This is a genomic window from Halomonas sp. DP3Y7-2 (assembly GCF_019800795.1).
GTDB lineage: Bacteria > Pseudomonadota > Gammaproteobacteria > Pseudomonadales > Halomonadaceae > Halomonas > Halomonas litopenaei_A.
Genome location: NZ_JAHVKJ010000003.1, coordinates 1 through 57671, shown reverse-complemented (window position 1 = coordinate 57671; position 57671 = coordinate 1). Strand labels below are relative to the sequence as shown.

Here is a 57671-nt window from a genome sequence, read left to right as displayed (position 1 = left end):
TCCATCGAGGTGTTTCCTGGTGGCACCCTGGGTGGCGCGCTGCGGGTGACCAATACCGTCAAGGCCGGGGTCGCCGAGGTCAGCCATAATTACGTCAACTATGACTACGGCACAGATCCGACGGCGGCGCTGCTGGCAGGTCATTCCAGCGGCCTCACGCCGGAAGAATTCATGATGTGGATGTACGAGGGCGGCGGCGTGGAACTCTATGAAGAGTTCCGCCGTGATGTCTTCGATGTGGTGGCCTTCCCGTGCTCCATTCTTGGCACCGAGATCTTCCTTCACTCCAACAAGAAGGTCGAAACGCTGGAGGATTTCCAGGGCCTGCGCCTGCGCACGTCAGGGGCCTGGGCTGAGATCGCCTCACGCCTGGGTGCCTCGACGGTGGTCATGGCCGGCAGTGAGATCTACAACGCCCTGGATCGCGGCGTGATTGATGCTGCCGAGTGGGGCAGTCCGGAAATGAACAAGCCAACGGGCTTCCAGGATGTGGCTCAGTACGTGGTGCTGCCGGGCGTTCACCAGTCTGGTGGCTTCCTGGAATGTCAGGTAAACCAGGAGGCGTGGGACGCGCTGAGCGCCGAACAGCAGGAGCTGCTGCGTCTTGCCGGCAAGCTCAGTGTGTTTGACTCCTGGCTCGCGAGCTCCTACGCCGACCTGGAGGCCTATCAGGAACTGGTGGACGGTCCGAACGAGATCGTGCAGCTGGATCAAGACTTTATCGATGCCATCTATGCGGAGACCCGCAAGTGGGAAGATGAGTACGCCGAGAGCAACGAATGGTTTGCTCGAGTGCTTGAATCTCAGCGTGAGTTCAAGGCCAGCATGACCAACTGGCAGCAGTACCGTCTGCCGATCGGTGCCATGGCTCGGGACTGACATCGTTGCTGGCGGCCCGGAGGAGGGGATGGTCCCTTCCTCCGGGCCGTTTCCTGTTCTGACTTCCTACTTTCGGGCAATTCAAGATGACGCTTATTCACGCGATCGAGCGGCTGACGCGGTGGGCAGGGGGGCTGGGTGCTCTGCTGACCTTTCCGCTGATAGCGGCGTTGGTCTACGAGGTCTTCAGCCGGTATGTGTTGGGACAACCTACCCTGTGGGCCTTCGAGGTCAGCTACATGGTCATGGGGGCCATCTTCATGCTGGGCATGGCTGATACGCTGCGACAGGGGCAGCACGTCAGCGTTGATCTGATGACGCTGCGTTGGTCGAGGCGCACCAATGCCCTGGTGCAACTGATCGGCTATGCCGTGTTCTTGCCGGTTCTGGCCTGGCTGGTGTGGGAGCTTGGCCAATACGCTCACGAAGCGCTTTTATCCAATGAACGCTCAGGCAGGTCGGCCTGGAACCCGGTGATCTGGCCGGTGTTCCTGACCTGGTGGCTCGGCTTTCTGCTGCTGGCGCTGCAGGTCGTGGCCGAAGTGTTCAAGGCGATTGCTGCATGGAAAGGTCAGGGAACCGAGAGTGAGGGCGCCCAATGAGTGATTATCTTGCCCTGGTGATGTTTCCGGCGCTGATTGGCTTCATCATTGCCGGCTTCCCGATTGCCTTCTCGATGATTGTGGTAGCGACGCTGTTCGGGGTAATGCAGTTTGGCGATGCTGCTGCCTACCAGCTGTTGACCAAGATCGAGGACACGGCGTCCAACTCGATTCTCGCAGCGGTCCCGCTGTTTATCTTCATGGGTGCGATGCTCGAGCGTTCAGGCATCGCGGAGCGGCTGTTCACCGCCATTCATTTCTGGACCCGGCGCCTGCCTGGCGGACTCGGCGTGGGCGCGGTCATCATGGGTACGCTGTTTGCAGCAGCGAGTGGGGTCGTGGGCGCGACCGAGGCGGTGATCGGCCTGCTGGCCATCCCGGTGATGCTCAAGCATCAGTACAGCAAATCGCTGATGTCGGGCACCATCTGCGCCAGCGGCTCTCTGGGCACCGCGATCCCTCCCTCCATCACTGTGGTGGTACTGGGGCCTGTGGCCAGCGTGTCGGTGGGATCACTGTTCAGTGGGCTGATGTTTCCCGGATTCCTGATGGCGTTGCTGTTCCTGCTGTACATCGTGCTGGTGGCGTACCTCAAGCCAGAAATGGCGCCTCGCATGTCGGCAACAGAGGGTGAGAGCGCGACCCTGGGAGAGAAGCTCAAGGTCACCTTTGGCGCGCTGCTGCCGACGATGGCACTGATCGTGACTGTGCTTGGCACGATCCTGCTGGGTATCGCGACCCCCACCGAAGCGGCAGCCTGTGGCGCGCTGGGTTCGGTGGTGCTGGCGCTGGCCTATCGCAACCTGACCCTGGACGTGCTTTGGAACTCGGCCAAGCGGACCTTGAATATTTCGGCGATGATTCTACTGATCGTGCTGGGGGGCAATATGTTCGCCGGTGTGTTCTTCGCCGCCGGAGGCATGGCCACGGTGCAGTCGCTGCTGATGGATACCGGGCTGAGCCCCTGGATGATCCTCGGCATGATTCTGCTGATCGCCTTCCTGGCAGGGTTCGTGCTGGACATGATCTCAGTGGTACTGATCGTGATACCGGTGGCCATGCCGATCGTGCGGGCACTGGGGTTCGATGAGATATGGTTCTGTGTTGCCTTCCTGGTGGTCATGCAGACAAGTTACCTGACGCCGCCTCTGGCTCCTTCCATCTTTTATCTCAGGGCGATCACGCCACCCGAGGTCACGCTCAAGCATATGTACACCGGGGTCATTCCTTTTATCGTTGTACAGTTGATCGTGTTGGCGTTGGTTCTGGCCTTCCCTTCCTTGGCGCTGTGGTTGCCTGATCAGCTGAGTGGGCCGTCATGGAAGTAGGCCGATCATGTTCCAAGGAGAGTCGCTGATGCAGGACACTAACGCCGCCAGTTTAGAGGGGGCCTACCTGACGCGGGAGGCCATGATGTCGCTATGTCGCAGCGTGTTGGCCCAGCATGGCTTCAACGCCGCCCAGGCCGAGGCTCTGGGGGCCACCCTGGTCGCTGCGCAATGGGACGCTTGCCAGTCCCATGGGCTTTACCGCTTGCTCGGTATCGCCGCGACGGTACGTGAAGGCGCGGCTGTCGCGGATGCACAGCCGCGTGTCGAGGACCTGGCCCCGGCGGTAGTCAGGGTGGATGCTGACGGTGGATTTTCGCCGGCAGCCTTCAAACTGGGTCTGCCGCCTCTGATCGACAAGGCCAGGCAGAGTGGCATCGCGGTAATGGCCATTCAGCGTTGCGTCCATGCCACCGCCCTGTGGGTAGAGCTCGAGCAGCTGACCGAGGCAGGGCTGGTGGCCATTGCCTGCAACCCGACCCAGGCGTACATGGCTCCCCATGGAGGCAAGCGTCCCCTGTTCGGCACCAACCCGCTGGCGTTTGGCTGGCCGCGGCAGGGGCAGCCACCGCTGATCTTCGACTTTGCCACCAGTGCCATTGCCCGGGGGGACATTGAGCTTCACCGTCGCTCCGGCGATACGATTCCGGAAGGCTGGGGCGTAGACCGGCATGGCCAGCCATGTACCGATCCGGCGGAAGTGCTGGATCATGGTGCGATGCTGCCCTTCGGTGGCCACAAGGGCTCGGCGCTGGCACTGATGGTCGAGCTGATCGCCGGGCCGATGATTGGTGACTTGATGAGCCTTGAGTCAACGGATCACGACGATGGGCGTGGTGGGTTGCCCTTCCACGGGGAGTTGATCATCGCCATTGATCCGGCCCGAACAGGAGCGGGAGCCGCTGACATGGGCAGGGCAGAGCAACTGTTCGAGCAGATGTTGGGACAGGGGGCTCGGTTGCCCGCCCAGCGCCGCTATCAGGAGCGTGCACGCAGCGCCCAACGCGGTGCTTGGGTGTCCCAGGCACTGCTCGACGATATCCATGCCTTGATGAACTCTTGATGAACTAGGGCTTGTACGAAAAGTGCCTGCGCTTGGTGATACGGCGTTAAAAATCGGCTCAAAGTGCTCATTTACACCTCGTAAACTGCGCTTTAACACCGATTTTTGCCTTGTCTAACCTTCGCTCGTCGACTTTTCGGACAAAGCCTAAGCCACCAGGCATGCGGTAGCCCGCATGCCTGCCCACCTTCCGACTGACACCTATGAATCTACTGGACAAGCGAGCGCTGTATCTGCACGAGGTCTGCAGTTGCGGGGGTATTCGCGCCGCGGCTGAGCATCTGCATGTCAATCCTTCTGTGATCAGCCGCCAGGTGCGAAGCCTCGAGCAGGAGTTAGGCATGGCCCTGCTGGAAAAGCAGGGCCGTCACGTGGTGCCGACAGAGGCCGGCAAGCTTGTGGAAGAGAGCTACCTGGCCCAGCGTCGGCTGCATTCGGAACTCGGTGATACGCTGTCCCGGCTGCGCAACCTTCAGCGTGGCAAGGTGGTGGTGTCGGTGGGAGATGGCTTCGTCGACAGCTTCATTCGCCATGTCATGCAGCGGGTGGCGGCGCAGTTTCCCGATGTGTTGATCGATATTCGCACGGGCATCTACTACCCCCGCGAACCACATGAAATGGTCGCCAATGATGAAGTCGACATTGCGGTCACCTATGGGCCGGTATCCGACCCCAGACTTGTGGTGCACTCTTTCGAGCGAGGGGCGTTGTGCGCCCTGGTGGCTCCACAGCATGCGCTGGCGCAGTACGATGCTGTCAGCGTCACACAGCTGCTTCAGCACAAGTTGATCTTCCTGCCGGACGAGTCCGGGTCCCAGCGTTTTGTCGATGCGATTTTTCGTGCGTCAGGATTGCTGGCCACGCCCTCATACCGCTGCAATCTGCATTCGATCTCTCGACGCCTGGCCTGTGCCGGGATTGGTGTCGCATTCATGACCGCTGCGGCAGCAGGCCGAGAAGTGCGAGCGGGAGAGCTGGTCGCCATTCCCATTGACCACCCCATGGCCAGGGCGAGTCAGGGGAATCTGGTGCGCAGAGCCGGCAGGCGGCTGTCGCCGGCTGCCAGCTATCTGTGGAAGGTGATGTTGGCGATGCAGTGATCAGCTTGCCATCATGTAGACCCCGGGTCCGATCGGCCAGCCCATGGTCAGCCAGAACATCAGGAAGGCGCTCCAGGTCAGCAGGAAGGTGATCGCCATGGGCAACATCGTGGCAATCAGGGTTCCCAGCCCCATATCCGGTTTGTAGCGCTGCATGTAGACCAGGGCGACCGAAAAGTAGGGACTCATCGGCGAGATGATGTTGGTGCTTGAGTCGCCAATCCGGAACATCGCCAGCACGAAGGCCGGGTCAAAGTCGATCATCATCAGCATCGGCACGAACACCGGGGCCATCAGTGCCCACTGGGCCGAGCCGCTGGTCATGAAGACGTTGAGCACGGCACTCATCAGGATGAAGGCGCCAACCAGAGGCAGGCCGGTGAAGCCGGTACTCTGCAGGATGTTGGAGCCTTCAATGGCAATGAACTGCCCCAGCTCTGACCACTTGAAGTAGGCAATGAACTGCGAGATGGCGAAGAACAGCACCAGCGTGGGGGCCAGCTCGCTGGCCGCCTCGGCCATGCGCTGCGGGACGTCACGGCTGGTCTTGATCTTGCCCACCGCGATGCCGTAGACCAGACCGATGGCGACGAAGTAGCCGAACATCAGCGGTACCAGCGACTTCAAGAACGGTGACGGGATCAGTCCGCCCTCATCGTTGCGCAGAGGCGATGCCTCCGGCAGCACGGCCAGCAGTACCAAGGCCAGATAGACCAGCGTCGTCAGTCCCACACGCTTGAGACCGCGCTTCTCGTCGGCGCTCAGTTCGTGGGTCTCCACCTCAGCGGTAAAGTCCTTGCCAAGCGGCAGGGTCCGTTGCAGCCGCGGTTCGATCACCTTGTCGATCACCAAGGTGCCTACCGTGGCAAGCACGAACACGGAGCAGGCCACGAAGTAGTAGTTGTCCACTGGAGAGATGTACGCCTCTGGATCCACCAGTCGCGCCGCATCGGTGGTAATACCGGCGAACAGCGCATCCCCGACCGTGATGAAGAGGCTGGCGTCGAAGCCCGCCCCAGCCGCTGCATAGGCGGCGGCCGCACCGGCAATCGGATGCCGACCGACGGAGTAGTAGACCATGGCGGCCAGGGGAATCAGGATCAGGTAGTTGGCATCCGAGGCGATGCTGCCGCAGATGCCCGCCAGAAACACGCAGAAGGTGAGCAGCGACGGCGGTGCCTTGGCCACGCTGACCTGCATCAGGGTCGACATCAAGCCCACCTTGTCGGCGAGACCGATACCGAACATCACCACCAGGATCAGGCCCAGGGGCGGGAAGTTGACAAAGTTGCTGACGACGCTGGTCAGCATGAATTCCAGTCCATCTGCAGAGATCAGGCTTCGCACGTGGACCACGGCATCCGTCTGCGGGTTGACCGCTGACACGCCCAAGGTGGCGAGAATGGCAGAGACCACCACCACCACGGCAGCCAGGATGGTGAACAGAATGAAGGGATGAGGCAGTTTGTTGCCTACACGCTCAATGGAGCTGAGGACGGCTTGCATGGCTCTTGACCTTGTTATGAGGTTGTCTGAAACGTTCACTCGCGGACACAGCAACAGAATGTTGTCGATGGTGTCTGTTCTGCTACCGCCGGCACCGGTAGGGGCCTCTGTTAGTTCGCTTGCATCAGGTGTTGCGCCAATGCCACGAAGGTGCCGCCTGCGACCGGCAGGATCTGGTCGTTGAAGTCGTAGTGCTCGTTATGCAGGTAGGCACTGTCACCGTTACCGACAAAGAAGAAGCAGCCAGGGACCTGCTGGAGATAGAACGCAAAGTCCTCTGCCCCCATGGTAGGCATGTAGTCCAGTTGCTGAATGTCGTCACTGACCTGCGCTTCCTTTGCCGCAGTAAGAACCTTCTCAGCCCATTCCGGGTCATTGACCAACGGCGGAATCTGGTGCTCGTGGAACATCTCGAAGCTGGCGCCGTGGGCGCTGCAGACTCCGTCGACCACCCGTTCGAGCTGTCCGGCCAAGGCCTCGCGGGATGAGGCGCGATCGCTGCGGATATTGACGACCAGTTCGGCTTCGCCGGGAATCACATTGGCGGCCTCTCCAGCATGAAAGGCCGCGACGGTGATGACCCCGGCCTCGAGCGGAGACTTGTGACGTCCCACCAGTCCCTGCAGCTGCTGGACAATACTGGCGCCGACGTAGATCGGGTCCACCGCGAGGTGCGGCATGGCGGCATGCCCGAAACGTCCCTTGATGGTCACGCGGAAGGTGTCATTGCCCCCCATCGCCGGTCCTGGCTTGACGAAGACTTGGCCAGCGGGGAAGCCGGGGCGATTGTGATAGCCGAAGATGGCTGACACGCGGGGATTGTCGAGGACTCCTTCCTCGATCATGCGCGCGGCACCATTGCCACCTTCCTCGGCCGGCTGAAAGATCAGCTTGAGGTGGCCGCACAGAGCGTCTCGACGCTGGATGATGGCTTCGGCCGCCAGCAGCAGGGCGGCGGTGTGGCCGTCATGGCCGCAGGCATGCATGAGGCCCGGATGGCGTGAACCGTGGTCAAAGGTGTTGGCCTCCTGGATGGGCAGTGCATCCATGTCGGCCCGAAAGGCGATCACTGGCCCGATGCGCCCGGTATCCAGTTCCGCCAGGACGCCCGTCCCGGCGATGTTCTCGGTGACCGTGTAGCCGAGCTCCTTGAGTCGCGATGCCACGATCGCGGCGGTGCGGTGCTCCTCGAACTTGAGCTCGGGATGGCGATGCAGATCCTGTCGCAGTGCCACACTCTCGTTGACCTGTTGCGCGGTGAACATGCTGGGTCCTTGTTGTTGACGATGATCCATGGACGCTTGACGTCGCTGAGCAGTGCCAAGGTAGGGGAATCAGCGTCACGGATGCAGCGGGCAGCAGGCATGCAATTGTTGCTTGGTGGTCAACAGTTGTGGCGTGTCAGAAACGATCAATCACCGTAGCGCCCACCCCCTTGAACTGATCCATGCTGGTGAGCCGGGCGGGAGTGTCATCCAGCGTGATGCGATCACCCACCAGCAGCGATGGATTCAGCTGCCCCTGCTGGATCATCCCCAGCATGGCGTCATAGCGGTGAGCCTGCATGCCGTGGCTGCCGATAAGTTCAAGCTCCTCGGCGATCACCTTGTGCATGGGGATCGCCGGTGCCCGGTGCTCCCCAGCCAGCAGCCCAATCTGTACGTGCCGGCCTCGGGTACGTAGTCCCATGATCGAGTTGCTGCAGGTGACCTGAGTGCCCAGGGCATCAAAGGAAAGGTGAGCGCCGCCGGCACTGATGTCATGAATCGCTTCCACCACATCCGATCTTTGCGAGGCATTGATCGTGGCAACGGCGCCCAGTTTCTTGGCCATCACCAGTGCGCCGTCCGTGATGTCGATGGCGATGACCCGGGCGCCAAGCGCCGAGGCGATCATGATCGCAGACAGGCCGACGCCACCACAGCCATGCACGCTGACCCACGCACCGGCAGACACGCGCCCCTGATCCACCACTGCGCGGAAGGCTGTGGCAAAACGGCAGCCGAGACTGGCGGCGGTGGAAAATGACATGTCCTCTGGCAGCGCAACGAGGTTGAGGTCGGCGTGATGCAGGCTGGTGTATTCGGCAAAGGCCCCCCAGTGAGTGAAGCCCGGTTGAAACTGCGAGTGGCAGACTTGCTGATGGCCTGCACGACACTCGTGGCAGCGTCCGCAGCCGCTGACGAAGGGCACTGTGACACGGTCGCCCTCTTTCCATTGAGTGACGTCCTTGCCGGCGGCGACCACGACACCCGCCATCTCGTGACCGGGGACATGGGGGAGGGTGATATCCGCATCGTGGCCCATCCAGCCATGCCAGTCACTGCGACATAGCCCAGCCGCTTCGACCTTGACGACCACGCCGTGGGGCTCTGGTGCAGGATCCTTCACCACCCGAACACTGGGTAACTGCTGGAACTTTTCAATGACAACGGCACGCATGATCGACTCTCGCAAAGGCTGAATGTGTCGTTCCATGCTAGAGCGTTGGCCAGGAATTGCTTTGCTATATTTTCTTGAGAGCCCGCAATGTGGAAAGTATCTTTTATTTCTACAAGGTTTATTGGGAGAACATTGCGTGAGTGGGCTGGACAGGAAAAATCTACAGCTGCTTGATCTGTTGCAGCAGGACGGTCGAATCACCAATGCGCGTCTTGCCGAGGCGCTGTCATTGAGCGAGACACCATGCTGGCGACGGTTGAAGCGTCTTGAGCAGGACGGCGTTATCTCAGGCTATCAGGCAACGCTTGATCGCAAGCGTCTCGGGCTAGGGGTGATGGCGTTCGTTCAACTCAATTGCATGGCCCATGACGCCACCACGGTGGCGGCGTTCGAGAAGGTGGTGATCGACAGCCCGAATATTCTGTCATGCCACAATACGACCGGAGATGATGACTTCCTGCTGATGGTCGTCGCTCGAGACCTGGAGGACTACAGTGACTTCATCGAGCGCGTGTTGCGGCGCTTGCCGGGCGTCACCAACATTCGCTCCAGTCTGTCCCTGCGGGAAATCAAGTCCACCAACCGGCTGCCGCTGGGCTAGACACGGCGGAGTGCACTGGCGACCTGGCGCGTCATGCGCGCCGGACGCTGCTCCGGAGCATCGGCGTCACCGGCAGGGTCAGCTGCTGCGGGGGGGTGTCCGGGTGATCGATCTGGGCCATCAGGAGTTCGGTGGCGCGCATGATCATGGTCTGTACCGGTTGCTGCAGAGTGGTCAGGGAGTGACTGGGCCAGGCGGCCATGGGCACATCATCGAAGCCGATGATCGATACGTCCTGTGGGATGCGCAGCTGAAATTCGCTCTGCAGAACCTCCATGGCAGCGATGGCCATCAGGTCGTTGGCGGCGAACAGGGCGTCGGGCGGAGTGGGGTGGGTAAACAGGCGGCGAGTCGCCTGACAGGCGTCTGCGTACTGATAGTTGCCCACGTCGCAGGCATGCAGTGTCTGGCCTGCCGCTGCCAGACCCTCTTCCAGTCCCGCCTGCCGTTGGCAGCTGGTAGACGTGGCGGGAAGACCCGCCAGGTACGCCACGCGACGGTGGCCTTGTGAGGCGAGGTGTCGGCCCGCCCAGTAGCCCCCTTGATAGTTGTCGCAGGCCACCTGACTGATGCCGGCATAGTCCACGGTACGGTTGATGATGACCACGGGGATTTCGTAGTCGGACACCACGGCGGCTTGCTCCTCCGTCATGGTGATGGCAAGCATGAGAATGCCTTCCACCTGACTGCGCAGAATGTCTTCCAGCACGGCATCGAAGCCATCGCTGGCGGGGGCAGAAAACAGCAGCAGGTGATAGCCCTGCTGCCGAAAGAACCGTGATGCCTGTTCGAGCATAAAGCTGTAGAACGGATTCTCCAGGCTATACACCACGACGGCGATGGTCCTGCTGGAGCGAGTGATCAGGGAGCGCGCGATGGTATTGGGGCGATAGCCGAGCTCTCGAGCGGCTTCCATGACCTTCCGGCGCGTCTTTTCCGATACCTTCGCCTCGGGAGAGAAGGTGCGACTGACGGCAGACTGCGAGACACCGGCCAGGCGGGCGACATCGCGGGAGGTGACGGATTTCTTTTTCATCGAGGCATATCTTGTCGGGTGACTGTATTGCCGGCGCTCACGCCGGCTCAATACGCTCCAGCGAAGCATAGGTGGCGATCTTGTCGATATAGACCTGAGCATTGGTCTTCACCGACTCGACCTCTTCCTCGGTCAGCTCACGCACGCGTTTGGCGGGACTGCCGAGGATGAGCGATCGTGGGGGAAAACGTTTGCCGGAGGTAATCAGGGCTCCGGCGCCAACGATACTCTGCTCCCCGATCACCGCTGCGTTGAGGATGGTAGCATTCATGCCGACCAGCACCTCGTCGCCAATTCGGCAGCCGTGCAACATGGCCAGGTGACCAATGGTGACACGCTGGCCAATGGTCACCGGCTCACCGGGGTCTGTGTGGACCACGCAGCCATCCTGCAGGTTGCTGCCGGCGCCTACCAGGATGGGGGCATTGTCGCCACGCAGGACGGCACCTGGCCAGACACTCACGTCTGCTCCCAGCTGAACGTCACCGATCAGGGTCGCCTCGTCCATCACCATGGCGTCGGCGGCGATATCGGGGGACGCGCCCCCGAGTCGATAAAGCGTCACAACCCATCTCCTTATGCGGGTGCTGATATTGGCATGCTCAACGGTGGGCCAAGCCTAGAATCCGACCTGATCCCCACCCTTTAGTCCAAGCATCTGGCGCGCCTCGTCGGGTGTGGCCACCTCGAGAGACAGGCCTTCCAGGATCTCGCGGACCTTGGTCACCTGGCTTGCATTGGTCTCGGCCAGCTTGCCCGGCCCAAGCCACAGCGAGTCCTCGAGACCGACGCGCACGTGTCCTCCCATGGCAGCGGCTTGCGCTGCAATGCGCATTTGGCTGCTGCCGGCCCCCAGCACAGACCATTCATAGTCATCGCCGAACAGGCGGTCTGCGGTGCGGCGCATGTGCATGACGTCTTCAGGATGCGGCCCGATGCCACCCAGGATACCGAACACGCTCTGGACGAAGACGCGGCCCTTGGCGACACCACGGTCGAGCAGATTGCGCAGCGAATACAGGTGGCCGATGTCGTAGCACTCGCATTCGAAGCGGGTGCCATTGGCATCGCCAAGCGTCATGGCTTTTTCGATATCAGCGAAGGTGTTCTTGAACACCAGGTCACGGCTATTGGCCAGGTGATCGCGCTCCCACTGATGGGTCAGCTCGTTGTAGCGATCGAGCATCGGGAACAGGCCGAAGTTGATCGATCCCATGTTCATGGACGCCAGCTCAGGCTTGAACTCCATGGCGGGGCGCATACGTTCTTCCACCGTCATATGGGGGCTGCCGCCGGTGGTCAGATTGATCACCGCGTCGCAGGAGCTCTTGATCCGCGGCAGGAAGCGCTCGAACATCGCCGGATCCTGGGTCGGCCTGCCATCCTTGGGGTCCCGGGCATGCAAATGCAGCACCGACGCGCCCGCCTCGGCGGCGGCGATACCTGCCTCGGCAATCTCCTCGGGGGTGACGGGAAGGTAGCGAGACATGGACGGGGTGTGAATGGCGCCGGTGACGGCGCAGGTGATGATGACCTTGCGTTTTGTAGCCATTTCCGTGAAGTCCTTTAGCAAAGTGAGCACAGCGGCGTGAACGTTGCCGCATGACGTGTGCGGTTTAGCGTGGTGTCGTAGCCTGCTGATGGGCGAGCAGTGCCATCAAGCGGCGATCACGCCAGGCCTGGCGTTCACCCAGTTCGTGTGTGGGGAGCAAGGCGCGGCGCTGCTCGTCCAGTGCCTCCAGGGTGGCGTCGAGCCAGGGGTCTTCCTGTCCGCGCTCGCGATCGATATCGCGATACAGCGGGCCGTAGCGCTTGCCGTAGTCGGCAATGCCCGCAGGCGCATTGAGGTCGATGGTCTCGAAGGGGCCCATGAAGGACCAGCGCAGGCCGAGCCCGTGTTTCATGGTCTTGTCGAGGTCCTCGGCGGACACCACGCCATCGCGGAACAGCCGCAGGGCTTCGTTGAGCAGCGCCCCTTGCAGGCGGTTGAGGACAAAGCCTGCCACCTCCTGGTGGACCAGAATCGGGACCTGGCGCGCTTGTTCCATCAGGGCCATGGCCCGCTGAACACTCTGTTCACTGGTGGCTGGCGTCGGTACCACCTCTACCAGCGGAATCAGGTAGGGCGGGTTGACCGGATGTGCCACGAGGCAGCGCTGAGGGTGCTCCAGGTGATCGGTAAAGCGCGAGGCGGCGATCCCCGAGGTGGAGCTGGCCAGCACGCAGTCACTGCTGACCACCGCCTCCAGATCGCGGTAGATCTGACGTTTCGCGGTCACGTCTTCCGGCCCGCACTCCTGGATGTAGATGGCATCCTGCATGGCCGAGACGAGGTGGCTGTCAAAACGAATTCTGGCCATGATCGCCACTGGATCATCGATCAGCCCTGCGTCAGCCAGGTCTGTCAGCGACTGCTGGATCGCTGCAGATGCCCTGTCCAGGGCATCAGCATCTACATCAAACAAGGTGACGGGCAGCTCTGCTCGAGCGAATACGATGGCCCAGGCGCGACCAATGAGTCCTGCGCCGACCACACCGATGGAAGTCGTCATGAGAGCGTCCTGAGGTCAGAGGGATTCGACGTTGGCACAGACACTGAGCGCCTGCCCCGAGATGTTGGATCCGCCTGGTGCAGCGAGGAACAGCGCCATGGCGGCGATATCCGTCGGATCTACCATGCGGCGCATCGATATCTTTGAGAGGTTCTCGGTTTCCATCTCCTCGTAGCTGATGCCACGCTTGGCCGCTCGATCCTCAATGACCTTGGTGATCCGTGGGCCGCGCACGATGCCCGGAAGAATGGCATTCACACGCACGCCTTCCGGACCAAGCTCGCAGGCCAGGCTCTTGGTCAGGCCGACCACGGCCCATTTGCTGGCGGCATAGGGGGTGCGATAGGCGAACCCCAGGCGGCCAGCCACGGAGGCCAGATTGACCAGCAGTCCCTGACTATCACGCAGCAAGGGCGCTGCACGATGTGCGACCCGGTACTGTCCGTTGAGGTTGATATCGATGGTCTGGGTCCAGCTGGCGTGGTCGATGTCCTCGATGCCTGCCGTCGGGCCAGCAATACCGGCGTTATTGACGACCACGTCCAGGCCCCCTAGGGCCGATGCATCGTCGAACAGGCGAGCGACATCCTCGTCGTTGCTGACATCGCAATGGGTGCGTGTGATGTGCGGCGGCAGGGCATCCAGCGCCTTGTCATCGATGTCGCAGACGTGAACCCGAGCACCGGCTTCGGCAAAGGCGCTGGCAATGGCAAGGCCAATGCCCGACGCGCCGGCGGTCACCAGTACGCGCAGTCCCTGGCGGGGGCGAAGGCTTTCTACAACACTCATGGGGTCTCTCCTTGTAGGGTTACAGCGACGGCAGCCAGGTCGACAGGGCCGGCAGCAGACTGATGATGAGCAGGTTGATCAGCACGATGGCGACGAAGGGCATGACGGCCCAGGTCAGCCGCGCAATGCCGATATTGGTGATCTGAGAGGCCACGAACAGGTTGAGCCCGACCGGTGGGGTGAACATGCCCATGGCCAGGTTAACCACCATGATGATGCCGAAGTGAATCGGGTCGAAGCCGTAGCTCACGGCAATGGGCAGCAGGATGGGCACGAAGATCAGGATGGCGGCCGCCGCCTCGATGAACATGCCAGCGAGCAGCAGCAGCAGGTTGGCCAGCAGGATAAACAGCAGCGGACTGTCGATGGCCGAGATCACGAAGTCGGAGATCATGTCCGGCACTCTGAGGCTCTGCAGAATGCGTCCATACAGTCCGGCGGCAGCGATGATGCTGAGAACCACCGCTGTGGTTACTGCGGATTGACGCAGAATGCCCACCAGACTGTCGAGCTTGATCTCTCGATAGATCACCGTGCCGATGACAAAGGAATAGGCCACCGCGATCACCGCTGCCTCGGTCGGTGTAAACACCCCACCGTAGATGCCGCCAAGGATGATGACCGGCATGAGGATGGCGAGGATGGCTTTCTTGCCGGCGCGCCAGACGTCGCTCAGTGAGCTTTTCTCGCCACCGCCAAGACCGTTGGCGCGGGCAAAGAAGTAGGCAAAGACCAGGAGGGTCAGGGTAACCAGAATGCCAGGCAGGATGCCGGCAATGAACATGTCGCCAACGGACACGTTGGCCGCGATGGCATAGAGGATCAAGGGAATACTGGGAGGGATAATGACCCCCAGAGCGCCCGACGCCGCCTGATTGGCCGCCGCATAGCCACCGGGATAGCCCTTGGCCAGCATCGCGGGAATCAGGATAGAGCCGATGGCTGCCGTGGTGGCTGCCCCGGATCCAGAAATCGCAGCAAAGAACAGCGACGTGACGATGGCGACCATGGCCAGCCCGCCCGTCATGCTGCCGACCAGGGTATTGGAGAAATCGACCAGGCGCTTCGAGATGCCGCCGCCCTGCATCAGGTAGCCCGCGAGGATGAAGAACGGAATCGCCATCAGCGGAAAGGAGTTGACCGAGGCAATCAGCTGTTGTGCCACGATCAGCATCGGCATCAGGTCGCCTTGCCACACCGTCAGGGCAGACGCCAGTCCCAGCGAGAAGGCAATGGGAACACCCACCACGAAAAGAGAGATAAGGGTCAAGAACAGCATGAGGGCCATGATCAGCTGACCTCCTGCAGTCGCTGGACGGGTTGTCCGAGGGCTTCATCAATCAACAGCCCCAGGCTATTGATCAGAATCACGACGCCGCCGGCAGGAATGGCCAGGTATGGCCACATCATGGAAATGCGCGTGCTTGGCGCCGTCTGGCTGGCCACTCGGCCGACCAGCTCGAGGCCATACTTGATCATGACGAACGCAAACAGTGCCGAGCACAGCACGATCACGATCCGCAAAAGCCGAGCCAGGCGCTCTCCTGCATATTCGAGCACGATGTCGACGGAGATCAGGGCGCCATGACGATAGGCGTAGCCGGCACCGATAAAGGTTAGCCAGAGCATCGAAAAGCGAGCGATTTCATCGGAGAAGAACAGCGGGCTGCCCACCACGAAGCGAGCGAACACCTGCCAAAAGATCAGTACGGTCATGATCAGCAAAAGCAGGGCGAGCCCCCAGCCGATCAACCGATTGAAGTGCCAGATCGCCGTGTTGGCGACACGCAGAAAGGAGTGCATGAAGGGCCTCGCAGAATGCAGTGCCCCCTGACCAGCTGGCTGGCCAGGGGGCCGGGTACTCAGTGCTCGAAGTTGATGGCCGCGTCGACCAGGTCTTCGCCGACGGTCGGGCCCCACTTGGCGATAACCGGACGCACGGCCTCGCGGAAGGGCGCCAGGTCAGGTTCGGTGACCGTCATGCCCAGCTCAGCCAACTCGCCCTTGTAGCGTTGTTCCAGCTCCTGGCTGGCTTCCCGCTGAACCGGCAGTGCGATTTGAGCGGCCTCCAGAATCAGGGCCTGGTCGTCTTCGCTGAAGGAGTTGAACAGGTCCAGGCTCATCATCAGCGGCGCCGGTGAATAGACGTGCTGGGTGATGTTCAGGTAATCCTGAACCTCGTAGAAATTGACGTCGTAGATGGTGGCCAGAGGGTTTTCCTGGCTGTCCATGACGCCCTGTTGCAGCGCTGTGTAGACCTCGGTCCACGCCATTGGCGTGGCGTTGGCGCCCAGCGCTTCCCAGGTATCAACCTGCACGCGGCTTTCCTGCGTGCGGTGGTTGATACCTTCCAGGTCGCTGGGCTGCTCCAGCGCGCGCACGGAATTGGTGTTGTGACGGAAGCCATTCTCCATCCACGCCAGGAACTTGACGTTCATCTGGTCTTCGGCGAGTTGGGCCAGCTGGTCACCGTGTTCGCTGTCGAGGAAGGCATAAGCATGCCCGTGATCCTCAAAGATGTAGGGCAGGTCGAACAGCAGGAATTCATCGACAAAGCCGCCCATGGGGCCGGTCGACGCGATGCCTGCATCGATGATGCCAAGCCCCATCCCCTCGATGACTTCACGCTCGGCCCCCAGCGCATTGTCATAGTGGGGCTCGATGGTCAGCCGGCCTTCCGACAGACGCTCCAGCTCCTCTCCGAACTTGAGCACGCCGATGCCCTGCTGGGAGTCGGGTCCCAGCGGCAGGCTGACATCGATGGTCCGCTCCTGCTGGGCGAAGGCTGCGCTGGACAGCCCGATGGCGGCGGTCAGGACGGTGAGGCGGAAAGGAAGGGAGTTGAATTGGCGCATGATGCTCTCCTGTTATCGTTGTGATGCCCTGGGGTGGGGCGGCCGCTGCCGGGAGGCGTGTCTGTGTGACGGGCAGCAAGGGGAATCACTTTTAAAGGCTTGGGAATACGTATTCAACATTAAAGTTTTTATGCCTTTGTTTTTTGTTTTTAAGCGTATGAAAATAAAGTAAATATACTTTAGTAGTGCCGAGTGAATACGTAGTCTTTAATTTTTCGGAATCATGGTGCGGCTGTCGCGGATGAGGGTATTGGGTGTGGGCTATGGAAGGGCCCGATGACGGTCGAACAGGGCAGTCGCTCAGAATGGTCAGTCAGAGCAGTCAGTCCGGGCGGTCAGTCCGGGGGATAGACAGGCGCTGGCAAGGGGCGGTTCGGGGTGGTGGAAGAAGGGAAAAGCGAAGCCATCGTCAAGCTGTCATAGGGTGCTGATTGACTACACTGAGGACGGCCCTGGCGGGGGTCACTTTTCGGTGCGAAAAGCCGTGGCATGAGCTGGCAAATGTGGTTAGCATGCGCCGTCCGGTAGTAGGGTAGGGGCATGTCTCGAGGACGTGCCCTGTGGGCGAGGCGCCAAGCACCTCAACCGGGCCCATTAAGCGAGTCCACGTCACGGGTCGGGCCCGCTGGCTTGCTCGGAGGAGCGAGTCAGGGAGTCTGTCGAGAAGGGCTGCTCAACAGGTCTATCCATCCTCTCTATTGTCTGTGGATGGATCGTTGTATTCAGGCGGGAGCGTATCAACATGTCGAAAGTGATCATCATTGGTGCCGGCGGTGTCGGCAGTGTCGTCGCCCACAAGTGTGCCCAGCTGGACTCGGTGTTTACCGATATCCTGTTGGCCAGTCGCACCGAGTCCAAGTGCAAGGCTATCGCCGAGCAGCTGCCGCGCCCCATCCGCACGGCCCAGGTCGATGCCGACAACGTGGCTGAACTGACGGCGTTGCTCGAGGCAGAAAAGCCCGAGCTGGTCATCAATGTCGCCCTGCCTTATCAGGACCTGAGCATCATGGATGCCTGCCTGGCAGCGGGTGTTCACTACCTCGACACGGCCAATTACGAACCCCTTGATACCGCCAAGTTCGAGTATAAGTGGCAGTGGGCCTATCAGGAGCGCTTCCAGCAGGCGGGGCTGACGGCTCTGCTGGGCAGCGGCTTCGATCCGGGCGCCACCAACATGTTCACCGCCTATCTCGCCAAGCACTATTTCGACGAGATCGAAGAGCTGGACATCATCGATGTCAATGGCGGCGATCATGGTTATCCCTTCGCCACCAACTTCAACCCGGAGATCAACATCCGGGAGGTCAGTGCCGAGTGTCGTCACTATGAGAATGGCGAGTTCGTCACTACCCCGCCGATGTCCAAGATGGCGCGTTTCAGCTGCCCTGAAGAGGTCGGTGACTACAACATCTACCGTCTCTATCACGAGGAGCTTGAGTCGCTCTCGAAGCACTTCCCGAGCCTCAAGCGGGCTCAGTTCTGGATGAGCTTTGGTGACAGCTATCTCAAGCACCTTGAAGTGCTGAAGAACGTCGGTATGACGGGGATCGAGCCGGTCGACTATAACGGCCAGGAAATTGTGCCTATCCAGTTCCTTGCCAAGCTGCTGCCCGACCCTTCCACCCTGGGACCGCGCACCAAGGGCAAGACCTGCATCGGCACCGTCGTCCGCGGCAAGAAGGACGGCCAGGAAAAGGTCATGTACCTGTATAACATCTGTGACCACGAGGCTTGCTATGCCGAAGTCCAGTCCCAGGCCATTTCCTACACGACCGGTGTGCCTGCGATGATTGGCGCCAAGATGATCCTCGAGGGTCACTGGAAGCGTCCCGGTGTGTGGAACATGGAACAGTGCGATCCCGATCCGTTCATGGCCGACATGAATGCCTACGGTCTGCCGTGGAAAGTGGTCGAGCTGGATCCCTCCTTCCGTCTTGACGTACAGAAGGGGGAGGACCTGTAAGGCGTGGAGATCCTTCAGTTCACGGATATCTCGCGGCTCGATACCCGCGCGCTGCCATCTCCCTGCTATGTGGTGGATGAGGTGGCGGTGGAGCGCAACCTGCGGATTCTCGCCGAGGTGGCCGACGCCAGCGGGGCCAAGGTGCTGTCAGCGCTCAAGGCCTTCAGCATGTGGCATTTCGCGCCGCTGGTGTCGCGCTACCTGAGCGGCACCTGTGCCAGTGGTCTGCATGAAGCCCTGCTGGGCCATGAGCACTACGAAGGCGAAGTGCATGTCTTTGGTGCTGCCTACAGCGAGGCCGATCTGATCGAGATCCTGAAGATCGCTGATCATGTGGTGTTCAACAGCTGCGCGCAGTGGCAGCGCGCGCAGCCGCTGGTGCAGGCAGCGCTGGAGCAGCGGCCTGGGATCAAGTTCGGCTTGCGCATCAATCCGGAGCACTCCGAGGGCGATGTGCCGATCTATGATCCCTGTGCTCCCGGCTCGCGTCTGGGTATTGTGCTGTCGGAGCTGGATGAAGCGACCCTGGATGGCATCACCGGTCTGCATTTTCACACCCTGTGCGAGCAGGATTTCCCGCCGCTCGAGCGAACGCTGGCGGCGGTGGAAGAGCGCTTCGGCCACCTGCTTGGTCGCATGGAGTGGGTGAACTTCGGTGGTGGCCACCACATCACCCGGCCCGACTACCAGCGCGACGACCTGGTGCGCTGCATTCGCGCTTTCGCAGAGCGTCACCAGGTTCAGGTTTACCTTGAGCCAGGCGAAGCGGTGGCGATTGGGTCCGGCGTGCTGGTCACCACGGTACTGGATACCACCTTCAATACTCTCGATCAGGCGATTCTCGATACCTCTGCCACCTGTCACATGCCGGACGTGCTGGAAATGCCCTATCGGCCTGGTCTGCTGGGGGCAGGGGAGCCTGGTGAGCGGGCTCACACCTATCGTTTGGGAGGCTTGACCTGCCTGGCCGGTGATGTGATCGGTGACTACAGCTTCGATGCCCCTCTCGAGATAGGGCAGAAGCTGGTGTTCAAGGACATGGCGCACTACACCATGGTCAAGACCACCACCTTCAATGGCACGCGTCTGCCGGCCATCGCGGTGTGGAACTCGGACACCGGAGCCCTGCAGGTCATCCGCGAGTTTGGCTACCAGGACTTCCGCGAACGCCTGTCCTGAGGTTCAAACAGGAAAGGCTGAGCTGGCGATGCTGAGTTGACGACGTAAGCTGCGCCGTCTTGATCGCAGCGTCGTCGCCCCACATGACGCCCGCCCCGTTCGGCAAGACCGAGCGGGGCGGGCGTTTTCTGTTGGCGCCTCGATGGCCAGCTAGGCCAGGGCGGCTAGGTCAGGGCAGCTAGGCCAGGGTGGCTATCAAGAGGGACCGCCTAGAAACCTTCGAGCACGACCTTACCCTTGGCCCGGCCGCTCTGGATCAGGGCATGGGCACGTTTGAGGTTGGCGGCGTTGATGGTGCCAAAGGACTCAGTAGCGGTGGAGCGAAGGTGCCCGGTATCGATCAGGTGCGCCACCTTGGCGAGAATTTCTCCCTGGCGGGCGATGTCGGCCGTGGAAAACAGCGGGCGGGTGAACATCAGCTCCCAGTGGATGGACACCGCCTTGGGCTTGAACGGCACCACGTCGAGGGAGGCCGGATCGTCGATCAAGCCAAAGCGACCCTGGGGCGCAATCAGTTCTGCTATCTGGGGCACGTAGCCCTCTGAGGCATTGGTCGAGAACACAAAAGCGGGAGCGCCGAGGCCAAGGGCATCGATCTGTGCCGGCAGCGGTTGATGGTGATCGATGACATGGTGGGCCCCCAGCTCCTTCACCCATTCCTGGGTTTCTGGCCGTGACGCCGTGGCAATGACGGTGTAGTCGGTCAGTGCGCGCAGCAGCTGGATAGTGATCGAGCCGACGCCGCCGGCCCCGCCGATGACCAGCACTGCGCGAGCGGCGCCGGGGACCGGGTCGTTGATCTTGAGCCGATCAAACAGCATCTCAAAGGCGGTCAGAGCGGTGAGGGGCAGGGCAGCGGCGGCCGCGTTGTCGATGGAGCCGGGTGCCTTGCTGACGATGCGTGCGTCCACCAGGTGGTACTCACTGTTCGTGCCCGGGCGAGAAATATCCCCGGCGTACCACACTCGGTCGCCCACTTGGACAGAGGTTGCCTTGTCGCCGACAGCCACCACCTCTCCGACTGCATCCCAGCCGATCACCGCGGCCAGGCCTTGCTCGGGCGCTCGTGACTGGCGGATTTTGACGTCGACGGGATTGACCGAAACGGCCTCGACCTTGACCAGCACGTCGTGCCCGCTGGCCTGAGGCACCTCTTGCGCGAGATCCACCAGGGCGTCGTCGCGATCGATGGGGCCTGGGGCGTAGTAACCGATAGCTTTCATGGGATCTCCATAACAGTGGGGATTGGGATATGAGCAACACCTTAGCCTGCTATGGATATTCCGAACACCGTCAAACGCGAAACACTCTTTTCGGGATGTAAGGACAATCGACGCAACGACAGTCTGGCGGTGCCCCCTGCTTCACGACGTGAGAAGCAGGGGGCATCTTGGCATTGCGGCGGCCCCGATCGGCACGGTGGCCGGGAGATGCGATCAGTCGATCAATCCCTGGTCGGCGAGAAACTGCTCGGCGACGGTTTCCACGACGTCGCGGTTGACGTCCACCTGCTCGTTGAGTCGCGTCATGACGTCATCGTCTAGCGTGGCGGCAAGTGCATTCAGCTGGGCCGCCAGCTCTGGGTGGGTGTCCAGCGCTTCCTGGCGCACCACGGGAGTCATGGCATAGGGCGGGAAGAAGCCCTTGTCATCGTCAAGAATACGCAGGTCGAAGGCCGACACTCGTCCATCGGTAGTCGTGACCATGGCGATGTCGACCTGGTCGTCTCTGAGGGCGGTATAGGTCAGGCCCGTATCCATGCGCTTGATATCGGAGCGGTCGAACTGAAAGCCGTAGATGTCCTGCATCGGACGCAGTCCATCGGGGCGCGCATAGAATTCGGCATTGGAGGCAAACAGCAGCTCTTCGCCTGCGTTGATCGCCGACGCCATGTCCGAAATGCTGGTGATGTCCATGGCCTCGGCATCGGCCTCACGCATGGCGATGGCATAGGTGTTGTTGACGCCGGAAGGCTCAAGCCAGGCCAGCCCCTTGTCGGCGTCCAGGGCCTTGACGCGATCATAGGTCGCCTGGGCGTCCAGCTTTTCGTCAACGCCATTGAAGACGATCAGCGAGGTGCCGGTGTACTCCCAGTAGACGTCCACCTGGCCGTTTTCCTGTGCCTGCCGCAGCACCGCGGATCCCATGCCGGCGCGTTTGTCCACGTCGTAACCCAGATGCTCCAGGTACTGGGCGGTCATGCTCGAGATGATCTGCTGTTCGGTGAAGTTCTTGCCGCCGACCACGATCTCATCGTCGGCCTGGGCGGTGGCGGTCAGGAGGGCGAACAGGCCCGTGGTAATTGTTGTTTTAGCGAAGTGTTGTAACGGCATTCTGACGTCCGGCTGGAAATTGAGCCTTGATTCTAGCCCAAGTCGACAGGCTGCCAAGGGACTGGGTACGAGTCTTCGCAATGGGGGCGATTGCCGATGTAAATGCCTGGCACGCCGAGACATCGCTACCATGATGTGGCACATCTGCCTACGGAAGGCCTTATGGAAATTGAAGCGTTCATCAACCGCTATCGGCAGGGACTCTGCGGACTCCAAGGGATGCCCCCCGTTGACGCCCGGTGTGGCTACGAGCGTCTGTGCCAGAGCTTTCAGCTGAACAGTGCCACCATCGCCGACGAGGCCACCACCATTGCCGGGGTGCCGGTGACCAGGCTATGGCCACGGGACGGCCCGCGCCAGGGCGGTGGCGTCGTAGTGTACGCCCATGGTGGCGGCTGGACGCTGGGGTCCAGCCGCAGCCACCGTGGCGTCGCTGAAGCCCTGGTGCAGGCCCTGAGCCGGGAAGTGGTCAGCGTTGACTACCGCCTGTTGCCCGAGTCGTCCTACAGTGACGCTCTATCGGACGTGCTCGGCGTGTGGCAGGCCTGTGATCCTGTCGCCGCGGTGGGGGACAGCGCTGGAGGTCGGCTGGTTCTGGATGCGGCGGCGACACTGGCTCGGGAGGGCACCGGCGTGCCGCCGCTGGGGTTGATCTATCCGGTGGTCGGCACGCCACAGGCGTCTCTCTTGGGGGCAGACGCGCCGCTGCTGAGCCGCGATGACGTCCTGGCGTTGTGGACGATGGTCGCGGCAACGGTTCCCGCCCATGATGGGTACCTGCCGCCATCGCAGCATATGCATGTGCTGGCGGCCGAGCATGATCCGCTGACGGCAATGATAGAAGGCGCCGTAGCGCAATGGTCTCGCACCTCGGCGCAGGTATCACTGGAAATCGCTAACGGCATGGTGCACAGCGCGTTGCATGGCCTTCCCTGGCTGCCGTCCCTGCAGCTGGCCTGGGGGCGTTTCTGCTCCAGGCTCGGTGAATCCATCGAGGCCGACGGGGACGGCCGGTAAGGAGCGCGCGCGGGAGCGCGACAACTCCTGCGGAAGCCTCGTCCGGGCGGGTATCCGCCGCAGGGTTTGAATGGGGGTAGGATGGAAGAGACATAGGGCGAAATGGGTGTAGGGTTGAACGGGTGCCTATGAGAAGCGCTCGAGCGCAAGGCAAGGCGCGCAACATCGCTTCGACTGACCCTCTCTGCCATTCGAACCGTCGCTTTGGTGATATCGAGGTAAGTGCCACGTGAACAGCATGAGACGATGGAGGGTCGCTGGCCTGGTCGGACTGGGCGTGCTGGCGGTAGTGGGCCCGAGGGCGGTCGATACCGTTCGTCCAATGACCTTTGTCCAGTCCAAGGTCACCCCCAATCTCTACCTGGTCAGACATCCGGCCAGCGACCGACAGGCGCTCTATCAAAGTGTGCGCCACAAGGCCATGGAAAGGATGTCGGTCGAGTTTGTCGGCAACGAGCAAGCTTACCGCAGGAGCCCCTATTCCCTGCTCTTCTACGAGTACACGGACAATGGCGTGTTGTCGCTGTTTGGCGGTGCTGGAACCGCCTATTTTCTAGAGAATCATGACGATCCCGGAAGCTTTGGCTCGGAACAGCTCAGGCTATATGTCGAGCAGCACATCGCCGATTTTGATATCCGTTTTTGCGATGGTACGACGGGGTATCAGGGCGTCATGACATACTCCTGGCAAGGGGTGTGGGCCGGAATCGACGTTATCGTCGATACCTGTCCGCCATCGACGAGATCGGAGCCGGCCGATGCCGAAGTGGCCACCGAACGCGGGGCGATGCTGTAACGGAATTCTCGGTGCCGTGGCGGGCTTTATCGAGTGAGGTGTCGTTTACCTGCTTCCCTGGGGTAAGGGCCGTGGCTACACTTGGGCCCCTTGTGCCAGTAAAAGGATCCCTCATGGTCAGCAAGCGGCCTGGTTACGCCAGAATCAAGGAGCATTTGCTATCTCATATCGAAGAAGGGATCTTTTCTGCTGGCGATCGCATTCCCGCCGAAAATGCGCTCGCTCGGGAGTTCGGTGTCAGCCGGATGACCGCCAACAAGGCCATCAGGGACCTGGTGCAGAGCGGTCTGCTGGTCAGACGCGTCGGCTCTGGCACCTATGTCAGCCAGCGCAAGTCCGAGTCGTCCCTGTTCGATATTCGCAATATTGCTGACGAAATTCGCTCGCGAGGTGGCGAGCACTCCAGTGACATCATCGCGCTCGAGGAGGTGGAGGCGTCTGAGGAGGTGGCGGTCTTCCTTGGCGTGAAGACTGGGACCATGGTGTTCTACTCCGAGATTCTGCATCGGGAAGATGGCGTGGCCATTCAGCTCGAGCGACGCCACGTCAATCCTCGACTGGCACCGGACTACCTCAAGCACGATTTCACGCGGCAGACCCCAAACGCCATCCTGGTCGCGCGCTACCCCGTCACCGACGTGGAAAACAGCGTCGAAGCGATCAATCCGACGGCTGAAGAAACGCGTCTACTCGAGATCCCGCCTCATCAGGCCTGCCTGCTGGTCGTGCGTCGTACCTGGTCAGGAGAGCTTCTTATCAGCTATACCCAGCTTCTCCATCCTGGACATCGCTACAAGCTGAACACCTCCCGCCACGGTTGATGGCACGGCCAAACCTTTGATGCTGCTCTGCGCTGCTTCCTCATCCGCCGTGCCGATTGTCCCGCCATGCGGTCGCTTCACGCTCGCCCTTCACGGGTAGCGTCCAGGTGATGGCGTCTCGGTACAGAATGGGTCGGTGTATCAAGATGTATATACCAATTTGTGCCTACCAAGCCATCTTCGCCTGTTCTTCCTTTGACTTTAGTCTACTTTTAGCCCCTGCCTGAATATTTAGTTTGATAGTAAAAACAAGGATTTCTTTACTTTTTTGCGAGTTGGCAAAATATTGTCGCTGTGCCTCAGGCTTTTATGACGACCAAGATATGTATATACATATTGTGTGGCTCGTCGAGATCGTCGTGCCACGTCTCAATAACAAGACGCTGGAGGACTGGCACGATGAAGCCATTGGAAGGGGTCACCATTCTTGATCTGTCGAGGGTGCTGGCGGGGCCCTATTGCACCGCGATGCTGGCGGACCTGGGGGCGGACGTCATCAAGGTCGAGTCGGGCCATGGTGATGACAGTCGTCACATTGCGCCCTATGTCCAGGGGGAAAGCCTGTACTTCTCGATGCTCAATCGCGGCAAGAAGAGTGTATGTCTGGACCTCAAGGATGCCACCGATCGCGAGCGTTTCTTCACTTTATGCGAAGGGGCGGACGTACTGGTGGAAAACTTCCGTCCGGGCGTGACCGAGCGCCTGGGTATTGACGAGAAGAGTCTGGGTGAGCGCTTTCCGTCGCTGATCTACTGCTCGATCTCGGGCTTTGGTCAGACGGGCAGCATGCGGTCAAAGCCCGCCTACGACATCATTGCGCAAGCACTGTCGGGACTGATGGCGGCCACCGGTCCCGAGGGAGGACACCCCACGCGGATTGGCGAATCGCTGGGAGATGTCTGTGCTGGCATGTTTGCGAGCTGGTCAATCTGTGCCGCCCTGTTTGCACGGGAGCGGGATGGAGAACGCCTTGGCTGTCACCTTGACGTGTCGATGCTCGATTGTCTGTTTGCCATGCAGGTCACCAATCTGGCGCAGTTCATCGCTGGTGGCCCCACGCCTGCGCCTATCGGCAACCGTCATCCGCTGTCCGCTCCGTTCGATAGCTTCGAGGCCAGCGATGGCCAGGTGATTATCGCCGTCATCAATAACCCGCTGTTTGCCCGCCTTGCCGAGTGCATGGAAGCCCCTGAGCTGTTGACCGATCCGCGCTTTGCCAATGACGAGCAGCGTTGCATCCATCAGGCCGCACTCAAGGCCGAGATCGAACGCTGGACACGTCACTACTCGGTGAAAGACGTCTGTTCGCGTCTAGATGAAGCAGGGGTTCCCGCTTCCCCCATCTGGGACATTGCCCAGCTTGCCGAATCACAGCATGCCGAGGATCGCCAGCTGTTACTCGACATGGGGCAGTGGAAGTCCCCCGCCCAGCCGGTTTTCTTCAATGGTCAGCGGGTCGTCTGCCATCGCCCCGCGCCGACGCTCGGTCAGCACACCGTGGACCTCGATCAGGAGATTGACGCATGAACTTTACCTTCAATGAAGACGATATCGCGTTTCAGGATGCCGCCCATCGCGTCTGCGCCGATGTGCTGAAGACCCATGCAGCCCGTTACGACGAGACCCGGGAATTCTGCCAGGAGAGCCTGCGTGCCCTGGGCGAGCTGGGCTTCTGGAGCATGAACCTGCCTTCCGAGTACGGTGGTGTCGATATCTCCAGTATTGGCATGTCCCTGGCAGTGGAAGAAATTGCCTACCACTGTGCGGCGACCTGCTCGTCGCTGACGGCGCACTTTCTCGCCACCGACTCGGTACTGATCGGTGCCACCGAGGCACAGCGGCAGGCGCTGCTGCCGCTGTGCGCAAGCGGTGAGAAACTCGGCGCCTTCGCGCTGACCGAACCCGGTGCCGGTTCCAATCCTGCCGAGATGCGAACCCGCGCGGTGCGCACCGCTGACGGCTGGCATCTGACTGGCACCAAGCACTACATCACCAATGGCGCCTTCGCCGATTTCCTGGTGGTCTACGCCAAGACCGACCCTGACCAGGGACATCGCGGTATCTCGGCCTTCCTGGTAGATCGTCATACGCCCGGGATCAGCTTCTCCAGCCCAGAAAAGACCCTTGGTCTGCGCGGCAGCCACATCTACGAGATCGGCTTTGACTGTGTGCTTCCCGATGACGCCCTGATGGGGGAGGAGGGCGCGGGATTCGCGACCGCCATGGAAGTGCTGGACCGAGGACGTGTTGAAGTGGCGGCGATGAGCGTGGGGATTGCCCGAGCTGCCTATGACGCCTCCATCGCCTGGTCGAAGGAACGCATCATCGCAGGCAAGCCGCTGGGCCGCCACCAGGGCATTCAGTGGATGTTGGCCGAGATGCATGCCCAGTTGGAGGCGGCACGGCTGGTCACCTACAAGGCGGCGGATGCACGTGATTCCGGGCAGCGCTTCAGCCTAGAGTCCGCGGTAGCCAAACTGGTGGCGTCCGAGGCTGCGGCCAAGGTGACCGATGCCGCGGTGCAGGTACATGGCGGGTATGGCTACATCAGCGATCTGCCGATCGAGCGCTATTACCGCGATGCGCGCATTACGCGGATCTTCGAGGGCACCTCGGAAATCCAGAAGATCATCATCGGTCGAGCCATCACGGCGTAACACCCGAACAAGGAGGTATCACCATGAAAATCCTCGTCGCGGTGAAACGCGTCATCGATTACAACGTCAAGATCCGGGTCAAACCGGACCACTCCGATGTTGACCTCAGCAACGTCAAGATGGCCTTGAATCCCTTCTGTGAAATTGCGGTGGAAGAGGCCGTTCGTCTCAAGGAAGCGGGAGTCGCCAGTGAGGTCGTGGTGGCAAGCATTGGCCCCCAGGCGGTCCAGGAGCAGTTACGTACCGCACTGGCGCTGGGAGCCGACAGAGCCATCCACGTTGATGCCCCGGCGGCGCTTGATGCGTTAGTCATCGCCAAGCTGCTGCAGGCGGTGGTCGCAGCGGAAAAACCTGGTCTGGTGCTGCTGGGCAAGCAAGCGATCGACTCGGACAACAATCAGACCGGGCAGATGCTGGCTGCGCTGATGGGCGTACCCCAGGGCACCTTTGCCTCCCAGCTGAGCGTTGAGGGTGATGCGCTGCGGGTCACCCGCGAGATCGATGGTGGGCTTGAGACACTGGAGCTGACGCTGCCGGCGGTCATCACTGCGGATCTGCGCCTGAATGAGCCACGCTACGCCAAGCTTCCGGACATCATGAAGGCCAAGAAGAAGCCGCTGGATCGCTGGACGCCGGAGGAGCTGGAGGTCGTCGTGACGGCTCACCAGCGGCTGCTCAAGGTAGAGCCCCCCGCCGAGCGACAGGGAGGCATCAAGGTGAGCTCGGTCAGCGAGCTCGTGGAGCGACTCAGAAACGACGCCAAGGTGATCTCATGAAGCTACTCGTACTGGCCGAACATCATCAGGGACAACTCGCTGCGGCCACTGCCAAGGTGGTGGCTGCCGCCAGGCAGATCGCGGACTGCCAGCAGGACGCCAACGTCGAGATCGACGTTCTGGTCGCAGGCCTTCAGGTCACTGAAGTGGCGCAAGGCGCTGCCGGCATCGAGGGCGTGAGTCGGGTCCTGTTGGCAGATTCATCCGTCCTTGACCATCAACTCGCCGAGCCTATGGGCGAGCTACTTGTCACCCTTGCCGACGGCTACACCCACGTACTGGCAGCGGCCTCGACCACGGGCAAGAACGTGTTGCCGCGTTTGGCGGCGCTCAAGGACGTGGCACAGCTTTCAGAGATCGTGGCGGTGATAGACGAGGACACGTTCAAGCGGCCGATCTATGCAGGCAATGCCATTGCCACTGTCCAGAGCCTGGACCCCATCAAGGTCATTACCGTCAGGGTCACCGCCTTTGAGGCAGCGGCCAATCGCGACCAGACCGCTCCAGTATCGGTGCTGCCTGTCACGGTTCATAACGAGCACTCGCTCTTCGTCAGTGAGTCCCAGGCCGCCAGTGACCGGCCGGAGCTGGGCTCCGCCAGGGTCGTCATTTCCGGCGGTCGTGGAATGGGAAGTGGCGACAACTTCGCTCTGCTCGACGGTATCGCCGATGCCCTTGGCGGGGCCATTGGTGCCTCGCGGGCCGCGGTCGATGCCGGCTATGTGGCCAACGACCTGCAGGTGGGGCAGACCGGCAAGATCGTCGCGCCCGAGCTCTATATCGCCGTCGGCATCAGTGGGGCGATCCAGCATCTGGCGGGAATGAAGGATTCCAAGGTCATCGTGGCCATCAACAAGGACGAGGAGGCGCCGATCTTCCAGGTGGCCGACTACGGCCTGGTAGCCGATCTGTTCCAGGCCTTGCCGGAGTTGGAGAGCGCTTTGCAACACCGCTAGACAGTCTGCGCAGACGACGCAGGCACCAAGCGACGGGCCGGAGCATGGTCGTCCGGCCCTGTCACGGGCGCACACCGTGACACCTTTTGATTGCCAGCCTCCACTGGAGACACAACATGAATAATCCCAAGGTGGCATCCACATCATCTAGCGCTGGACTGATCTCGCTGGCAGGCAGCTTGATCGGTCTGGGCATCTTCTTTCTACCGCTTCCTGACGGTGACGGACAGATGACCATCCCCCTGGTCATCATGATCAACCTGCTGAAGCAGACCCTGGGGGGAGCGCTGAATTTCATCACGCTTGGACTGATCGTACTGCTGTGTGTGACATGGCTGATGTCACGTATTTCCGGGCATGAAGGACTCCGGCGTTATCATCGTCAGGACGGCACCATGACCGGCATCACCTTCCTGCTGGCGGCGGTGTTCGCTGGGCTGCTGGCGTTTGGGGTCGGCCCACAGTGGCTTCTGCACGAGGACGTCGGCGGGCTTGCCTTGTACCTTGGCGGCAGCGTCTTCCTGACTGTGACCATCGCCGGCTTCTTTGTCATCTTCCTGACTGAGTTCGGTTTTCTGGAGTTCGTCGGCACGCTGATGGAACCCTTGATGCGCCCCCTCTATCGCTTGCCTGGAAAGTCTGCGGTGGATGCGGTGGCGTCTTTCGTGGCGGCACCCGCGGTGGGCATCTTCATCACCAACAAGCTGTACATGGAAGGCCACTATACCGAGCGTGAATCTGCGGCCATTGCCACCAACTTCAGCATCTGCAGCCTGGGCTTCTTTGCCTTGCTGGCCTCCATTGGTGGCATCATGGCGTATCTGCCCCACATGATCCTGGTGTCCTTTGTCATCAACTTCACCGTGGCGGCGTTGATGGTCAGGATTCCGCCGCTGTCGCGCAAGCGCGATGTCTACTTCGCGGGTAACCCGCAGACGGCTGAAGATCTTCAGAGCACCAGTGACACCCCTATTATCGCTCGTGCCTGTGCCGCGGCAGCCGAGCGCGCCGCACAGACCCGTCTGGATGTGTTCTACAAGGGGGTTTGGGAAGCCATTACCTTCGCCCAGAAAATCGTCGCCTACATTCTGGCCATCGCCACACTGGCGCTGCTGCTGGCCACCTATACGCCTGTCTTCGACATGCTTGGCAGCGTGGTCGAGCCGCTGATTTCAGCGCTGCAACTGCCTGATGCCAGCGCCATTGCGCCTACCGTGCTGGTGGCGATCGCCGAGATTGCTCTGCCGGCCATCATCATCTCTGGTGCAGAGGTCGACCCCATGGCGGTGTTCTTTGTCTGCACGCTGTCGACGGTGCAGATCATCTTCTTCACCGAAAGTGCCAATGCCATGCTCGAGTCCAAGATTCCGCTGACCGTGCTGGATCTGGTCGTCGTGTTTCTGTTGCGTACCCTGGTGGCCTTGCCGATGGTGGCGCTGGCCACTCACCTGTTGTTCTAAGCCTGGTCTTCGAGGTCCGGCGTCTCGCTGGACCTTGGTCACTCCTCATAGGCTGTGCCCATTGGCATCACGGGTGATCACCGTGGTGCCTTTTTTCCGTTGCGCCTGCCTGGCACAACACGCCAGCGCCCCGCTCGACAAGAGCGGGGCGCTGGTTGATGCACGTCGTTGTCAGGTTCAAGCCAACACTTGCGTTACGTAGGGGCAAGAACCTTGGCGAGATGGCTTACTGAGCCGTGATGACGGCCATCACCAGGTTGCCATCTACCTTGACCGGGCCATCTTCGCTGGCGCCAAGGGTGTACTCGAAGACGCCGGTCTGGTTGCCGCCATCTTCGCCGTGGAGCATCAGCATCAGCATGTCACCATTGGACACTTCCTCGGTCAGGATCGCGGCAATGTCAGTGTTCTCGCCAGCCTTGAGCGGAGCGTAGCCGACTACCGGACCCGGCTTGTGGCTGTCATCGGTGCGGTGAACGACCATCCAGCCGTTGTTTTCGGCAACGATGCGTTCTGCCGTCACGGTGCCCTCGGCAACGGACTGGTCGTCTGCCCACACGCCAAGATCATGGGATCCTTCCATGTCCGCATGATGGTCGGCATGGGCGCCAGCGGTGAGGAAAACTGCTGAGCTGACGAGGATGCTTGCTGTCAGTTGTTTGAACATCATTCTCTCCTGGTGCAGTTGACTGGCTTTGGCTCTCGGGCCCGTGGTGTGGCGCCGAGTCACTGTCAGGTACGTAGCCTCTGGGCACAAAGTTTCAGCGGCGAGGTTTTTTTTGATCGCTGTGCCTTTGATCGTTGCGCCTTTGATAAAAAAGGCCGCCGGGAGGGCGGCCAAGCAGGGAAGTGGTGAGGCGAACAGGTGGCAGGCATGCAACGCTCACCCTCGCGGAAGACGCCCTCGCGCCGCTATGATCGGCGTGGGGCACTGCAGCGGGGGCACGCTGGTATGCCGTTAGCTGCTCGCTCGCCAGCAACAGATACGTGTCATGAAAGGCAAAGGTTTCATGAACGACAAAGGTTTCAGTCAGAAACGGGGAAAACCGCGCACTGTTGAAGTTCGCTTAAGGCGCTGCTGTCCCGGCGACTGACGTTGGGAGAACGCTGAAGGAGGCACTTCGCAGGCACCCCTTGGCAATAGATCAGAAGAATCCACGGGTCCTGAGCTGGTGCTGACAAAGCCGACGCGGCAGATGAGGAAGGGGGCCTCTCTGCCGCCATGGCTAGAGACGCTGGTTGCCGGGGGCCTGGGTGGGATACAGATACCCGTGAATGGCGGGGCCCGTGGGCTGGCCGGTGGGTGAGCCTCCCGAGGGCTCTACACTGATACCAAAGGTGGCCCGTTTCAGCAGCTCGGGCGAGTACTGCTGCAGAGCGCTCTGGTCGATGCTCAGGTCGTCGTCCAGGACCCCCACCGACTGTGGCGTCGGCCCCAGGGAGGCTTCCTTGATCCATAGCTGGTAAGAGCGGTCTTCCATCGGCTTGGCGGTAACGGGCATGACGTGCAGGCGGCGCTGTTCAAGGTTGACGCTCAACATGAAGGCGGGTTGCTGGTCGTCCTGCTGGAACACCGCGACAAACTGGGACTGGTCGGGAGATGACGTCGGTGCACCCACCAGCAAGGCTGCCAGTATCAACGCTGCGGCAGAAGAGACCCCTGCCATCCCTCGCCAGAGGGTTAAACGACGGCGCAGCCGGGTAACCCGATCATCGCTATGCTGCAACGCGGCCCGAGCTTCGACAGCGTCGATACGTCGCTCGATACGCGCCAGCAGGTGAGGGCCAGGAGCAATGGACTTGACCTCATCACCGAGGGGCGCGAGCCGTGCCTCCCAGGCCTGGATCAGCTGCTCAAGCTCGCCATCTTGCTGGCGTTGCCGGTGGACCTGCTGGCGCTCGGAATCGTCGAGTGTGCCGAGTACAAACTCGGCGGCAAGGAGGTCCTTGTCAGTAAGATCGCTCATGTCGACAAGCATCCTTTCAATTGCTTGAGAGCGCGATGCAACCAGGTCTTGACGGTGTTGACGGGCTGCCCGAAATGGGTGGCCAGGTCGGCCCTCGACCAGCCGTCCAGATAGGCCAGCCGGACCATATGGCTGCGTGTCTCCTCCAGTTCCTCCAGGCACTGCGACAGGCGGTCGGAGGACTCGTCCTGGTCTCGCTGCTCGAAGGCCGAGGCCTGGGTAGCTGCGGCGTGCTCCAGATGACTGTCGTCCTCACTCTGGTGGCGGGGTGCTCTGCGCAGGTCATCGATGGCCGCATTGCGGGCGATGGTCGCCATCCAGCCGATGACGGAGCCGCGCTGTTGATCGAAGCGATCTGCCTTTTGCCAAATGGTCACGTAAACGTCCTGAATGACATCGTCTGCCCACGTTGTGTCCTTGAGAATACGCAGCACGGTGCCGAAAAGTTTCGCCGAGGTTGCCTGGTACAGTTCGGCAAATGCCTCTCGGTCGCCCTTTTCCACTCGAGCCAACAGCATCACCAGCCTGTCTTGAGGAGACTGCGCATCACTCGGCGCGGACGTGTCAGATTCCAGGCGTTGGACATGCGTCATTCATGGGATCTCTGTGACGGGGGCGTGTTGGGCAGCGTGACGCGGCCGGCCGGTTCGGGTCAAGTGGCACAGGGCGGGGCGATTCAGGCCGGTAGCTGGTCTGGCGGGATGCCGTGACCGCGTAGCGGCTGATCGACCAGCACCTGCGTGGCACGTTCCTCCAGAAGGCGCCTTAATTCGGCTGCAGGGACGGGCTTGCTGAACAGGTATCCCTGGTACTCATGCCCTTGAAGCTTGCTGATAAACGCCAGCTGCTCCGAGTTCTCGATCCCCTCGGCGATGATATGCAGCCCAAGGCTTCGGGCCAGTGAGATGACGGCCCGGACGATCGCCGCGTCCTGGCTGTTGTTGGCGACGTCTTCCATGAAGCTGCGATCGATCTTCAGGCGGTCGACGGGCAGGTTCTTCAACTGGGTAAGGTTCGAGTATCCGGTACCGAAATCGTCAATGGACATCAGTACCCCGAGCTCCCGCAGGGTGCCCAGGACTTCCATGGCGCGATCCGGGTTCTGCACCAGGCAGGTCTCGGTCAACTCGAGTTCCAGCAGGTTGGGCGGAAGGCCGGTATCGGTGAGCACGGTCTTGATGGTGTCGACGAAACCTCGGTGGTTCAGCTGAATTGCCGAGATATTGACGGCTACCGGCAGGGCTTGGCCGGTTTCCTCCATCCACTGACAGGAGAAGCGACAGGCCGTGCGCAGGACCCATTCACCCAGTGGCAGTATCAGCCCGCAGTCTTCCGCCAGAGGAATCGCTTCATCGGGGGCAATCTGGCCAAGTTCCTCATCGTGCCAGCGCAAGAGGGCTTCTACTCCCGCCACCTGGCCGCTGTGCACATTGATCTTGGGTTGGTAGGCCAGGGTCAGACCGTCGTTGTCGAGGGCATGGCGTAGGCGCTGTTCGAGGATGCTGCGGCGGTCCGCCGCGTGAGTCATGTCGGGTGCAAAGAACTGGTAGGTGTTGCGGCCGTTCTGCTTGGCGCTGTACATGGCGGCGTCAGCATGCACCATCAAGTCGTGGCGGGACCTGCCGTTTTCCGGATGCAGGCTGATCCCCAGGCTGGTGGAAACCTTCACCATGCTCTTGTGAATCTGGAAGGGCTTGTCCAGCGCGCTGAGAATTCGGCGCGCCATGGCCTCTGCATCGCCATGTGTGATGTTGGGGCCCGCTACGATCATGAACTCGTCGCCACCGACCCGGGCGACCAGGTCGCCATCGCGCACCGCTGATTTCAACCGGGCGGCGGCGCCCTTGATCAGTTCGTCACCAGCATGGTGTCCCAGCGAATCGTTGACCTGCTTGAAGCGATCCAGATCGACGAAAAACACCGCGAAGCTCGCAGACTCGGTGGCAATCATCGCGTCCAGGTGCTCTTCGAGCTTGAGCCGGTTGGGAAGCTGCGTCAGCGCGTCCTGGTGGACCAGATCCTTCAACTCTTGATTGGCGCGTTGCAGCGAGTCGGCCAGCAGCGCATTGCGCGACGACAGGTGGGCGTCGTAGATGGAGATGAGCAGCGCCGTCACCATGATGAAGATCGAGGCCAATGCCACAAGGAAGGCGAGCTGACCGTTACCCAGGCCGCCGGCATCGACGGCCATGGGCACGCGCTGATAGCTGGTAGCAGCCATGCCGGTGTAGTGCATGCCAGCGATGCCGACGGCCATGATCAGCGCAGCAAGACCCCGCTGCCATAGCGGAGATCGTATGCCTTCACGATTCAGTCGAAAGGCCAGGGTGAGGGCGAGGGCTGAGGCGACAACGGCAACGGCGACCGAGGCCAGAAACAGATCGATGCGATAGCGCAGCTCGGTGATCGACAGCATGGCTTCCATGCCGATGTAGTGCATCAGGCACACGCCAGTGCCCATGATGATGGCACCGGATGTCAGCCTGGGCCAGGTGAGCCGACCTCCCTGCACGGTCGCCAGGGCCAGTGCCGAGGCGAGCAAGGCGGCCAGCAGTGAGACAAGGGTCAGCGGGATGTTGTAGGCGGAGTGGGAAGCCGTATCCATGGCCAGCATGCCGACAAAGTGCATCGACCAGATGCCGGTGCCCATAGCAAAGGCGCCCCCGGCCAGCCAAAGCTGCCGAGCCAGTCCGCGACTGGACTTGACCCGGCCTGCCAGGTCCAGCGCGGTCAATGAGGCAATGGCGGCGATAGCGAGACTCAGCACGACGAGCGCGGGATGATAGGACGCAACGGTATGGTCCATGCAGGAGAGATCCTCAAGGAGTGATAGCGGTGTTGGCCGTAAAGGCACCTACCATACCTTTAGAAGAAACTCCGCGCTGGTTTAACTTAACGTTACGTCATATGTTTCTTATTTTTCTTAGGTATGTCAGTGGTATAGCGGCAATGCTCTAACTGTCTTTCGTACACGTCGAATGCCCTGGCGACCGACGTATCGGGGCGCAAGCATCAGTGAGCGATGTTAGGGTAGGCCTGATCCAAGGCCTGCCGGATCGTCCGGGAGGCCATCGACAGGAGGTCCCGTGAACACTCGCAGTGAGGGCATCGTGATTGTTGGTGGTGGAGCCGGCGGCCTGGAACTGGCCATTCGTTTGGCCAAGGCCGGGCACAAGGACGTGTTGCTGATGGATCGCGCTGCGACCCATGTGTGGAAGCCTCGTCTGCACGAGCTGGCGGCGGGTTTCACCCGGGCAAGCGTTGATGAGCTGGATTACGCAGGTTTGGCGCAGCAGTGGGGATTTCGTTTCGAGCAGGGCGAATTGGTTGACGTAGACGCTGGCCACAAGCGTCTTACCCTGGCGCCATGGAAGGACGACAACGGGCGTGTACTGGTCGCCGAGCGACAGCTGTCGTTTGACGCACTGGTGCTGGCACTGGGGGGCGTGACCCCGGACATGGGGGTCGACGGCGTTCTCGACAATGCCTTCCTGCTCGATAGCGAGCGAGACGCAGAACGACTGTATCGCCATTTCTCGGCCGGTCTGCTGGCGCGCCGCTCCCAAGGGTGCAGCGATCCCTATCATGTCGCCATCGTGGGAACAGGGGCGACCGGCGTCGAACTGGCTGGCCTGCTGGCTACCGAGGCCAGGGCATCCAGCATGGCGCCCAAGGAGATCCAGCCCGAGGTCAAGGTCACCTTGCTGGAGGCAACCGACACCTTTATGCCTGGCATGGACGACGAAGTACGGCACGTCGTGCAGGCTCGTCTGCAGGAGGCCGGGGTCGACATTCATACCGCGCAGCAGGTCAACGCGGTCAGCGCCCAGCGTGTCACCACCGAGGGTGGTCAGTCCTTCCCCGCCGACATGACCATCTGGGCGGCCGGACGGGTTGGCCCATCGCTGGCGAGTCGAATGAAGGGGCTTGCGGTCAATGACAAGCGCCAGTGGATCGTTAGGCCGAGCCTCCAGGCCATGGACAATGACGCGGTGTTTGCACTTGGGGATTGCTCCTGGATCGAGGAAAGCCCGGCGCCTCCTACCGCTCAGGCCGCCAGCGAGCAGGCCGAACACCTGGCCCGAGAACTGCCGCGTTTTCTGGCAGGAGATGACCCGGCCCCCTTCCGCTACGAGGACAAGGGGACCCTGCTGTCCTTGGGCGAGGCGGGCAGCGTGGGTACCCTGCGCGGCGTCTTTGCTGATGACATCACGCTGCGCGGGCGCCTGGCCCGAGCCGCGTATCAGGGCCTGCAGCGACAGCATCAGTTCCTCTTGCTGGGCCCCTGGAAGGGTGCTGCCGAAGCGGTGAGCGATGCCTTCGGTCGCTCAGTGGGCCCCCGTCTCAAGGTCCACTGAGCCCGCGCCGGCTCAGGCCGGATCAATCGTCAGCAGCAGGCGTCGACCGCCCGACGCCATGGCGGGGCTGCGATGGACCAGGCCCCGCCCTTCATTGCCGGCCCAGCCATCTCCCTTCAACAGCGCCAGGTCCCCTGGTGCCAGCGCCCGAATCGCGCTGGGCTCGCGCAGCACGTCGGGCTTGTCCGGGGTCGGAGCGCCCAGTCCCTGACGATTGACGGCAAACTCCGGAAGCCATTCGCTGCCTGCGCCGACATAGGTCGTGACCAGGCGCACCGGCAGCTTGTCACAATGGAAGCGCGGGCACATCGCGGCATTCATCAGGCGCAGTCTGACCCCCAGGCTGTCAGTGTCGAACAGCATTCCCATGGCCTCCGTCAGCAGCAGGACGTCGTCGATCAGTGCTGTCGCTTGCTCAGCCGCAGGCAAGCTGCGCAGCAGGGCCTGCTTCATGTCCGTATTGGCGGGACCCAGCCACTGAAAGCTCCACAGTCGCTCGCTGTGGCATTGGGCCTGAGCGCTGCTTGCCAGAACGGCAGGCAGGGCCCGTTGGAGCACGGAGATGGTGACAGTGTCTTCATAGATTCGAGGCAACACGCTGGCCTCGGTACCCATCGCCCAGTGTGGCACGTTGCTGTGAGCCTGCAGGGGCGCGGCGGCGGCCTGGGAAGAGTCGACCAGCGCGCTGCTTGAGCCAAGAGGGAGGGAGGGCGCGACGGGGCGCGGCTGAGAAAGCGACATGAAGGAAGGCTCCTGGGAGATTTTTATATGTTATATCGTAACAATATGCCCGATGAAAGCCCCCCTTACCTCCATGCATTGGCGCAGCCGACAGGACCTCGTCTCTGATATAAGCACCAAGCGGTGACGTGGTCCCTGAGTGAGGAACCCTGAGCGAGTATTGGGGGAGAGACGACGGTATCAGGTGGCTCTGATCAGCCCTTCAAAAGGGGCGATGGTCCTGCTGTCCGGGAAGACGGTGGTATCCAGTGCGGCACGCTGCAGCCCCAGATGATCTCGCAGCACTCCCTTCAGCACGCTGCGAATATCCTGAGCGGCGACAAGGTCTCTATTGTCGCGAAGGCGAGCGAGACCCGGCCAGTCGCCGTGGACCTTGCCCCCTCGGATGGCGCCGCCAGCCAGCAGCACGCAGCTGGCGGTGCCGTGGTCGGTGCCACCGCTGCCGTTGACGCGAACGGTGCGACCGAACTCGGTCATTACCACCACGGCCGTATGCCGCCAGCTAGCGCCGAGCTGCCGATGCAGCGCTGACAGGCCGTGATCCAGGTCGGCAAGTTTGCGCGCCAGTACGGCGTTCTGGCGCGCATGCGTATCCCAGCCCTGGTCATCGATCAGCGCCACACTGGCTCCCTCGGCAGGTGCCAGAAAGCGTCCCGCCGCCGGCATGATGTCCTCCAGGCGGGTACCGCCCACCACGTCATCTGACACGATGCGCTGCATCTCCAAGGCTCTAGCGAAGGCCGGACCCAGCCGCTCGTCGTGTCGATAGAGCGCGCTCATTCTGGCGGCCAGCACGCGGGTAGCGTCCGAGGTGGGGGAGGGGACCCAACTGGTGATGGGGGCGGGCCCTCGAATCATCAAAGGGCGGTCATCCGTGAGGCTGATGCCTTGGGTGTGAGCCTGTTCGCCAATGGCTCGATTGAGCCAGCCGGTGCGACGGCCAACCGGATGGTCGGTGCCGTTCTCCAGGCAGTCCTGGGCACTGAAGTGTGAGCGTCCCCGATAGGCCTGGCCGCAGGCGTGTATGGCGGCCATGTCACCCGCCAGGAAGCGTTGCTGACAGAATGACAGCGCCGGATGCAGCGCAAAGGTGTCATTCAGCATAGGGGCTGTCGGGTGCAGTGCCGCCGCAAGGTCTCCGCGCAGGCTGGCGTATGCCGGATCACCGGGGCAAGGAAGTGCTGTCAGACCATCGAGGGCACCACGCAGCAATACCACCACCAGACGAGGACGCGCCTGGTGTGTCTCGGCCCTGGCGAGGGGCGGCCATAGCCACATGCTGCACCCCAGCGCCAGGCGTCCGAGAAAGTCACGTCGATTCAGCATGGCAGCCTCCGTAGCCAATCCCCAGGGTTCAGGATCGAGAGTGTCGGGAATGATAAGGTCGAAAATGAGACGGTCGAAAAGGAGGATGTCGGGCGACTAGCGCCACTGGAATTCCGGGCTTGCCAGCACCATGGCTCGGCCGATCCCAGGGGGCTGCTGGCTGATCGCGACGGCGGTCTCCTCGCGTAACCTGGGTCCCAGGCAGTGCTCCGCCAGAGCCAGCGGTTCCTCCGTACTGTCGCGTCCATGGCGGCGTGCCAGTGCAACACGTCGATACAGCGCATCCGCGCCGATCCAGTCACGGCTGTCGTCACTCCACCCGGCGGGAGAGCCAGGCCAGAAGGGGCGCTGGCCGAGTAGACGCAGCTCCTGTTCCCACTGATTTCCCGTCGAAGGTGGGGTCTTGTCCAAGGCGCGATAAAGGGCCACCAGGAACTCCTCAGGTCGGCGAAACTTGGGTGCCCCGGGCTGCCAGGCAAGAGGATGACGGAAGAGGGTACGGTAGAGTTCGGCAAGGTCGCCGTCTTGATCGCGAAAGCTCCTGGCCAAGGCGCTGACCAGCTCTGCCGGAGGATGGTCTGCCACGAAATGGCCGGCAAGCTTGCGCGCGATGAAGGTAGCTGTCGATTCATGCTGTGCCAGCAGGCGCAGCATGGCTTGACCCTGACCGGCGCCATCTGCAGAGAATCGCTGTCCCAGCAGGGTCCGTGGACCTGACTCATGGGCCGCTTCGTGAAAGACACTGCCATGGGAGCCCAGATCAGGTGGGTTCGTGGCCGGCGGCATCTCCAGCGGGGTGCGCCAGCCGGTAAGCGCCTGGGCCAGGGCGACGACATCTGCTTGGTCGTATGGCCCGTCGACGCCCAGGGTGTGAAGCTCGAGGATTTCCCGGGCCAGGTTTTCATTGAGCCCCAGAGATCGGGGGGAGGCCCGTCGGCGAGCGGCGCGAGCAACGGCCGAGGAAGGGCCGACAGAGTCTGCGTTTTCCAGGTACAGCAGCATGGTCGGGTGCTGTTCCACTGCCAGCAGCAGGTCGCTGAAGCGGGAGGTAATGTTGGGGCGGATGGCCTCGCGCTCGTAGGCGCCGGGCAGCATCACGACCTTGCCGCGATCGGCGGAAACACAGAAGTGATTGCTCCAGAACATCACCCAGCGTTCCAGAACCGGGGCACCCGTCAGGCACTGCTGTCGTGCCCGAGCTTGTCGTTCCGCCTGCAGATCGCGACCAAAGCGCTGGGACAGGCGCGGTAGCGAGGTCCCGCCAGCTGCCGTCTGCCGGGCCATGCGTCGCCGTGCCTCGGCATGGTCGCGCTGAAACTGGGCGAAGCGCTCCAGATAGTCGAGCGTGGAGGGCAGTGGCGTTCCTCCGGGGCCTAGCAGGGCCTCTTGGGGCGCATCCAGCTGGGCCAGCACCCAGCCTTGGGGATCGTGAGCAATCTGCTCGATCTCTCCTGGCCGGGGACCCAGGCCGAACCGGCTGGCGGCGATTTCCGCCAATACCAGAGCATCAGACACCACAGCGACTCCTGAAGACGAAGGCCATGCTGGCTTTGGCCGGGGAGGAGACGCCAGGTTCCCTTATTCCTTGAGTGGCGGCTGATTCGGCAAGGTATCGAGGTTTTCGCGTGCGACGGGGTGGAGAGAAGGGCGAGAGAAGAGCGAGAGAGCCAGCGAGAAACGTTGATGAACGCTTCACTGATAGTCGCTTGCTACGGGGTATGCAGGGCCAGGCTCAGCAGCACCCGTTGGCCTTTCTCGATCCGCGACACGCTGTGCTGGTAAAGGTCAGGCCGGAACAGGATGACCCGGTCGAACAGGTTGAAGATCACTCGCTCCGTCTCGAACACGCCTCCTGCCTTGGGCGCCTTGAGAATCATGTTCAGCTTGAAGTACCGGCCGCCGCCCATGGGGTCATTATGACGATAGACGCTATGACCCTCCGGGTAGGTGACCAGATTGGCGGTCAGTCGCCCCCAGTCCAGCAGGGTGCGGTTGATGACGCGTGCCATGGTGATACTCCTCATTGGCTGTCCAGCCGGTATTTAGGAGGCTATTCAAACGCATCTTGAGCAATCACTCAAATTCTTTTTGCAGCTGCCATGACCTCAGTTGACGGCAGGGTGGAGGCACAGAGCCGCAAAGCCGAGCAGCGCTACGCGGCATGCGGCCGAGCGTTACCATGGAATCGTGCTGACGCAGCAGTATTGGCACATGCGCCTCATGACGAGGCGCGTGCTTTCAGGCCTTGGATGACTGCGCCCAAAGATTGATGCCGCCATCCACCGCGTAGCGGTCGATCTCTGCGAGCTCTGCGTCGCTGAATTCTGGGTTATCCAGTGCTCTGACGCAGTCGACGACCTGTTCCGACCGGCTGGCGCCAATCAGTGCGGTGGTAACGCGGCCCTGGCGCAGGACCCAGGCAATCGCCATTTGGGCCAAGGTCTGGCCCCGTTGCGCGGCGATATCGTTGAGCGCCCTTACCCGCCTCAGGTTGTCGTCCGACAGGTGGTCCTCGCGGATGGCGCCTCCCTTGGCCAGACGGCTGTCCTGGGGCACACCATCGAGATACTTGCTGGTCAACAGTCCCTGGGCGAGGGGCGAGAAGACGATTGAGCCGATGCCTTCCTCGTCGAGAACGTCGAGCAAGCCGTCATCTTCGATCCAGCGATTGATCATCGAGTAGCTGGGCTGATGAATGAGGCATGGCGTGCCCATGTCGCGCAGCAGTCTGGCGGCCTCGCGGGTGCGTTCTGGGCTGTAGGACGAAATGCCGGCATAGAGCGCCTTGCCCGAGCGCACGGCGTGGTCGAGCGCTCCCATGGTCTCTTCCAGCGGCGTCTCTGGGTCGAAGCGATGGGAATAAAAGATGTCGACGTAGTCGATGCCCATTCGCGCAAGGCTCTGATCGAGGCTCGACAGCAGGTACTTGCGGCTACCCCATTCACCGTAGGGCCCAGGCCACATGTGGTAGCCCGCCTTGGTGGATATCACCAGCTCATCGCGATGGCCGGCAAAGTCCGAGTGCAGAATACGCCCAAACATCTGTTCGGCGCTGCCGGGGGGCGGACCATAGTTGTTGGCCAGGTCGAAGTGGGTGATGCCGTGATCGAACGCCGTGCGGCAAATGTCGCGTGCATTGCGCTCGTCGGCGTTGTGACCGAAGTTGTGCCACAGGCCGAGCGACAGGGCAGGAAGTTTCAGACCACTTCGACCACAGCGCCGGTAGCGCATGCGTTCATAGCGGTCTGCTGCAGGATGGTAGGTCATGCTGATTTCCTCCGTGACAAGGGCGGACATGAGGGGCCGAGGGGATAGTGCCAGGACCTGGAGCATGCCCAGGGTTCCAGGGTGATGACGCCTGCCGGGAAGCTACACTCTGGCTGCCCGCACCCTGGCCGACCTCACTCTGGCTGCCCACACTCTAGCTAGGGCTAGCGTTCGCTAGAAGTCAGTAGCGAGAAAACATTGTTCGTTCAGGTGAACAGTAAGGCCTGTCACCGGTCATTCAGCAAGGGTAGAGTTTTACTGCAAGCACGGCGTCATTCGTGGTGCGGACCGTCCTTTATTGGTAGGAATCTGATGATGGCAAGTCCTGATCACAAGACATTGGAGCGGATGGCACTGTTCGCCGATGTCGCCCGCACGCTGAGTTTTACCCGTGCTGCCGAACAATCCGGCGTGTCGAAAAGCTATTTGTCCGAGCAGGTCCGGCGTCTGGAGCGTGACCTCAACGTCAGTCTCTTGATTCGTTCGACCAGGAGCGTGCGGCTCACTGAAGATGGTGAGCGCGTGCTGCGGCGCATGGACCAGGTGCAGGATAGCCTGATAGAGCTGGGAAGAGAGCTCGAGCACGCTGGCGGGCGCCTGTCAGGAGAGCTGCGTATTACGGCGCCGGTGCTGTTTGCCGAGCACTACCTGATGGACATCTGTAACGACTTTCAGCGCACCCATCCCGAACTACGCCTGCACCTGGACGTCAGCTATCGCAACCATGACCTGACACGAGAGCGCTTTGATCTGGCATTTCGCTCGACCCTGGTTCCACCGGAGCGCATGATCGCGCGTCCGCTGATGCGCTACCGCGCGGTTTGCTGCGCGGCACCTTCCTATCTGGCGCGCCATGGTCAGCCCCAATCCACGGCGGAATTGCGCGAGCATCGTTGCCTAACCTTCACCCAGCAACAGCTGTGGTCGTTCGATTCGGAGGACGTCACCCTGGAGGGATGCTTGAGCATCAATGATCATCGACTGCTGCGTCAGCAGGCGTTGGCAGGTCGGGGCATCGTGCGAGTGGCAGACTATCTGGTGGCCGACGATCTGGCCAGGGGGGAGCTGGTGGAGGTGTTGCCGACGTATGCTGAGCGCACGCGTACCATTCAGATGATCTACCCGCCCAGACTTCGCCAGTCGGCCAAGCTGCGTGCCTTTATCGAGGCCCTGAGTGAGCGTCTAGAGAGCAAGCCAGCGCCGCGCTCTCGCGACACTGGCGGGGATGGAGAGATAGAGGGGGAGAGATAGGGGGGAGAGATAGGGTGGGAGAGATGGCTAGGTCGGCCAGGGCGTGGGCCCCGGCCGGCCAGGACATTAGCTGTCTGCTTCCATGGCAGCGGGCATGGCGGCCAGGGTGGCTTCGTCAGACAGCAGGTCATGCAGGGTCTGGGAGGCCAGCTGCGAGTTGCCGTCCATCACTCCATCCAGCCATACCAGCGCTTGTTCCCGGTTGGCGTTTTCCAGGCCGTTGGCGGCCAGATAGGCCTTGGCCAGGGCCAGCCGTGCGGTCTCGTGCCCTTGGCGAGCGGCTTGCAGCAGATAGTCGGCTCCCTGCCGAGTATCACGCTCCAGGTTGTCACCGCGCAGATATTCGCGGCCAAGGTTGGCCTGGGCGCCGGCATGCCCCTGGTCGGCTGCGCTGGTCAAAAGCTGCTCTCCTCGCTGTACGTCCTGGGCCAGTTGCTGGTCGCCGCGAATCAGCGCCGTGCCCAGGGCGGAGCGGGCCGACAGGTTGCCGGCCTCGCTGGCCTGGCTGAGCCAGCGTTCGGCCTGCTCTCCATCGGCGGTGACACCCTGGCCATCCAGATAGGCCTCACCCAGAGTCTGGGCAGCGTACTGGTTGCCTGCTTCTGCAGCCTGTTGCAGCAGCTGACGGCCTCGCTCAGGGTCGGCGTCGACCCCATTACCGCTCAGCAGCAGCTCGCCAAGGTCTGCTCGCGCGCCGGCGTGGCCTCCCGCCACCGCCATCTTGAGCAATTCGGCGCCCTTGGCGGGATCCCTGCTGACCCCATCACCGTCCAGGTACATCCGGCCCAGGGCGGCGGCGGCGCCAGGGTGACCCTGACGAGCGGCCTGTTCCAGCCAGCGACTGGCCTCGGCGTTGTTCTGGCCAATGCCCTGACCGTCACGATAGGCGCGACCGAGATCCGCCATGGAGTTGACGTTTCCCTGGCGCGCAGAAGCGATCAGGGCCTGGATATCGCCGGCCTTGCCGCGATCCCGTTGGGTGCGCAGCAGGGCTTCAGCCGCGGAGGGATGGCCCGCTTGCTCGGCCCGTTCAAGCCAGTCTGTCGCCGCGGTCAGGTCGCGCTCGACACCGGTACCATCGCGATAGGCTCGGCCCAGCACCACCATGGCATAGGCGTCGCCCTGCTCGGCAGCTTGTGTCAGCAGACGACGACCCGCCTCGACTCTGGGGCTGACCTCCGGCTGCGCCGATGGGGTGGGAAGCCTGGTTGATGACGTGGTTGATGACATGGTCGAGGACGCGGCTGGCGTCTGCGGATGTGAGGGTACAGAGGCCTGCTGGAGGCCTTGACCACCGGCCAGGTCGCCGGTGAGGTAGGCTTCACCCAAGCGAGTGGCCGCGCTGGTGTCGCCCGCCTCGACGGCCTGGGACAGCAGGCGCTCTGCTTCATTGGGCTGGTAGGCCAGCGGGCCGTCCTGCTGCAGGTAGGCCTCACCCAGTACCCGCAAGGCGCCGGTCTGGCCCTGCTCGATGGCCTCGCGCAGCAGGCGTTCGGCGCGGGCCGGGTTGGCGGCTACGCCACGGCCTTCGAGATACAGCTGTCCCAGCTGCTCGGTGGCGAAGGGGTGCCCCAGTTCATGGCCACGCTCAAGATAGCGAGCGGCCATGATCGGCTGTGACGGCACCCGTTCGTCAGACAGGTAGACCTGGCCGAGAACCGCGAGGGCCAGAGCGTCATCGCGGTTGGCCGCTTCCTCGAGCAGGCGAATGCCTCGCTGCGGCTCGGCCGGCAATGCATCCCCTTCCAGCAGGGCACGGCCCAGCGTGACACGCGCCGTCACGGAGTCTTCGGCGATGGCCTTTTCAAGCCATGAGCGGGCTTCCATGGGACGCGCTCTGAGCCCGTCTCCCTCGAGCAGCAGTTTGCCCAGGCGCTCCATGGCATCGACATCGCCCGTCTTGGCCGCTTCACTCAGCAGCTCAGCGCCCTGGTCGGCGCGGCCGCTTTCGAGCATCTCACGGCCGGCCTTGGCGACAGCGCCAGGATCACCCGCCTGGGCGGCCTGAGTCAGCCAATGCAGGCGCTGCTCATCGTTGCCGGCAAGCAGGCCATCCGCGGCGTACAGCTCGGCCAGCTCGGTCATGGCCTTGACGTCGCCGCCACCGGCTCGCTCGCGCAGGCCTTCGGCATAGCGCTGCGCATATTGGCGTGAGCGCTCGGGGTCGTTGTCCAGCCAGCCGCCTTCAGCGTAAGCCTGGGCCAAGGCCAGAGTGGCATCGGCATTGCCGGTGTCAGCCGCTTGACGGTAAAGCGCCAGGGCACGCTGAGGGTCGGCGGCAACGCCGTCGGCACCGCGAGCCAGTAGCGATGCCATGACCACCCCCTCGTCACGGCCAATCTGCTCCTCCATGGCCTGTTCGAGCAGGTAGTAGGCGAGTACCGGGCGGTAGGGGGCACCTTCCTGCTCAAGGCTCAGCTTGGCCAGATTCAGCGATGCGTGGCCCAGTATGTAGGAAGGGGTGCGCACGGCGTCTTCATAGTAGGTGGCCGCCTTGGCGGGGTCTGCCTGGATGCCTTTACCCTGGTCCCAGATCTTGCCCAGTTCGTAGTACGCCTTGGGTATGTCCTGGGCCGCCACGGCCTTCAGTTCGAGGATCGCCTCGCGGGTCTGTCCCGCGGCGACCAGCTGCTCGGCTTTGTCGAGCGCGTTGTCATGCATCCATTCGGGATTGCGCGGCTGTTCGCCATCAAAGAAGTCCTGGTACTGCGCCGGCAACGGGTCGACCCCGGTCGACTGGAACTGCGAGCCCGGCGCGGCGCAGCCGCCCAGCCACAGGGCCATGGCGGCGGATGCGGTCAGCGGAAAGGCCTTCGACCAGCGCAGGCCTTGAGGAGTAAAGGAGCGAAAGTGGGGGAGCATCATGGGCAGGCCTCCTGGGGCTTTTTTATCGGTCACTGCGATACAGCGTCATCGGCAAGGCCTTCGAAGGCGGTCGTCTCGCGCCGGCTTTCGTCGATGACCAGGTGCTGTTGCGCCTGCGGTGACATGAAGTAGAGCGTCTGGTAGCCGCCGGCGCTGCGGTTGTAGACCGGACGGACCTGAGTCAGAAATTCCTCGATGCGGGGATCATCGAAGTGGTTCTGGTAGATCTCCATCCAGGCAAAATACTGGTTGTCCTTGAGAAAACCGGTGTACTGCTCGCGAGGAGCAAGGTCTCCAAGAGCTTCCGGGTTATTGAAGATGGTCAGGGCGAAGTCCACCGCATCGTGGATGCTGTGGCCGTCTATCTCGAGATCGAAGATGTCGTAGCCCTGACGCGCGATGACCTGCATGTTGGTGATCAGGTAGAGCAGGGCATAGTTCTGGTAGTGAGTGGCGCGACGACCCCGGTCGATTTCCAGCGGGAAGGCGCCCTGATCAGTCATGTCGGACAGTGCCGAATAGATGGCGCTGACACCGAAGCGAAACAGTTCGTCATCCTCGGTCACCACCCCGATCACGCTGGCGTAGAGGGCTCGCCGGTAGAAGTGGTTGTTGCAGCAGCTGTTACCGGGCTGCCCGGGAATCTTGGCGTGCTTGTGCGCCAGCCGGTTCAGCCACTCTTCGATGCGCTGCTTGGCCTGGGTGTGGCCCTCGACCTCGGGCCGCACCACCGAGTAGGCCATGCCGGCGGCAAAGATCATCGACTCGGTGGCGAACCACGCCTGGGGCTCCATGGGATCGTAGTGGAAGTCGGTCAAGGCATCGTGCTGCGCCCATTGATCAAGGAACGACACCAGGCACTGTGCATAGTAGTCGTCGGCGGTGGCGACGAAGGAGCCAGCCAGCATCGATACGCTGTCTTCAAAGTCGAACAGCGGCTGGGAGGCCAGCTCCCACTCCTTGGGGCTGGGGTAGTAGCCTGGAATACGCAGCCGGGTCGTGATCGGTTCCTGTGCCAGCAGCTGCTGGCAGCTCGGCCCGTTGGAGAGCTGGTCGATTTCCTGCAGCAAGATGGAGTTATCGGTGCTTGCCAGCATCTGCATGCGGCTGTCCACATCGAAGTAGGAAGCGTCAGGTCGCGTCACGCGGTAGTCGCTGAGGTCGAGTTCGGCTCGCTCTTCCAGGGTCATGGCCTGGGCCGCTGTCGATACGGCGGCCAGCGCAAGGCTGCCCGCCAGCACGGCAGGTAGCGCTGTCCAGGCCGAGGCGATGATGCGAGGCGATGATCCGCGCAAGTCAGGCATGCAGGGTCTCCTTGTTGACGGCCCGTGGGCCGTCACACTCATGAACGTGGTGCGTAGAAGTGAAAGTCGGCGAAGTCGACGTGCTGGTCCCGCGGCGTGCGCCAGTCCTTGCCATGTCCACCAAAGAAGGTGGAGAACATGAGGCCGTCGATGTGAACGCTGTCGCTGGTGCGATAGGTGATATCGGTCTGCTCGATCAGCGGCTGGCCATTAACCCAGACGCGAGCGACGCCATTGGCCTGGCCGGGATCATTGAGGATGATTTCCTGTTCCAGCGTGACCCACTGTCCGGATGGAAAGCTGAAGCGCCCACGGGCAATGGAGTCACCGTAGTCGTTGTCACCGCCCACCACGTATTCGTAGAGCTCGCCTTGACCGTTCTCGCGCCACATGTAGCGCATCGAAAAACCGTTTTCGCCGGTGACGTCATCGCCGCCGCTGGGGGCTTCACCGCCAAACAGACCCGGCAGCTTGCCGCCCTTGACGAAGTCGAAACCCTGCTCGAAACGGACCCGATAGCTGAGGCAGGCGTGGTCGCTGCCTGACAGTTCGGCGGGCTCGGCGTAGAAGCCGGCACCACCGACGTCGGTGTCTCCCGGTGAGGACGTTCCTTGCGGATAATGCACGCGCAGGGCGGGCGTCTCGGCGTGTCCGGCGAGCAGTTCGACGTTTTCCTCGGTGCCCCAGGTTCGGGTGGTGTCAAAGCCCTCTCGAATCGCATCGTGAGCGCTCGACTCGCCAAGCATCGGCGCCGGAGACGCTACCAGCGGAAGGCGGGTGGAGCAGGCAGCAACATCGGGCCGTCCTGGCTCGTCAGCGGCCTGGACCAGCAGCGGTTGTGCGGCCAGTACGGCGAGGACAGAAGCGGTCAGGCGCGTCGTGTTGGTCATGGCGTGTTCTCCTTGATCACTGTCATGCAGCGCTCAGGGGAGGCGCTCCCCTGACGCGTCGATGGCGAGGGCATCAGCCTGCCTGGTTGGCCTCAGGGCTTTCCTCGGCGGAAGAAAACAGTCGACTGGCCTGCTGGTAGATGCCGCGGCCGCTCTGCCAGATCCACTCGGCGGTGGCGCCCAGCAGCGCCTGTTCGGTGAAGCGCACGTCCACCGGGGTGCCGACGCTTTCGACGGGCAACGGCTTTTCCGGTACCAGCAGCACGCTGGCGACGTTCTGCTGCTGGCGCACCCAGCTGGGGAAACCCGCGCGGGGCTGGCGCTCGATGTCGAGAGCCACACTGCGCACCCTGGCGCTGATCGTGCCTGAGGCATTGGGCAGTGACAGGTAGGCCAACTGATCCGGCTCGATGCGGTCGATGTCGTCCATATGGACCAGGGCTTCGACCATGACCTCGTCCTGACCGGTGCGCATCAAGGTCATGATCTTTTCGCTTTCATTGATATAGGTGCCGTCAGAACTGGACAGGGCCCAGGCGACCAGGCAGTCGCAGGGGCTGTAAATCTCGTTCTGGGACTGGCGTGCCTGCAGTGCGGTGACGCGGGACGCCTGGAAGTCCCTGGCCGTCTCGAACTGGTCGATCCGGGCCTCGGCAATGGCGGGAGACACCGTCTCGAAGCTGACGGCTTCGCCGTTGCCCGGCTCAGCGGAGTTGGCCAGGCTGACCTGACCGCCGTTGGCGCTATCCAGGCTTTCCTGCAGATTCTCGATCAGTTGGCTGTTATAGCGTTGAGCCGCCTCGGCCAGAATGAGGTCGGACTCCAGGTCTACGTCCTTGACCCGCGTGAGTGCTTCGTCGCGGGTGACGCGATCACCGGCTTCCAGCTCATGGGCCATCAAGATACCGGGGCTAGGGGCTCGAATATCGATGCGTGGTGCGGTGACCGCGGCAAAGCTGGGTTCAATCAGCATGAAGTTGCGGTAGGCCGTGGCCGCCGCCACGATGGCCAGAACCGCAAAGCCCATGAACAGCGCCACGTAACGACCCAAGGGCTTGGGGGGACGCGCCGCCGGTTGCGGTGCACTGCCCGCTCCACGTCGCTTGCGGGGAGTCTGGCTGTCTTCACCCTGCAACAGCTGTTCGACGTTCAGCGGCCGTCCTGCCAGATGGGCTCGCACGACCTGGCGCAGCAGCTCCAGGTGGGAGGGGGAAATGTCGGTAATCTCGAAGCCAGCGTGATGCGTACCGGCGCGCCCCTCTTGTGCGAGGCTGTGGCGGCAGCTGGCGCCGACCGGCACCAGCAGTTCCCCGCTGGCGGTCTGGATGGCGATCTCGCCGCGAATGCGCGCATCCTTGCGCATGGCTTTCGGGCTTTCGATCGCGAACCCACCCTGTGACAGGTCGACGCCGCGAAAACGGTTGCCATCCTCGAAGCGCACTTCAAAGGTCGGCGTGACGCGGATATAGCGGCGTTCATCGCGTCGCTCGTGGGCGAGGCCTGGGCGGCTGTCACCGTTGCTGGTACTGGCGTCATGGCCAGCCTGCCCGAGGCTAGGCTCTGCCCGCTGTTGAGAGGGCGAAGAGGCAGGACGTGACGAAGGTGTCTCTTGATCGTGGTGGTCGAAGTAATCGCTCATGGCGGTATCTGAGATCCTGTGTCGAAGTTGGCCGTGTCGGGACGTATCTGGTCGTGCGTATCGATCGGGTATCGTGGGACGCTTGAATGGCGCGGCGTAGAGCCCCTAGGGAGGCGCAACAGTGGCGGGGCTAGCGGCGGCTCCTGACTGACCAAGAATGTCGAGGGATGTGGCGTCCGGGATCTTCAGCACACCGGTTGCCAGGGTCAACACGAACAGCATCAGGCAGACGTGGAAGGCATGCAGCAGATGCCCCATCCGCCGCTGTCGACGAACCGCCTTGGGGTTGTCCGGTTCACCTGCAGAGATTCCCTGGCGCGACCATTTCTGCCGATTGAAGCGAAAGCTCACGTAGGTCTTGAGCAGGGCGCCGTAGACCTGGTTGTAGTAGATCAGCGGAATCCACAGCAGGCTGAAGCGACCGCGCTGCCAGGCAAGAATCAACGTCGAGATGCCCCTGGTGAACAGAATCCACAGGGCATAGGCGAAGATGAACGACGGGCGCACGAACAAGGACACCAGTATCGCCACCGACGGCCCGATCAGGGTCGTCCACATGGAGAGACGCTGGTCGATCAGGCTCCACCAGGTGAATAGCCCCATTGGGCGCGGACCCAGGGCGATGGCTCGGCCACTGGTGCGCAGCATGTTGCCGTACCAGCGGCGCATCAGATCGGTGGTAGAGGCGAAAAAGCGCGTGCGATCAGGTAGCTCCTCGAAGCCAGAGACGTAGACGTCCGGCAGGTAGAGCATCTTCCAGCCATTTTTCAGCAGCCAGTACCAGGTCGACTTGTCGTCGCCGGACAGGAACTTGAAGGTGCCGAAGCGCCAGTGATCCACGTGGTCGTTCTCGACCATGTCAATGAAGTCAGGGTGGGTAGCGAGGTCTGCACGAAAGGCACTGTAGCGCCCAGTGAGCACCAGCAGGCGCTCTGACACAGACATCGAACTCATCACCAGGTGGCGTTGCGCGTAGCGCAGGTCGTACCACTCCTTGGTGGCATCGTTGCCAGTGACGATCGCACTGTTGTTGGTCGTCAGAGCGCCAAGGTCATCACGCAGCGCGAAGAACGACAGCGAGCGCTCCAGGGTGCCGGGTTCCAGCAGAATGTCACCGTCCATGGACACCAATAGCGCGTCCGGTGCCGGTGCACGACGGGAGATCGCACGTAGCACCTCGGCCATGGCGGAGCGCTTGCCGTCGCCCTTCTGGAACATGTATCTGACTTCGATATGCCCGGGCCAGCCATGCTCCTGCAGGACGTGGGAGATGATGTCCACGTCGGTCTGGTCCGACACCGAGGCGAAGACCGTCGTCGGCACGCCGTAGCTGCGGGTTTCGCGAATCAGCGCATCGTAGACGCGATAGCAGACGTCCGGATCGATCCGAAACGAGGTGCACAGCACGTACAGCTCCGACGGCCTGCCGGCGTCACCCAAGGCATCGGCCTGTGCCCGCATCCGAGGGAAGATGCGGCGGTTGTACCACACCGAGCGCAGGGCCTGGACGAACCACCAGGAGTAGCGCCAGGCACCCACGGCACCGATGGCAAAGAAGAAGCTCTTCGACGCCGGTGAGAACACCTCTGATGGGAGTTCACTGACCAGCACGACGAGCAGGGCGAGCAGCAGAGCCAGGGTGGTCAACTCCGTGGCCTTGCTGGCCACGGAGGTGTGCTTGGGAAGTGATGACATGGTCGAGCCCTCACACCCTGGGTTGCTGGAGAGACGCTCCACGGCCCATGGCGTAGTACTCGAGCCCAGCTTGTTCCACATCCTCGGGGGAGTAGAGGTTGCGGCCATCGATGACCAACGGATGGTTAAGCGTGCGAGCGATCTTGTCGAAGTCCACCGTGCGGAAGGCTTTCCATTCGGTGCAGATGACCAGCGCGTCGGCGCCTTCGAGGGCGGCATCGCGCTGTTTTGACAGGCACAGGTCCGGACGCTCACCGTAGATGCGATGACACTCGGCAGCGGCTTCGGGGTCGAAGGCCTGGACCCGTGCGCCGGCTTGCCACAGTTGCTCCATCAGCACGCGACTGGGGGCTTCGCGCATGTCGTCGGTGTTGGGCTTGAATGCCAAGCCCCAGATGGCGATGGTGCGTCCTTCGAGGTTGCCATGCAGCGCAAGTTCCAGCTTGTCGAACAGTCGCGTCTTCTGGTTGTTGTTGACGGTTTCCACCGCCTGAAGCATGCGCGCTGGTGCTCCCACTTCACTGGCCGTGCGCGCCAGTGCCTTGACGTCCTTGGGGAAGCAGGAGCCACCGTAGCCACATCCCGGGTAGATGAAGTGATAGCCGATGCGAGGATCACTGCCGATACCGTGCCTCACCTGTTCGACATCCGCTCCCAGATGCTCTGCCAGGTTGGCGATTTCATTGATGAAGCTAATTTTTGTCGCAAGCATGGCGTTCGCTGCGTACTTGGTCAGTTCGGCACTACGGACTTCCATGAACATCAGCTTGTCGCGCTGGCGGCTATAGGGCGCATAGCATTCGCGCATCAGGCGGCGTACTCGATCGCTGTCGGTTCCCACCACGATACGAGCACCACGCGAGAAGTCCTCGATGGCGGCCCCTTCCTTCAGGAATTCCGGGTTTGAGCAGACATCGAAATCGACATCCAGCTGACGACCTTCCAGTGCGTTGGCAACGGCTTGAGTGACCTTGTCGGCTGTACCCACCGGCACGGTGGACTTGTTGATCACCACTCGATAGTCATCCATGTACTGGCCAATGGTCTGCGCCACACCCAGCACATGGGTCAGGTCAGCACTGCCATCTTCGTCAGGCGGAGTTCCGACCGCGATGAACTGAAGCAGACCATGCGCGACACCCTCTTGTGGGCTGTCGGAAAAGCGCAAACGACCGTCATCCATGTTGTGGCGGATCAGCTCTTCCAATCCTGGTTCGTAGATAGGGACTTCGCCGCGCTTGAGTCGGGCGACCTTGACCTGGTCGACGTCCACACACATGACATCGTGTCCTACGTCAGCGAGGCAGGCGCCGGTGACGAGACCCACGTAACCAGAACCGTGAATGGTGATCTTCATGAACCCTCTCCTTGCGAACGTCTGTGGTAGTGGGGGCTGCCCAGGTGCACTCACGCTGTGGTGCTGTGGCGCGGGTCAAGCCTTGTACTGGGTGTTCTGGTGCGCAAAGTCTGGGCCATGTTTCATTGATTTATATAAAAAACAGATACCTACGGCGTTTCGTCTTTGGCGTGCCTAGCCGTTCGGGCTCAGTGAAAGACGAAAGTGTCTCTCTAAAGAGACGCATGTATGTGAGCTTTGTATAAGTCCTTAAAAATCAACACCCTAGATGTTGCCCATTAGATACGCCTTGAGCTTTGTTGGTATAACTAATTGAAATTATGTGTTTTTTTCTGAATCAGGAAGGCGTGCTGAATTCACCCCGGCGCTGCGGGCGGCGCGCTGGTGCTAAAGACGGTTTTTGACGACTTAGCAACGTCATGCCTGGGGGGAGGAGAAGAGACGGTGGGAGCCGGCTGTCCGGCGTGCCTCCCAAAAGAGTGAGGCACGTCTTGGGCGTCGCCCTCTAGGAAGCAGGACCACAAAAGATCGCTGATTTAACGAGTTAGCAGAAAATGACTAGATAACTAGTGTTAGAAGGTGTGTCTCAGATAGATATGGTCACGGCAGTGAGTACCAGTATTTTAATCTTAGGTAATGTGAGTTCTATATGATTTTGATGTGTGAAAATGCATCTCTAATCTAAGATTGATGCTTATAAAATTGACCAAACTGAGCGTTCTGCAACGGAATGCTCTTTGTGCCTGTACTTGAGTCCAATGCCGAGACATAAGGTGCTTCGCTAATACTGCTTCCAAATTGTGCTGGATGTGCGGGTTGTTTGCAGACTGCAGATATGTGCAACAACGGAACGCACCGACAGCTATCTGGAGATAACTAGCGGGATGCGCTGAGTCTTGGCGGGGTCATTGTGGCCACGGTACCCGGGACGGCGAGGCACACCGCGAGACAGGGGCAGGGACTCGATAATGAGCACAGCGACAGTGGTGGCGGTTCAAGGGCAAGCGTGGATTCAAAGCGAAGACGGGACGCTTCGAGAGCTTCGTCCTGGAGACCAGATCCAAGACGGCGAGAGACTGGTGACATCCCAGGGTGGTGAGGTGTCCATCGCTCCCGGCGGCACCGGTGCTCCTCAGGCGCTGACGGGGAGCGGGCAGGTAAGCCTTTGGGAATCCCCCCAGGGGGCCGTCGATGCGGTGCTGCACACCACTGAAGCCGGAGACAGTGCGGGCGACGGTGCGCTGGACTCCCTCGGTGTTCCGCTTGCCGCAGGCAGCGCTGCCTTGATTGACGCCCCTGTACCCGACGGTACACAGGCGGCTTCCACGGGTGAGGGTGAGGAGCTTGCCGAACTCGCTGAGCTTGCCGATCAGGCCGACAACGTGTTGGGGGACGCAGAGCTCAATGACCTGCTCGCGGCGATCGATGCTGGAGATGGTGATCTCTTTGACAACCTCGAAGATCCGGCTGCCGGTGGCGCTGGCGGCGGCGATGATGAAGGTAGCAACTTTGTCCGTCTGCTGCGCATCGTGGAGCTGGTGGACCCGCTGGCGTTCCAGTTTGATCTTGGTGGACGTGACGAGCTCATCGACCGTGACTTCACCGGCGTCGATGCCGTCGATCCCGGTGACGATGACGAAGGTGTGACACTGACCGGGCTCGATGGCCCTGGAGACGGCGGCACGCCGGGATCTGGTGGCCCCGGTAATCCAGGAGGTCCTGGCAGTCCCGGTAACCCGGGAGGACCTGGCGGTCCCGGGAATCCTGGGGGATCCGGCGATCTGCCGGTGGGCGCGTCCAGCGCTGAACAGGTCCTCTACGAGGCCGATCTGAGTGGCGGCACCCGCGGAGATAGCACGCAGCTGATTCGCAGCGGTTCCTTTGGTTTTACCTCTCCGGATGGCTTGTCAACGCTGTCCGTAGGCCCTGTTACGCTCACCTTTGCTCAGCTGAGCGCGCTGGGAACCTCGCCGGTCACTATCGTTACCAAGCACGGGCTTCTTACGTTGACCGGTTTTTCCGGTAGCGCAGCCGGTGGCACGGTCAGCTACACCTATCAGTTGACCAATAACGTGGATAACGATGCCGAAGCGGGTGCCACAGACGGTGGCTTCCTGGACAGCCTGGCGGTTCGCGCAGTGGACGTCGATGGCAGTAGTGCCGGTGGTTCGCTGGACATTCTGATTATCGATGATGCGCCTGTTGCGGTGGACGATGCCATTGTCGAAACGACAGACGATGCTGCGGTCACGCTCAACGTTGTCACCAATGCCACCGGTGCCGATACCCTCGGTGCCGATGGCGCCAGCCTCACTGCGGCCGAGCTGGTCGACGCCGATGCCGGCAGTCTGGTGTTCAATGCCGATGGCACCATTACCTACACCCCAGCCCCTGGATTCGAAGGCACCGCTGAGATCCGCTACACCCTTACCGACAATGACGGCGACACCAGCCAGGCCACCTGGCGGGTGGTTGTTGAGGATGACGAGCCCGTTGTTCAGGTGATGCCGGATGCACCGAACGCTTCCGGAAACGGCGAAGTCGACGAAGCCGGTCTTGACGACGGCGGCAGCCAGGCTGCCACCGACCTGGAGACCACCAGCGGCACCATCGCCATCGATACCGGCTCCGACAGCGTGGGCTCGGTGGTGATCAGCGGCGTGGATGTGACCAACGGCGGCACCGTGCAAGGTACCTACGGCACCCTGGTCGTCAGCGTGGTGAATGGGGACTACAGCTATACCTACACCCTGGACGACAACATCACCGACCATAGCAGCCAGGGCACCGGCAGCGACGGCATTCAGGACGTGTTCAGCCTGGTGGTGACCGACTCCGACGGCGACGTCAGCGATCCGGCCAATCTGACCATCGATATCAAGGATGACGTGCCCGAGGCCACCGACGACGCGGCCGAGACCGACGAGAACGTGGCGATCACCGTCAACGTGCTGGACGGCAGTGCCGGTGGCCTGGACGTGGCCGGCGCCGATGGTCCGGTGACCCTGACCAATGCCGCGCTGCAGGACCCGAGCCAGGGCAGCGTGAGCTTCAATGGTGACGGCAGCGTGACCTTCACCCCGGCGACGGGCTTTGAAGGCGACGTGCTGATCGACTACACCATCACCGATGCCGACGGGGATACCGCTAACGCGACCCTGACCATCACCGTGGACGCTACCCCGGTGGTAGAGGTGAACCCCGAGTCGCCCAATGCGTCTGGCAATAACGAGGTGGACGAGGCCGGTCTGGACGACGGCGGCAGCCAGTCGGCCACCGACCTGGAGACCTCCAGCGGCACCATCGCCATCGATACCGGCTCCGACAGCGTGGGCTCGGTGGTGATCAGTGGCGTGGACGTGACCAATGGCGGCACCGTGCAGGGAACTTACGGCACCCTGGTCGTCAGCGTGGTGAATGGGGACTACAGCTACAGCTACACCCTGGACGACAACACCACCGACCATAGCAGCCAGGGCACCGGCAGCGACGGCATCCAGGACGTGTTCAGCCTGGTGGTGACCGACTCCGACGGCGACGTCAGCGATCCCGCGGCCCTGACCATCGACATCAAGGATGACGTGCCCGAGGCCACCGACGACGCGGCCGAGACCGACGAGAACGTGGCGATCACCGTCAACGTGCTGGACGGCAGTGCGGGCGGGGCCGACGTGGCCGGCGCCGATGGTCCGGTGACCCTGACCAACGCCGCGCTGCAGGACCCGAGCCAGGGCAGCGTGAGCTTCAATGACGACGGCAGCGTGACCTTTACCCCGGCGACGGGTTTTGAAGGCGACGTGCTGATCGACTACACCATTACCGATGCCGACGGGGATACCGCGAACGCGACCCTGACCATCACCGTGGACGCGACCCCGGTGGTGGAGGTGAATCCCGAGACGCCCAATGCGTCTGGCAATAACGAGGTGGACGAAGCCGGTCTGGACGACGGCAGTCAGTCTGACACCGACCTGGAGACCACCAGCGGCACCATCGCCATCGATACCGGCTCCGACAGCGTGGGCTCGGTGGTGATCAGTGGCGTGGACGTGACCAACGGCGGCACCGTGCAGGGCACCTACGGCACCCTGGTCGTCAGCGTGGTGAATGGGGACTACAGCTACACCTACACCCTGGACGACAACACCACCGACCATAGCAGCCAGGGCACCGGCAGCGACGGCATCCAGGACGTGTTCAGCCTGGTGGTGACCGACTCCGACGGCGACGTCAGCGATCCCGCGGCCCTGACCATCGATATCAAGGATGACGTGCCTGAGGCCACCGACGACGCGGCCGA

Annotated in this window: 47 protein-coding genes (1 of these 47 running past the window's edge); 19 read left to right on the top strand and 28 right to left on the bottom strand. The window is 61.8% G+C overall.

The features are described 5' to 3' along the window. From KUV45_RS04530 to KUV45_RS04510, 5 genes are all read left to right on the top strand, one after another. On the top strand, positions 1–879 hold the 3' portion of the coding sequence (locus tag KUV45_RS04530; protein ID WP_206944814.1) for a C4-dicarboxylate ABC transporter substrate-binding protein. 186 nt of this gene lie to the left of the window's left edge; 879 of the gene's 1065 nt are visible here — the last part of the coding sequence; the start codon falls outside the window, past its left edge; the stop codon is at positions 877–879. 86 nt (positions 880–965) lie between these two features. After that, entirely contained in the window at positions 966–1481 is a 516-nt protein-coding gene (locus KUV45_RS04525; RefSeq protein WP_222164319.1) for a TRAP transporter small permease subunit, read from the top strand. Further along, on the top strand, positions 1478–2809 hold the full coding sequence (locus KUV45_RS04520; protein WP_222164318.1) for a TRAP transporter large permease subunit: 1332 nt from the start codon (positions 1478–1480) through the stop codon (positions 2807–2809). The genes KUV45_RS04525 and KUV45_RS04520 overlap by 4 nt, the downstream gene beginning before the upstream one ends. A gap of 28 nt (positions 2810–2837) precedes the next feature. Beyond that, positions 2838–3872, top strand: a complete 1035-nt coding sequence (locus KUV45_RS04515; RefSeq protein WP_308126693.1) for an Ldh family oxidoreductase — start codon at positions 2838–2840, stop codon at positions 3870–3872. Positions 3873–4075: 203 nt separating this feature from the next. Continuing rightward, positions 4076–4972: a LysR family transcriptional regulator gene (locus tag KUV45_RS04510; protein WP_222164317.1), complete on the top strand. Its 897-nt coding sequence runs from the start codon at positions 4076–4078 to the stop codon at positions 4970–4972. Here KUV45_RS04510 and KUV45_RS04505 read toward each other — a convergent pair whose 3' ends face one another. The 3 genes from KUV45_RS04505 to KUV45_RS04495 all read right to left on the bottom strand — a co-directional run bounded on the left by KUV45_RS04505 (position 4973) and on the right by KUV45_RS04495 (position 8920). After that, complete coding sequence (locus tag KUV45_RS04505; RefSeq protein WP_206944810.1) at positions 4973–6478, bottom strand: AbgT family transporter; 1506 nt, start codon at positions 6476–6478, stop codon at positions 4973–4975. A gap of 110 nt (positions 6479–6588) precedes the next feature. Then, the gene (locus KUV45_RS04500) at positions 6589–7743 is read right to left on the bottom strand and encodes a M20 family metallopeptidase (RefSeq protein ID WP_222164316.1); all 1155 of its coding nucleotides are present in this window, start codon (positions 7741–7743) and stop codon (positions 6589–6591) included. Between the two features lie 136 nt (positions 7744–7879). Further along, positions 7880–8920 carry a zinc-dependent alcohol dehydrogenase family protein gene (locus tag KUV45_RS04495; protein ID WP_222164325.1) on the bottom strand — a complete coding sequence of 347 codons (1041 nt, stop codon included), beginning with the start codon at positions 8918–8920 and terminating at the stop codon, positions 7880–7882. A gap of 136 nt (positions 8921–9056) precedes the next feature. Between KUV45_RS04495 and KUV45_RS04490 the strand changes: the two genes are divergently transcribed. Beyond that, the gene (locus KUV45_RS04490; protein ID WP_206944808.1) at positions 9057–9521 is read left to right on the top strand and encodes an Lrp/AsnC family transcriptional regulator; all 465 of its coding nucleotides are present in this window, start codon (positions 9057–9059) and stop codon (positions 9519–9521) included. Between the two features lie 31 nt (positions 9522–9552). On the opposite strand, the gene KUV45_RS04485 is transcribed toward KUV45_RS04490, so the two are convergent. The 8 genes from KUV45_RS04485 to KUV45_RS04450 all read right to left on the bottom strand — a co-directional run bounded on the left by KUV45_RS04485 (position 9553) and on the right by KUV45_RS04450 (position 16753). Continuing rightward, positions 9553–10557, bottom strand: a complete 1005-nt coding sequence (locus tag KUV45_RS04485) for a LacI family DNA-binding transcriptional regulator (protein ID WP_222164315.1) — start codon at positions 10555–10557, stop codon at positions 9553–9555. A 37-nt stretch (positions 10558–10594) separates the two neighbouring features. Further along, complete coding sequence (locus KUV45_RS04480; RefSeq protein ID WP_206944806.1) at positions 10595–11122, bottom strand: gamma carbonic anhydrase family protein; 528 nt, start codon at positions 11120–11122, stop codon at positions 10595–10597. 54 nt (positions 11123–11176) lie between these two features. Continuing rightward, complete coding sequence (locus KUV45_RS04475) at positions 11177–12109, bottom strand: 3-keto-5-aminohexanoate cleavage protein (protein WP_222164314.1); 933 nt, start codon at positions 12107–12109, stop codon at positions 11177–11179. 64 nt (positions 12110–12173) lie between these two features. After that, positions 12174–13109, bottom strand: a complete 936-nt coding sequence (locus tag KUV45_RS04470) for a 3-hydroxyacyl-CoA dehydrogenase (protein ID WP_222164313.1) — start codon at positions 13107–13109, stop codon at positions 12174–12176. 15 nt (positions 13110–13124) lie between these two features. Next, on the bottom strand, positions 13125–13898 hold the full coding sequence (locus KUV45_RS04465; protein ID WP_206944803.1) for an SDR family oxidoreductase: 774 nt from the start codon (positions 13896–13898) through the stop codon (positions 13125–13127). 19 nt (positions 13899–13917) lie between these two features. Then, positions 13918–15186, bottom strand: coding sequence for a TRAP transporter large permease (locus KUV45_RS04460; RefSeq protein WP_222164312.1), 1269 nt, complete (start codon positions 15184–15186; stop codon positions 13918–13920). Positions 15187–15188: 2 nt separating this feature from the next. Further along, positions 15189–15701, bottom strand: coding sequence for a TRAP transporter small permease (locus tag KUV45_RS04455; protein ID WP_222164311.1), 513 nt, complete (start codon positions 15699–15701; stop codon positions 15189–15191). A 59-nt stretch (positions 15702–15760) separates the two neighbouring features. Continuing rightward, a complete protein-coding gene (locus KUV45_RS04450; RefSeq protein WP_222164310.1) occupies positions 15761–16753 on the bottom strand; it encodes a DctP family TRAP transporter solute-binding subunit in 993 nt (330 codons plus the stop codon). Positions 16754–17495: 742 nt separating this feature from the next. On the opposite strand from KUV45_RS04450, the gene KUV45_RS04445 reads away from it, so the two are divergent. Both KUV45_RS04445 and nspC read left to right on the top strand, forming a co-directional pair. Further along, positions 17496–18716, top strand: a complete 1221-nt coding sequence (locus tag KUV45_RS04445; protein ID WP_222164309.1) for a saccharopine dehydrogenase family protein — start codon at positions 17496–17498, stop codon at positions 18714–18716. A 3-nt stretch (positions 18717–18719) separates the two neighbouring features. Next, a complete protein-coding gene (nspC, locus tag KUV45_RS04440; RefSeq protein WP_224852000.1) occupies positions 18720–19895 on the top strand; it encodes a carboxynorspermidine decarboxylase in 1176 nt (391 codons plus the stop codon). Positions 19896–20104: 209 nt separating this feature from the next. On the opposite strand, the gene KUV45_RS04435 is transcribed toward nspC, so the two are convergent. Both KUV45_RS04435 and KUV45_RS04430 read right to left on the bottom strand, forming a co-directional pair. Next, positions 20105–21118 (bottom strand): zinc-binding alcohol dehydrogenase family protein, encoded by a 1014-nt coding sequence (locus KUV45_RS04435; protein ID WP_222164308.1) that lies wholly within the window; start codon positions 21116–21118, stop codon positions 20105–20107. Positions 21119–21331: 213 nt separating this feature from the next. Then, entirely contained in the window at positions 21332–22228 is an 897-nt protein-coding gene (locus KUV45_RS04430; protein ID WP_206944797.1) for a glycine betaine ABC transporter substrate-binding protein, read from the bottom strand. Positions 22229–22390: 162 nt separating this feature from the next. Between KUV45_RS04430 and KUV45_RS04425 the strand changes: the two genes are divergently transcribed. From KUV45_RS04425 to KUV45_RS04390, 8 genes are all read left to right on the top strand, one after another. Continuing rightward, positions 22391–23245, top strand: a complete 855-nt coding sequence (locus KUV45_RS04425) for an alpha/beta hydrolase fold domain-containing protein (RefSeq protein ID WP_222164307.1) — start codon at positions 22391–22393, stop codon at positions 23243–23245. A gap of 238 nt (positions 23246–23483) precedes the next feature. After that, positions 23484–24041 carry a hypothetical protein gene (locus KUV45_RS04420; RefSeq protein ID WP_222164306.1) on the top strand — a complete coding sequence of 186 codons (558 nt, stop codon included), beginning with the start codon at positions 23484–23486 and terminating at the stop codon, positions 24039–24041. A 113-nt stretch (positions 24042–24154) separates the two neighbouring features. Then, a complete protein-coding gene (hutC, locus tag KUV45_RS04415; protein ID WP_222164305.1) occupies positions 24155–24862 on the top strand; it encodes a histidine utilization repressor in 708 nt (235 codons plus the stop codon). Positions 24863–25261: 399 nt separating this feature from the next. Continuing rightward, a complete protein-coding gene (locus tag KUV45_RS04410) occupies positions 25262–26389 on the top strand; it encodes a CaiB/BaiF CoA-transferase family protein (protein ID WP_222164304.1) in 1128 nt (375 codons plus the stop codon). Next, on the top strand, positions 26386–27519 hold the full coding sequence (locus KUV45_RS04405) for an acyl-CoA dehydrogenase family protein (protein WP_222164303.1): 1134 nt from the start codon (positions 26386–26388) through the stop codon (positions 27517–27519). Before KUV45_RS04410 ends, KUV45_RS04405 begins: the two co-directional genes overlap by 4 nt. A gap of 23 nt (positions 27520–27542) precedes the next feature. Beyond that, entirely contained in the window at positions 27543–28295 is a 753-nt protein-coding gene (locus KUV45_RS04400; protein WP_222164302.1) for an electron transfer flavoprotein subunit beta/FixA family protein, read from the top strand. Beyond that, on the top strand, positions 28292–29251 hold the full coding sequence (locus tag KUV45_RS04395) for an electron transfer flavoprotein subunit alpha/FixB family protein (protein WP_222164301.1): 960 nt from the start codon (positions 28292–28294) through the stop codon (positions 29249–29251). The genes KUV45_RS04400 and KUV45_RS04395 overlap by 4 nt, the downstream gene beginning before the upstream one ends. A gap of 116 nt (positions 29252–29367) precedes the next feature. Continuing rightward, a complete protein-coding gene (locus KUV45_RS04390; RefSeq protein ID WP_222164300.1) occupies positions 29368–30711 on the top strand; it encodes a YjiH family protein in 1344 nt (447 codons plus the stop codon). Positions 30712–30937: 226 nt separating this feature from the next. On the opposite strand, the gene KUV45_RS04385 is transcribed toward KUV45_RS04390, so the two are convergent. The 4 genes from KUV45_RS04385 to KUV45_RS04370 all read right to left on the bottom strand — a co-directional run bounded on the left by KUV45_RS04385 (position 30938) and on the right by KUV45_RS04370 (position 35484). After that, positions 30938–31378 (bottom strand): hypothetical protein, encoded by a 441-nt coding sequence (locus tag KUV45_RS04385; protein WP_222164299.1) that lies wholly within the window; start codon positions 31376–31378, stop codon positions 30938–30940. 559 nt (positions 31379–31937) lie between these two features. Further along, the gene (locus KUV45_RS04380) at positions 31938–32678 is read right to left on the bottom strand and encodes an anti-sigma factor domain-containing protein (RefSeq protein ID WP_206944787.1); all 741 of its coding nucleotides are present in this window, start codon (positions 32676–32678) and stop codon (positions 31938–31940) included. Continuing rightward, positions 32675–33271, bottom strand: coding sequence for a sigma-70 family RNA polymerase sigma factor (locus KUV45_RS04375; protein ID WP_222164298.1), 597 nt, complete (start codon positions 33269–33271; stop codon positions 32675–32677). Before KUV45_RS04375 ends, KUV45_RS04380 begins: the two co-directional genes overlap by 4 nt. Positions 33272–33354: 83 nt before the next feature. Further along, positions 33355–35484: a bifunctional diguanylate cyclase/phosphodiesterase gene (locus KUV45_RS04370; RefSeq protein WP_222164297.1), complete on the bottom strand. Its 2130-nt coding sequence runs from the start codon at positions 35482–35484 to the stop codon at positions 33355–33357. A gap of 280 nt (positions 35485–35764) precedes the next feature. On the opposite strand from KUV45_RS04370, the gene KUV45_RS04365 reads away from it, so the two are divergent. Continuing rightward, positions 35765–37036: an NAD(P)/FAD-dependent oxidoreductase gene (locus tag KUV45_RS04365; protein ID WP_222164296.1), complete on the top strand. Its 1272-nt coding sequence runs from the start codon at positions 35765–35767 to the stop codon at positions 37034–37036. Positions 37037–37048: 12 nt separating this feature from the next. On the opposite strand, the gene KUV45_RS04360 is transcribed toward KUV45_RS04365, so the two are convergent. The 5 genes from KUV45_RS04360 to mgrA form a co-directional block, all read right to left on the bottom strand. Continuing rightward, entirely contained in the window at positions 37049–37777 is a 729-nt protein-coding gene (locus KUV45_RS04360) for a DUF1826 domain-containing protein (protein ID WP_222164295.1), read from the bottom strand. Positions 37778–37957: 180 nt separating this feature from the next. Beyond that, complete coding sequence (locus tag KUV45_RS04355) at positions 37958–39103, bottom strand: DUF1501 domain-containing protein (RefSeq protein ID WP_222164294.1); 1146 nt, start codon at positions 39101–39103, stop codon at positions 37958–37960. A gap of 96 nt (positions 39104–39199) precedes the next feature. After that, entirely contained in the window at positions 39200–40618 is a 1419-nt protein-coding gene (locus KUV45_RS04350) for a DUF1800 family protein (RefSeq protein ID WP_222164293.1), read from the bottom strand. 194 nt (positions 40619–40812) lie between these two features. Then, positions 40813–41112 (bottom strand): hypothetical protein, encoded by a 300-nt coding sequence (locus tag KUV45_RS04345; protein WP_222164292.1) that lies wholly within the window; start codon positions 41110–41112, stop codon positions 40813–40815. A gap of 229 nt (positions 41113–41341) precedes the next feature. Continuing rightward, entirely contained in the window at positions 41342–42370 is a 1029-nt protein-coding gene (gene mgrA, locus KUV45_RS04340; RefSeq protein WP_222164291.1) for an L-glyceraldehyde 3-phosphate reductase, read from the bottom strand. Positions 42371–42682: 312 nt separating this feature from the next. Between mgrA and KUV45_RS04335 the strand changes: the two genes are divergently transcribed. Continuing rightward, the gene (locus tag KUV45_RS04335) at positions 42683–43621 is read left to right on the top strand and encodes a LysR family transcriptional regulator (RefSeq protein WP_222164290.1); all 939 of its coding nucleotides are present in this window, start codon (positions 42683–42685) and stop codon (positions 43619–43621) included. Between the two features lie 66 nt (positions 43622–43687). Here KUV45_RS04335 and KUV45_RS04330 read toward each other — a convergent pair whose 3' ends face one another. From KUV45_RS04330 to KUV45_RS04305, 6 genes are all read right to left on the bottom strand, one after another. Beyond that, a complete protein-coding gene (locus tag KUV45_RS04330) occupies positions 43688–46486 on the bottom strand; it encodes an SEL1-like repeat protein (protein WP_224852002.1) in 2799 nt (932 codons plus the stop codon). Between the two features lie 29 nt (positions 46487–46515). Continuing rightward, complete coding sequence (locus KUV45_RS04325) at positions 46516–47790, bottom strand: alginate lyase family protein (RefSeq protein WP_206944777.1); 1275 nt, start codon at positions 47788–47790, stop codon at positions 46516–46518. 38 nt (positions 47791–47828) lie between these two features. After that, the gene (locus KUV45_RS04320) at positions 47829–48680 is read right to left on the bottom strand and encodes a polysaccharide lyase (RefSeq protein WP_206944776.1); all 852 of its coding nucleotides are present in this window, start codon (positions 48678–48680) and stop codon (positions 47829–47831) included. Positions 48681–48753: 73 nt separating this feature from the next. Further along, the gene (locus KUV45_RS04315; protein WP_222164289.1) at positions 48754–50319 is read right to left on the bottom strand and encodes a PilZ domain-containing protein; all 1566 of its coding nucleotides are present in this window, start codon (positions 50317–50319) and stop codon (positions 48754–48756) included. 105 nt (positions 50320–50424) lie between these two features. After that, the gene (locus KUV45_RS04310; protein WP_224852003.1) at positions 50425–52014 is read right to left on the bottom strand and encodes a glycosyltransferase; all 1590 of its coding nucleotides are present in this window, start codon (positions 52012–52014) and stop codon (positions 50425–50427) included. A gap of 10 nt (positions 52015–52024) precedes the next feature. Then, positions 52025–53371, bottom strand: coding sequence for a UDP-glucose/GDP-mannose dehydrogenase family protein (locus tag KUV45_RS04305; protein ID WP_222164288.1), 1347 nt, complete (start codon positions 53369–53371; stop codon positions 52025–52027). A gap of 968 nt (positions 53372–54339) precedes the next feature. On the opposite strand from KUV45_RS04305, the gene KUV45_RS04300 reads away from it, so the two are divergent. After that, positions 54340–57671, top strand: a 3332-nt coding sequence (locus tag KUV45_RS04300; RefSeq protein WP_222164287.1) for a retention module-containing protein, incomplete at its 3' end; no start/stop codon positions are given.

Bases quoted from the DNA above. Each gene is read 5' to 3' on its own strand.
- mgrA (WP_222164291.1), bottom strand. From the start codon at position 42,370: ATGACCTACCATCCTGCAGCAGACCGCTATGAACGCATGCGCTACCGG.
- KUV45_RS04520 (WP_222164318.1), top strand. From the start codon at position 1,478: ATGAGTGATTATCTTGCCCTGGTGATGTTTCCGGCGCTGATTGGCTTC.
- KUV45_RS04425 (WP_222164307.1), top strand. From the start codon at position 22,391: ATGGAAATTGAAGCGTTCATCAACCGCTATCGGCAGGGACTCTGCGGA.
- hutC (WP_222164305.1), top strand. From the start codon at position 24,155: ATGGTCAGCAAGCGGCCTGGTTACGCCAGAATCAAGGAGCATTTGCTA.
- KUV45_RS04455 (WP_222164311.1), bottom strand. From the start codon at position 15,701: ATGCACTCCTTTCTGCGTGTCGCCAACACGGCGATCTGGCACTTCAAT.
- KUV45_RS04500 (WP_222164316.1), bottom strand. From the start codon at position 7,743: ATGTTCACCGCGCAACAGGTCAACGAGAGTGTGGCACTGCGACAGGAT.
- KUV45_RS04405 (WP_222164303.1), top strand. From the start codon at position 26,386: ATGAACTTTACCTTCAATGAAGACGATATCGCGTTTCAGGATGCCGCC.
- KUV45_RS04325 (WP_206944777.1), bottom strand. From the start codon at position 47,790: ATGCCTGACTTGCGCGGATCATCGCCTCGCATCATCGCCTCGGCCTGG.
- KUV45_RS04515 (WP_308126693.1), top strand. From the start codon at position 2,838: ATGCAGGACACTAACGCCGCCAGTTTAGAGGGGGCCTACCTGACGCGG.
- KUV45_RS04420 (WP_222164306.1), top strand. From the start codon at position 23,484: ATGAGACGATGGAGGGTCGCTGGCCTGGTCGGACTGGGCGTGCTGGCG.
- KUV45_RS04395 (WP_222164301.1), top strand. From the start codon at position 28,292: ATGAAGCTACTCGTACTGGCCGAACATCATCAGGGACAACTCGCTGCG.
- KUV45_RS04510 (WP_222164317.1), top strand. From the start codon at position 4,076: ATGAATCTACTGGACAAGCGAGCGCTGTATCTGCACGAGGTCTGCAGT.
- KUV45_RS04460 (WP_222164312.1), bottom strand. From the start codon at position 15,186: ATGGCCCTCATGCTGTTCTTGACCCTTATCTCTCTTTTCGTGGTGGGT.
- KUV45_RS04315 (WP_222164289.1), bottom strand. From the start codon at position 50,319: ATGAGCGATTACTTCGACCACCACGATCAAGAGACACCTTCGTCACGT.
- KUV45_RS04465 (WP_206944803.1), bottom strand. From the start codon at position 13,898: ATGAGTGTTGTAGAAAGCCTTCGCCCCCGCCAGGGACTGCGCGTACTG.
- KUV45_RS04380 (WP_206944787.1), bottom strand. From the start codon at position 32,678: ATGAGCGATCTTACTGACAAGGACCTCCTTGCCGCCGAGTTTGTACTC.
- KUV45_RS04330 (WP_224852002.1), bottom strand. From the start codon at position 46,486: ATGATGCTCCCCCACTTTCGCTCCTTTACTCCTCAAGGCCTGCGCTGG.
- KUV45_RS04355 (WP_222164294.1), bottom strand. From the start codon at position 39,103: ATGCTGAATCGACGTGACTTTCTCGGACGCCTGGCGCTGGGGTGCAGC.
- KUV45_RS04320 (WP_206944776.1), bottom strand. From the start codon at position 48,680: ATGACCAACACGACGCGCCTGACCGCTTCTGTCCTCGCCGTACTGGCC.
- KUV45_RS04335 (WP_222164290.1), top strand. From the start codon at position 42,683: ATGATGGCAAGTCCTGATCACAAGACATTGGAGCGGATGGCACTGTTC.
- KUV45_RS04450 (WP_222164310.1), bottom strand. From the start codon at position 16,753: ATGCGCCAATTCAACTCCCTTCCTTTCCGCCTCACCGTCCTGACCGCC.
- KUV45_RS04390 (WP_222164300.1), top strand. From the start codon at position 29,368: ATGAATAATCCCAAGGTGGCATCCACATCATCTAGCGCTGGACTGATC.
- KUV45_RS04430 (WP_206944797.1), bottom strand. From the start codon at position 22,228: ATGCCGTTACAACACTTCGCTAAAACAACAATTACCACGGGCCTGTTC.
- KUV45_RS04375 (WP_222164298.1), bottom strand. From the start codon at position 33,271: ATGACGCATGTCCAACGCCTGGAATCTGACACGTCCGCGCCGAGTGAT.
- KUV45_RS04370 (WP_222164297.1), bottom strand. From the start codon at position 35,484: ATGGACCATACCGTTGCGTCCTATCATCCCGCGCTCGTCGTGCTGAGT.
- KUV45_RS04400 (WP_222164302.1), top strand. From the start codon at position 27,543: ATGAAAATCCTCGTCGCGGTGAAACGCGTCATCGATTACAACGTCAAG.
- KUV45_RS04385 (WP_222164299.1), bottom strand. From the start codon at position 31,378: ATGTTCAAACAACTGACAGCAAGCATCCTCGTCAGCTCAGCAGTTTTC.
- KUV45_RS04435 (WP_222164308.1), bottom strand. From the start codon at position 21,118: ATGAAAGCTATCGGTTACTACGCCCCAGGCCCCATCGATCGCGACGAC.
- KUV45_RS04310 (WP_224852003.1), bottom strand. From the start codon at position 52,014: ATGTCATCACTTCCCAAGCACACCTCCGTGGCCAGCAAGGCCACGGAG.
- KUV45_RS04485 (WP_222164315.1), bottom strand. From the start codon at position 10,557: ATGAAAAAGAAATCCGTCACCTCCCGCGATGTCGCCCGCCTGGCCGGT.
- KUV45_RS04505 (WP_206944810.1), bottom strand. From the start codon at position 6,478: ATGCAAGCCGTCCTCAGCTCCATTGAGCGTGTAGGCAACAAACTGCCT.
- KUV45_RS04345 (WP_222164292.1), bottom strand. From the start codon at position 41,112: ATGGCACGCGTCATCAACCGCACCCTGCTGGACTGGGGGCGACTGACC.
- KUV45_RS04305 (WP_222164288.1), bottom strand. From the start codon at position 53,371: ATGAAGATCACCATTCACGGTTCTGGTTACGTGGGTCTCGTCACCGGC.
- KUV45_RS04360 (WP_222164295.1), bottom strand. From the start codon at position 37,777: ATGTCGCTTTCTCAGCCGCGCCCCGTCGCGCCCTCCCTCCCTCTTGGC.
- KUV45_RS04495 (WP_222164325.1), bottom strand. From the start codon at position 8,920: ATGCGTGCCGTTGTCATTGAAAAGTTCCAGCAGTTACCCAGTGTTCGG.
- KUV45_RS04445 (WP_222164309.1), top strand. From the start codon at position 17,496: ATGTCGAAAGTGATCATCATTGGTGCCGGCGGTGTCGGCAGTGTCGTC.
- KUV45_RS04475 (WP_222164314.1), bottom strand. From the start codon at position 12,109: ATGGCTACAAAACGCAAGGTCATCATCACCTGCGCCGTCACCGGCGCC.
- KUV45_RS04470 (WP_222164313.1), bottom strand. From the start codon at position 13,109: ATGACGACTTCCATCGGTGTGGTCGGCGCAGGACTCATTGGTCGCGCC.
- KUV45_RS04525 (WP_222164319.1), top strand. From the start codon at position 966: ATGACGCTTATTCACGCGATCGAGCGGCTGACGCGGTGGGCAGGGGGG.
- KUV45_RS04410 (WP_222164304.1), top strand. From the start codon at position 25,262: ATGAAGCCATTGGAAGGGGTCACCATTCTTGATCTGTCGAGGGTGCTG.